Below are 57,474 nucleotides of genomic sequence, written 5' to 3' on the forward strand. Positions count from 1 at the left end.
GTTTTCGAGCCCCGCGCGGCTGGCGCGGCGCGCGCCCACCACGGCGATCTGCGGCAGGTGCAGCGCCTCCGCGCGGCCGCGCAGGTAGAGGACCGGGGGCGGGCGCGAGATCTGTGCCAGCAGTTCCGGATAGTCGTCGGTGCCGGCGTGCAGCAACCGCACGCCGGCATCGGCACAGCGGGCGCGCTCCGCTTCGGCCCACTGCCACAGTTCGCTGCGATGGCCGCGGCGCTCGAAGTCGAGCCACCGGGACTGCGCCCGTTCGGGCAGTTTGCGCAGTAGGGGTTCGGGAAAAGACTGCAGGCCGGCGGCGGCGTCGCCGAAGTGTTCCAGCAACTGCCAGTAGCGGGCGGGGCCCAGGCCTTCCAGTCTCAGCAGGGCCAGTGTGGCGGTGAGCGCATCCATGCGGTTACCGGTTAAGTTGTGATTGGAGTGCGGGGGCGAGGGGGGCGCCCTCTCCCCCGGCCCCTCTCCCGTGGGAGAGGGAAGCTATCTGTCAGGGGTTGCGAACCAGGTCCATGACTTCCAGCGGGCGGTCCGCTTCCAGTATCAGCGCCAGGCTCATTTTCTCGAAGGTGCGGAACACCATCATCACGCCGGCGCGCTCGTCCGGCAGTTTCACGGTATCGCGCTCGATGCGATCGCGCACGGTGGCACCGCGCTTGTAGATGGCCAGTACATGGCCCGGCTGCAGGCCCTCGCGGGCGCCACGGTTGACGGCCACCACATCGAACTTGGCGATCTGGGTGACGCCCTCTTCCACGCCCATGATGACCCCCTCCACTGGCCCCGGCGGCGCCCCGGGCTGGAAGAGCGCGGCGATGGAGCGCTCCTCCACCGGCAACAGGCGGTCTTCGAGGCGGATCTCGCGGGAGGTGCGGGTCACCTGCATGGTGGCGACGGAAAAGTCCTCGCGGTTGTCCGGATCCAGCTGGTAGAGATCCGCGTTGCCCACATCCAGCGCTTGCATACCCAGCACCTCGCCGGTGTAGGGATCGGTGTACACCTCGCCCGGGCGGTAGATACCATAGGAGGCCAGCGGCTCGCTGAAATCGCCGCGGGCGTAGATCTTCTCGCCGGCGCCCATGAGGATGCGCTGGTCGTCGCCGGAAATCACGTAGGGCGTACCGCGGAAGGCGTCCGGCCCGACGATGCGGGTGCGGGACAGGAAGGCGTTGATCGCGTCCAGCGGCACCGCCGGAATCGCGTCGCCCACCGCCTCGCGGCGCACGCGCGGGCGCAGGCTGCCGTTCGCCGCCGGGCTCAGCTTGTAGGCGTCGGGGCCCCGCTCAAGCTGGATCTGCGGCTCGCCGTCCACGTACACCAGGCGCAGGCGGTCGCCGGGATAGATCAGGTGGGGGTTCTCGACCTGCGGGTTTACCTGCCAGATTTCCGGCCAGTACCAGGGCTGGGCGAGAAACTGCCCGGAGATATCCCAGAGGGTATCGCCCTTCTGGACCACATAGACATCCGGGTGGTCGGGATTGAGGCGCACCTGATCCTGTGCCTGGATGCCGAAGGTCGCCGCCAGTAATACGGCCGCGGCCAGGATTATTTTTTTCATGGAAGCATTCCTATGCTTTATAGTCGCTATCGCTTGGGCTCTTTATCGCTATAATTCACAGCGCCGGGCCGCTGTGCCGCCGCGCAATGGCGGGTGTGGCTGGAGTCTGACGCAGGCGTCAGTAGAAAATAAGACTCCAAAATCGGCAAATATCGAGCGCGATCATTATGTTATCAGCGCAAGTTCCACGATTACTAGAAGTTTGTCACAGGTGTTATGGCCAAACTCGAGATACTTGAATTCCCCGATCCGCGTCTGCGCGAAGTCGCCAAACCGGTCGACAAAGTGACCGACGAACTGCGCCAGCTGGTGGACGACATGTTCGAAACCATGTACGAGGCCCCCGGCGTGGGCCTGGCGGCCACCCAGGTGAACGTGCACAAGCGCATCGTCGTGATCGACGTCTCCGAAGACCAGAGCGAACCGCTGGCGTTCATCAACCCCGAAATCGAGGTGCTGGACGAGGAGATCCACCAGTACGACGAGGGCTGCCTGTCGGTCCCCGGCTTCTACGAGACGGTGGAACGCCCGCGCAAGGTGCGTGTCAAGGCGCTGGACCGCGAAGGTGAAACCTTCGCCATGGAGGCCGAGGGCCTGCTGGCGGTGTGCATCCAGCACGAGGTGGACCATCTGAACGGCAAGCTGTTCGTGGACTATGTGTCGCCGCTGAAGCGCAACCGCATCCGCTCCAAATTGGAGAAAGCCCAGCGCAAGCGCGCCTGACGCGCGCCCCGCACCGGAAAATACCCCGCCGCCGGCCTCCCCCGGCGGCTTTTTTATTTCGAGCCTATGACCCAGCCACTGAATATCGTCTTTGCCGGCACGCCGGACTTTGCCGCCGTGCACCTGCAGGCGCTGCTCGACAGCCCGCACCGGGTAATCGCCGTCTACAGCCAGCCGGACAGGCCCGCCGGGCGCGGCAAGAAACTGCTGGCCAGTCCGGTCAAGCAGCTGGCGCTGGCGCACGAACTCCCCGTTTACCAGCCCGAAAGCCTGCGCGACGAATCCGCGCAGGCAGAACTGCAGGCGCTGGGCGCGGACCTGATGGTGGTGGTGGCCTACGGCCTGATACTGCCGCAGGCGGTGCTGGATACACCGCGGCTGGGCTGCGTGAATGTACACGCCTCGCTGCTGCCGCGCTGGCGCGGCGCCGCGCCCATCCAGCGCGCCATCGAGGTCGGCGACGCCGACAGCGGCGTCGCCATCATGCAGATGGCGGCGGGCCTGGATACCGGCCCGGTGCTGGTGGAGTGCCGCTGTCCGATCGATGCCGACGACACCGGTGGCAGCCTGCACGACAAACTCGCCGCGCTGGGCGGGCCGGCACTGCTCGACGCCGTGGCGCAACTGGCCGACGGCACCGCCGAACCGCACCCCCAGGACGACACCCGGGCCACCTACGCCGGCAAGATCAGCAAGGGGGAGGCCCAACTCGACTGGAGCCGCCCGGCGGAGGAACTGGAACGCCGGATCCGCGCCTTCAATCCATTCCCGGTCTGTTGGACCAGCTACGAAGACAAAAAGGGTAAGCAGCGCCTGCGCGTCTACAGCGCACAACTGGAAAGCGGCGACGGCGCGCCGGGCACCGTCCTCGCCGCCGGCGACGAGGGCATCCTGGTGGCCTGCGGCCGCGGCGCCCTGCGCCTGCAACTTCTGCAACTGCCGGGCAAAAAGGCCCTGCCGGCGGCGGAAATCCTCAAAGGTTACCGGGCGCAGTTCGCCCCCGGCGTGCAACTGGGCGGTGAATAGATGAGTGAAGATGTGCGCGCGGAAGCGGCGCAGGTACTGGGCGATCTGCTGGAACAGCGGGGCTCCCTGGCGCGGCTGCTGCCGCGCGCCGAGGACAGTGTCACCGAGCGCGACCGCGGCCTGCTGCGGGAACTCTGCTACGGCGGTGCGCGCACCGCGCCGCGACTGCAACTGCTGGCGGAAAAACTGCTGCGCAAGCCACCCGCGGACCGGCGCGTGCGGGCGCTGATCCTGCTGGGCCTCTACCAACTGGAATACACCCGCATTCCCGATCACGCCGCCATTTCCGCCACCGTCAACGCCGCGCGCGCGCTGGAACTGGACCGCGCCACCGGCCTGATCAACGGCGTGCTGCGCAATGCCCAGCGCAGCCGCGAACAGCTGCAGCGCAAGCTGTCCGGCAACCCGCAGTTCAGCTCCATGCACCCGGCCTGGCTGCAGCGGCGGATCAAGGCCGCCTGGCCCGCGCGCGCCGCCGATATCTTCCGCGCCAACAACACCAATCCGCCCATGACCCTGCGGATCAACGCCGCCAGAACCGGCCGCGATACCTACCTGCAACTGCTGGCCGATGCCGGTATCGACGCCGGCGCCTGCCGTATCTCGCCGGTGGGCATCCAGCTGGCCGAGGCCCGCGCGGTGGGCGAGTTGCCGGGCTTCGCCGAGGGACTGGTGAGCGTACAGGACGAGTCCGCGCAACTGGCCGCACTGCTGCTGGCGCCGCAGGCCGGCGAGCGGGTGCTGGACGCCTGCGCCGCACCCGGCGGCAAGAGCGGCCACCTGCTGGAGCAGCAGCCGGATATCGCCCTGAGCGCACTGGATATCGACGAGCAGCGGCTCGATCGGGTGGCCGGGAATCTCTCTAGGATCGGCGCGGAGGCGGAACTGGTCTGCGCCGACGCCGCGGAGGTCGACGCCTGGTGGGACGGCGAGCCCTTCGACCGGATCCTGCTGGACGCACCCTGCTCCGCCACCGGCGTGATCCGCCGCAATCCGGATATCAAGCTGCTGCGACGCGAGGAAGATATCGCCCAACTGGCGGAGTTGCAGGCGCGAATACTGCGCGCCCAGTGGCGGCTGTTGAAGCCCGGCGGCAGCCTGCTGTACGCCACCTGCTCCATCCTGCCGGCGGAAAACACCGAGGTAGTGGCACGCTTCGTTGCGGAGACCGGGGATGCGCGCGACAATACGCCGCAATTGCTGGGCGGGGAGCCTTGGGGAGAGCCACAGGCGGCGGGTATGCAGCTGTTCCCACAGACCGATGGTGGGGACGGTTTCTACTACGCTCTGCTGCAAAAGTCGTAGGGTGCGCCGTGCGCACCGCCCAACTTCTTCGGCCAGAATAAAAAACCGGCTGTAAACGCTTATGAAAATTGTCATTCTCGGCGCCGGCCAGGTAGGCGGTTCACTGGCGGAAAGCCTGGCCTCGGAGCGCAATGATATTGTGCTGGTGGACACCGCCGAGAAAACGCTGCGCGAACTGCGCGACCGCATCGATATCGGCGTGGTTATCGGCCAGGCATCCCACCCGGATGTACTGCTGGACGCCGGCATCGAGGACGCGGATATCCTGGTGGCGGTCACCAACAACGACGAAACCAATATGGCGGCCTGCCAGATCGCCCACTCGCTGTTTCGCGTGCCCACCAAGATCGCGCGTATCCGTTCCGCCTCCTATCTCAAATACCCGCAGCTGTTCGACACCCAGGCCATCCCCATCGACGTACTGATCAGCCCGGAGCAGCTGGTATCGGAATATATCGCGCGGCTGATGGAGTACCCGGGCGCATTGCAGGTACTGGATTTCGCCCACGGCCGCGTACAGCTGGTGGCGGTGCGCGCCATCCAGGGCGGTCCACTGGTGGGGCACCAATTGAGCTACCTGCGCCAGCATATGCCCAAGGTGGACACCCGCGTGGCGGCCATCTATCGCCGCAACAGCCCGATTATTCCCCAGGGGGACACGGTGATCGAGGCCGGCGACGAAGTCTTCTTCATCGCCGCGCGCGCGGATATCCGCGCGGTGATGAGCGAACTCCGCCGGCTCGAACAGGGCTACAAACGCGTCACCATCGCCGGCGGCGGCAACATCGGCCTGCGCCTGGCACGCAAGCTGGAGCAGCGCTACTCAATCAAAATCATCGAGCAGAGCCACGAGCGCTGCGTCTTCCTATCGGAAGAGCTGTCCAACAGCATCGTGCTGCACGGCAGCGCCTCGGAGCAGGACCTGCTGCTGGAAGAGAATATCGAGGACACCGATGTGTTCCTGGCGCTGACCAACGACGACGAGGCCAACATCATGTCGTCGCTGCTGGCCAAGCGCCTGGGCGCGCGCAAGGTCATGACACTGATCAACAACCGCGCCTATGTCGACCTGGTACAGGGCGGCGAAATCGATATCGCCATCTCGCCACAGCAGAACACCATCGGCAGCCTGCTGACCCACGTGCGCCGCGGCGACATGGTCAATGTGCACTCACTGCGCCGCGGCGCCGCGGAAGCCATCGAGGTGATCGCCCACGGCGACAGCCGCACCTCCAAGGTGGTGGGCAAAAAGATCGAGGATATCGACCTGCCGGAGGGCGCGGCCATCGGCGCCATCGTGCGCGAAACCGACGGTGGCAGCCAGGTGCTGATCGCCCACGACGATGTGGTGGTGGAAACCAATGATCACGTGATCGTGTTCCTGGTGGATCGCCGCCATACGCGGCACGTGGAGCAGTTGTTCCAAGTGGGGTTCAGTTTTTTCTAAAGACCGGGCGCTCGGGACTTTCAGTGGGGTGCGCTGTGCGCACCGCCCGGCAAACGGCATGGATCCATGGTGCGCACAGCGTACCCTACGGCTGGAAAAGAATATCGGGGCCAGATGTGAAGGCCCTGCTGCCGGTGGCTGTTTGAAAAACGATTGACTCGGGACATCCATGTCCCTCGCCCTTCGGGCGCCTGCGGCATCCAAATCGGCGGTCCTGCCGATTTGTGCCGATGAGGCTGTTGAGCAAACAGCCACCGGCAGCAGGGCCGCTCTGAATCATCTTACGGGCGCAGGATCGTCCCGGATCAGCTTACGGAGCACAGCGGGGCAACCCCCGCGCNAGCAGGGCCGCTCTGAATCATCTTACGGGCGCAGGATCGTCCCGGATCAGCTTACGGAGCACAGCGGGGCAACCCCCGCGCTACAACAATCTCTTTAACAACAGCGGGCTAGACGGCACCGATGCGAATAGCGGTAATTGCGCGAATTTTCGGAATCTTACTGACGGTGTTCAGCCTCACGCAACTGCCGCCGATCGCCGTGTCCCTGTGGTATGAGGACGGCACCCACACCGCCTTTACCGCCGCTTTCGTGATCACGCTGGTTACCGGCCTGTTCATGTGGTTGCCGGTACACGACCTGCGCCAGGAGCTGCGCACCCGCGACGGCTTTGTGGTGACCTCCCTGTTCTGGCTGGTACTGGGCAGCTTCGGTGCCCTGCCGCTGATCATCAGCCCATACCCGGCGCTGGGTATCACCGATTCCATCTTCGAGTCCATCTCCGGGCTGACCACCACCGGCGCCACGGTAATTACCGGGCTCGACGATCTGCCGCCAGCCATTCTCTACTACCGCCAGCAGTTGCAGTGGTTCGGCGGTATCGGCGTGATCGTGATCGCGCTGGCAATTCTACCCATGCTGGGGATCGGCGGCATGCAGCTCTACAAGGCGGAAATTCCCGGACCGGTAAAAGATACCAAACTGACACCGCGCATCGCCGAAACCGCGCGCGCACTGTTCGTGATCTATATCACTCTCACCCTGCTCTGTGGCCTGGGTTACTGGTGGGCCGGCATGACCGCGTTCGACGCCGTGGGCCACGCCTTTTCCACCGTCGCCAACGGCGGCTTCTCCACCCACGATGCCAGCATGGGTTTCTACGCCAACAACCACGCGATCATGGCCATCTGTATCGTGTTCATGTTTACCGCGGCAATCAACTTCGGTTTGCACTTCATCGCCTTTCGCAGTCGCGGCCTGTCCCACTACTGGCGCGACTCCGAGTTCCGCTTCTATGTAATCCTGACCCTGTCCGCGGCATTGCTGATCAGCTGCTACCTCTGGTACCTGGGCACCTTTACCCCCACCGGCAGCTTCCTGCACGGCTTTTTCCAGGTGGTGTCTATCGGAACCACCGCCGGCTTTGCCTCGGAGAGCTTCTATGCCTGGCCGGCTTTTCTGCCCTATGTACTGCTGATGCTGGGTATTCTCGGCGCCTGTGCCGGCTCTACTTCCGGCGGCATCAAGGCAGTGCGCGGCATGCTGATCCTGAAATCCGGCCTGCGCGAGTTGAATCGCCTGGTACACTCCAACGCCGTGGTGCCGATCAAGGTCAACCGCAAGATAGTGCCGGAGCGGGTCACCGACGCCGTGTGGGGGTTTTTCGCCGTCTATATCCTGTCGTTTTTCGTGCTGACGGTGATCGTGATGGCTACCGGGGAGAATTTCGTGACGTCATTTTCCACCGTTGCCTCCTGCCTGAGCAATATCGGTCCCGCCCTGGGCGAGGCCGCCGCTCACTACGGCTCGGTCAACGAAGTGGCCAAGTGGTTCCTGGTCCTGGCGATGCTGATGGGTCGCCTGGAAATCTTCACCCTGCTGGTATTGCTGACCCCGGCCTTCTGGCGACACTGAAACGGGAGGCCAACCCCGCAACCGGCACCTTTGTGGAATAGTCAGAGCCGATTTTTTCTGCCAGAGTCAGTCCTTACAGGGAGTGGCAATAGTGGAGACCGTACCGGATGGCCGAACAACCGACTCTCTACGCCGCCAAAGGTGGCGGCTCCGCAATCATCGAGGCGCTGTTTGCTCTCGCGGGAGTGGATTGCAAGGTCCGTTATTTTTCCTGGGAGGAACTGCCCGATGATGAATTGCTGGCGGTAAACCCGCTGGGGGAAATTCCCGCTCTGCGCCTGCCGGGCGGCGAGGTGCTCACCGAGACCGCCGCCATCACCCTGTGGCTGGGCGACGGGTTTCCCGATTCCGGCCTGGTACCATCGGCCGGCGACCCGCGCCGCAACCAGTTCCTGCGCCACCTGATCTGGCTGGTGGCCGCGGTCTACCCCACTTTTACCTACAGCGACCACCCCGAGCGCTTTGTGGCAGATCGCGAGGGCGCGCAGTCGCTGTACGATTCCACCGAGCGGCGCCGGCAACAGCTGTGGCGCCAGCTGGAAGCGGAACTGGAAGGTCCCTGGCTCTGCGGTGGGGCAATGACGGCGCTGGATGTCTTCATTGCCGTAATGAGCTCCTGGCGGCCGCAGCGCGATTGGTTTGCCCGGGAGTGCCCGACACTTTTCACCATCGCGCGGCAGGTGGATCGATTGCAGCCCCTGCAGCCGGTCTGGCGCGACAACGGGTTGCCACAGTCCTGATCAACTCTTCCGGTAAATACGGCTCCTGCCTTCCGGCTGCTTCCTGAAACGCTTGTACTCCCACTGGTACTGCTCCGACGCCTCGGCGATGCAGGCTTCCACACCGCGGTTCATGGCCGCCAGGGACACTTTGGTCTCACCGCTGTAGATCGCCTTTTCCGCCGGCAGGAACACCAGCTCGAAACCGTCTTCCACCCGCTTGCCAAAGCCGAACACACAGCGGCAGCCGGTGCGCTGCAGCAGGTTGTGGGCCAGGGTCATGGTCAGCGCCGGCTTGCCGAAGAAGGGCGCGAAGTCGCCGCCCATATCCGGTTCCTGGTCTGGCAGTACCATGGCGATACCGCCGGATTTCAGCGCCTTCAGCAGCGCGCGCACACCGTGCATATTGGTGGGCACCATGCGCGCGCCGGTGGCCTCGCGGCCGGCGCGGATAATCGGGTCCAGCGCGGCGATTTTCGGCGGCGCATAGAGGGCCGTCGACGGCCCCAGGGTCGCCAGGTACATGCCGAAGATCTCCCAATTGCCGGTGTGGGGCATCAGCACCAGTACGCCGCGATCGTCGCCGATCTCCTCACATAGCAACTGCTGGTTGCGCACCCGCACAATGCGATCCTCGCTGCGGCTCCAGGGCTGGCGCCACAGGGTGGCGACCTCGCAGCCGGTCATGGCAGTACTGACCACACTGCGCCGCGCCAGGCGCTCGCGCTCCGCCGGATCCATGCCCGGATAGCACAGCGCCAGGTTGATACGGCTGAGGCGCAGGCTGTCGCCGCGGGTCCAGACCGCGACCTTGCCGACGATCCAGCCCAGCCGGCGCGACCAGCGCAACGGGAGTTTACCGACCAGCTTCAGCGACGAGGCGGCCAGCCAACCTTTTATATCCAATGCAACTACTTCCCAATGACTGAATCCAATGCGGGATTTGCGGGACAGCCGGTCCCGCCTTCAAAGTATGGGGCCCAGACGGCCGCGGCGCCTTTAGTGCGCCACCCGCTGCCGCTATAATTGCGACCCTTTGCCCGCAGCCACCCGACGGGGCGGTGCGGTTCGAACACAAGCTATCCGGAGAACGCGGTGTCCAAGCAATACGACCTCAGCACCTTCCAGGGATTGATCTTTGCCCTGCAGGACTACTGGGCGCGCCAGGGGTGTGTCATTCTACAGCCTCTGGATATGGAAGTGGGCGCCGGCACCTTCCACCCGGCCACCTTCCTGCGCGCCATCGGCCCCGAGACCTGGAACGCGGCCTACGTGCAGCCCTGTCGCCGCCCCACCGACGGCCGCTACGGCGACAACCCCAACCGCCTGCAGCACTACTATCAGTACCAGGTGGTGATGAAGCCGTCGCCGGACAACATCCAGGACCTCTACCTGGACAGCCTGCGCGCCATGGGTGTGGACCCGGCGGTGCACGATATCCGCTTTGTCGAGGACAACTGGGAGTCCCCCACCCTGGGCGCCTGGGGCCTGGGCTGGGAGGTGTGGCTGAACGGCATGGAGGTGACGCAGTTCACCTACTTCCAGCAGGCGGGCGGCCTGGAGTGCTTCCCGGTCACCGGCGAGATCACCTACGGCCTGGAGCGCATCGCCATGTACCTGCAGGGCGTCGAGTCCATCTATGACCTGATCTGGACCCGCAACCCGGACGGCAGCCCGGTCACCTACGGCGACGTCTTCCACCAGAACGAGGTGGAGATGTCCCAATACAACTTCGAGCACGCGGACGTGGAATTCCTGTTCGCCACCTTCGACCACTGCGAGCGCGAGAGCGCCCGCCTGATCGAGCTGGGCCTGCCGCTGCCCGCCTACGAACAGGTGATGAAAGCCTCCCACGCCTTCAATATGCTGGACGCGCGCCACGCCATCTCCGTGACCGAGCGCCAGCGCTATATCCTGCGCGTGCGCACCCTGGCCCGCGCCGTGGCCCAGGCCTACTACGACGCGCGCCGCAGCCTCGGCTTCCCGCTGGCTGCAGAACACATTCGCAATGAAATGAATCTGGTCGAATCCTTAGAGGGGGGAGAGAAGTAATGGCTCAGGATTTTCTGGTAGAGCTGGGCACCGAAGAGCTGCCCCCCAAAGCATTGCACACCCTGACGACCGCCTTCGCCGAGGGTATCGAACAGGGACTCAAAGGCGCGGAGCTGGCATACGGCGCAGTGAAAGCCTACGCCGCACCGCGACGCCTGGCGGTGGCCGTGTCCGGCCTGGCCGACAAGCAGGACGACAAACAGATCGAAAAACTGGGCCCGGCCGTCAAGGCCGCCTTCGATAGTGACGGCAACCCCAGCAAGGCCGCCGAAGGCTTCGCGCGCAGCAACGGTGTCACCATCGACCAGCTCGAGCACAGGGACACCGACAAGGGCGAGCGGCTGGCATTCGTCAGCGAGCAGAAAGGCGCTGAAACCACGCGCCTGCTTGGCGATATTGTCAGCCACGCGTTGGCCAAACTGCCGATTCCGAAGCGTATGCGCTGGGGCGATTCCCGCGAGGAATTCGTGCGCCCGGTACACTGGCTGCTGATGCTGTTCGGCAACAGCGTGGTCGACGCCGAGGTACTGGGCCTGAAGGCCGGCAATACCAGCCGCGGCCACCGCTTCCACTGCAACCGCGAGCTGGAAATCCACTCGGCGCAGGACTATGTGCAGAAGTTGCGCGAGCCGGGTTACGTGGTGGTCGATTTCGCCGAGCGCCGCGAAATCATCCGCGAGCAGGTCACCTTTGAAGCCAACAACGTCAACGGCGAGGCGGTGATCGACGACGACCTGCTGGACGAGGTCACCGCGCTGGTGGAGTGGCCGGTGGCACTGACCGGTCGCTTCGAGGAGCGCTTCCTGGACGTGCCCGCCGAGGCGCTGATCTCGTCGATGAAGGAGCACCAGAAGTATTTCCACGTGGTGGACGGCGATGGCCAGTTGATGCCCTTCTTTGTCACCGTCTCCAATATCGAGAGCACCGACCCGGTGCAGGTGATCCGGGGCAACGAGCGGGTGATCCGCCCGCGGCTCGCCGACGCCGCCTTCTTTTTCGATACCGACAAGAAAACCGGCCTGGAAGCGCGCCGGGAAAAGCTCAAGCAGGTGATATTCCAGAAACACCTGGGCACCGTCTACGACAAGACCGAGCGCCTGGCGACACTGGCACCGAAGATCGCCGAACGCACCGGCGCCAACCCGGACTGGGCCGAACGCGCCGCCAGACTGTGCAAATCGGACCTGGTCACCGAGATGGTGTTCGAATTCGCCGACATGCAGGGCATCGCCGGCTACTACTACGCGGAGAACGACAAGGAACCGCTGGAAGTGGCCAAGTCCATGTACGAGCAGTACATGCCCAAATTCGCCGGCGACCAGCTTCCGACCAGCGATACCGGTACCGTCATCGCGCTGGCGGATCGTCTCGATACGCTGGTGGGTATCTTCGGCATCGGCCAGCCGCCCAGCGGCTCCCGCGATCCCTTCGCCCTGCGCCGCGCCAGCCTGGGGATCATTCGCATCCTGGTGGAGAAAAAGCTCGACCTGGACCTGCGCCACTTGCTGGAGCAGGCCCGCGACAACTACCCGCGTACCGCACTGGGCGAGTACAACAGCGTGGTCGACGAGGCGCTCAACTATATCCTCGAGCGCTTCCGCGCCCGCTACGAAGATCAAGGCATTTCCGCCGAGGTGTTTATGGCAGTGGCCGCGCGCAAACTGTCGCACCCGCTGGATATCGACAACCGCGTACACGCGGTGCACACCTTCAGCCAGCTGCCGGAAGCGGCGGCCCTGGCCGCGGCCAACAAGCGCGTGTCGAATATCCTCGCCAAACTGGACGGCCCGGCGCCCACCGAAGTGGACGAGAGCCTGCTGCAGGAAGACGCGGAAAAGGCACTGCATGCGGCGGTGAAGGACGCCCGGCAACAGGTGGACCCCCTGTACGCAGACGCCCTCTATACTGAGGGCCTGGCCGGGCTCGCCGGACTGCGGGAAACCGTCGACAACTTCTTCGACCGGGTAATGGTCATGGCCGATGACGAAAAACTCCGCAACAACCGCCTGGCGCTACTGGCACAGTTGCGGGATCTGTTCCTCGAGGTGGCGGATATCTCGCTGCTGGCGCCGGCGAGATAGAGAAAGTAAACTGCTGTGGCGGGGACTTTCAAGTAAGCTCCCGCTACAGCCTGCTCTGTTACGCACATCAACTTAGCGACGATACATAAGGAAATGTAATGCCAAAACTCTACCAGTATCTCGAAATAACACTTTTCTTCTACAGCAATGAGCATGAACCTATTCACGTTCATGCCAAACACGAAGGCCGGGAGAGTAAAGCCGAAATACATTTTTTTCATGGAAAAATTAAAGAAATCATTATTAAGGATAAGGGGCGGGGGTTAGACACCAAGAAACGAAAGGAATTTGAAGAGTTCGTGAACGTTTATGCGGAAGAGATAGTAGAAAAGTGGGTTGCTTACTTTGTAAGGAAGCAGCCAATAGCTCCCAAAGTAATCACGCAGCGAGTTAAAAATGTCAGAAATTTCGGTTGAATCCGCAAAACACCTCAAGTCTCATATACTGGAGATCGAGTTCTCTGACGGTTATAAGCAGATTGTCGATTTTGCACCATTTATTTTTTCTGTCGGGCACCCCGACTACGAAAAATACAAGTCTGAATCCGCTTTTCTGGATTTTGAAATAATTGACGGCAACTTAAACTGGGACGACTATACAATGATTTTCCCGGTTGAAGATCTGTACACAAACAACATACTTAAGAATAAATAGCCGCTTATTGCTATAGGACAGTCTTTTCCCTCTCACAATCGCAATACCCCGAAATTTTTGAGGAGCACGAGAGAGTCTGGTGAAAAGGTAAGATTGCTGTTGAAATCCCTGAAAGAAAAAGCTATTAGCCAGTACGGCGTAGGTATCGTCAACTCCCGAGAATCCTTGTAAGCAAACGGAAGCACAAGCGCAAACAGGTGGTGTAAAAACTTAATGGCAATCATCGTTCTCGACCGCGACGGCGTCATCAACCAGCAGACGAGTGACCATATCACCAGCCTGGACGAATGGGTGCCCGTACCCGGCAGCATCGAAGCCATGGCGGACTTGAGCCGCGCCGGCTACCAGCTGGCGATCGCCACCAACCAGGACGGCCTGGCCCTGGGCCTGCTCGATCTCGACGACCTGGAAGCCATCCACGCCAGACTGCGCACACTGGTGGAAGACGCCGGCGGCGAAGTGGCCGGCATCTTCTACTGCCCCCACGGCGACGCCGACAACTGCCGCTGCCGCAAGCCCAGGACCGGGCTGCTGGACGTGATCGAGGCGGAATTCGATACCAGCCTCCACGGCTGCTATATGGTCGGCGACCGGCTCAAGGACCTGCAGGTGGCGCTGGCCAAGGGTTGCAAACCGGCACTGGTAAAAACCGGCTGCGGCAGCGATACCCTGCAGCAACTGATCGACGAGCCGGATGAGCGGCTGGCAGATACGGCCGTCTTCGATGATCTGGCGGCATTTGCAGATTACCTGTTGCAGGGGTGATAGCCAGAGGCTCGAATACCGGGAAATATCCATTGCCGCCCCGCACACCAGCCAGCCGAGACAATAGTCTTATCGCCCGCCAGTGCCGATATGTCCTGCGGCCCCAGGGCTGAGACCCCTCACCCCCGCTCCTTCAACCGATGCCCCACCCGCACTATCGCCTCGATCGCCGGCTTCAGTTCCGCCCCCAGTTCGGTCAGGCGGTATTCGACACTGGGCGGCGATGTGGGCATGACCTCGCGTATGACCACGCCGCGGGATTCCAGTTGTTTGAGGCGCGTGGTCAGCATCTTGGCAGAAATGCCGTGGATATCTTCCTTCAATTCACTGAAACGCCGCGGGCGCCGGCTCAGGAACCAGATGATATTCGGTGTCCAGGCGCCGCCTATCACTTTCATGCACTCGCCGATGGGACAGGCCGGCGGCGGCGCCTCAACGGGATTTTTTCTGCGCGGCAGCATGGCATTACCTATTCGCTGGCTGGAGACAGGGATTGTACCGGCGTTCTCTTCAGGTTACCTGCCAATCACATGGTTACCTTGCAGTAACCCCTAATTTTAGTTACCAACTATCCTCTAGTATACTTTGGTAACCTTCATGGCTAGACTCCTTCCCGAATCACACAAGCAGGGGTCAGCAACACCATGTGGGAAAACAATCCCGTTACCCGAGCGCTGGGAATTCAGCAGCCGATTTTTCAGGGACCTTTCGGCAGCGGCCACTCCAGCGCCGAGCTGGCGGCGGCGGTTTCCAACGCCGGCGGCCTCGGCGCCTACGGCGCGCACCACCTGTCCGGAGAGCAGATACTCGCACTGGCAGCGGATATCCGCCGCCGCAGCGAGCGGCCTTTCAACCTGAACCTGTGGGTGCCGCGATCGGCCGAGTGGGGCCGGCCGATGGATGAATCCCGCGAGACCGCCTACCTGCAACAATTGAAGCCCCTATTCGAGCAGCTCGACCTGTCGCCGCCGGCAAGCGCCGGCAACCCGCTGCACGATTTCAACGAACAGGTGGAAGCGCTGTTGGAGGCGCGGCCCGCGGTCTTCAGTTTCGTGTTCGGCATTCCCGAACGATCTATCCTGGACCGCTGCGCCGAGCGCGGTATCGTCACCCTGGGCGCAGCCACCTGTGTTGCCGAGGCGCGGGCGCTGGAAGACGCCGGCGTCAATATGGTGGTGGCCTCCGGACTGGAGGCCGGCGGCCACCGCCCCGCCTTCCTCGAGGAGCCGCAGCCGAGCTCGCTGCTGAGCACCTTTGCCCTGCTGCCGCGGGTTCGCGATGCAGTTTCGATCCCGGTGATTGCCGCCGGAGGTATCGGCGACGGCCGCGGTGTGGCCGCCGCCTTTGCGCTAGGGGCGGACGCCGCGCAGGTTGGTACCGCCTTCCTGGGCTGCGATGAATCCGGCGCAAGTACTCTGCACCGCTCCCTGCTGCGGGATCCCGAGGGATGTGACACGGTACTTACCCGCGCCGTTTCCGGCCGCCTGGCGCGCTATATCCGCAACCGCCTGACCGAATCCGCAGATCAGTGGCCGGACCCGGCCCTGTCCTACCCGTTACAACTGTCGTTGACGCGGCCGCTGGCAAAGGCCTCCGTCGACCGCGGTAGCGCCGACTTCGCCACCATGGCCGCGGGCCAGATCGCCGGCCTGTCACGCCACCGCCGCGCGGCTGAGCTGATGGCGTCACTGATTGCCGACAGTACGCTGCATACCAATTCACCCGACCCGGAAACCACCGAGGAGTAAATCCCATGTACAAGCTCTACTATATGCCCGGCGCCTGTTCCCGCGCCGTCCACGCGCTGCTCAACGAACTGGAGCAACCGGTGGAACTGATCCCGCGGGATTCCGCCGCCGACTTCCGCCAGCTCAACCCGACCAACCAGGTGCCGGTACTGGTGGACGGCGACCTGGTGCTACGCGAAGGTAGCGCCATAGTGCTGCACCTGTTGGAAAAACACCGCAGCCCCACGCTGCCGGACGATTCCCGCCAGCGGTCCGAGTTTTACCAGTGGCTGCTGTTTGCCAACGCGACCCTCCACCCGGCCTACAGCCTGCTGTTTTTCGCCAAGCTGGGACTCGAGGGCGATGCCGCCAGGAAAGAGGTGTTCGACAAGGGTGCCGCACGCCTGTCGGCACTGTGGGATAGCGTCGAGGAGAGGCTGCGGGACAAACCCTTTATTTTCGGCGACACGCCCACCGCAGTGGATATGATGCTGGCGGTCTACGCCGACTGGAATCAGCACTTTCCGGTGGAAATAGCACTGGGCGACAGCACCCGGCAGATGATCGCCCGCGTGCAGGCGCATCCTCCGTTCTCCCTCGCCGTTGAGCGGGAGCGGGACGCCGCCGTCGCCTGACCGCCGCTTTCACAGGGGGAGCCGACGGCTCCCCTTCTTTTTTCAGGCTCTCTGTTTACCCTTTTCTCCCCCGGCCTCCCGGAAAATCAACAAGAAAATCATTGTCGCGCCAACGGATTGATTTGCACGCCCCCCTGCAGTAAAAGCGAAGAACAGGAAGGTTAGTCCGAATTTTTCTGTTTTTTAGTAGATAAAATTCGGACAAGGAAGGTTTGAAGGACCAGACCTGCTACACGCTGCCAACGGGCTTCACCGAATCCCATTACTGGCGGCTCCCCTCCTTTGATCGCTTCCGTTCCTGAAAACCCAATAACTACAACGGGACATATCTTTATGAAGTTTACAGCCATTTCCTCGCTGATCGCGGGGCTACTACTGTCTTTCGCCAGTGCGGCGGATCCCGCACCGGTACCCGATCTCCACAAGGAGCGGAAAATCTATATCGTGCAGCTGGCCGAGAAACCTCTCGCCGCTTATCGCGCGCAACTGCCAAGCCTGGCCGCCGCCCAGCCGCGCGCCAGCGGCCGTATAGATCCGCAGAGTGCCGAGTTTCGCGGCTATTCGGCATTTCTCCGCTCGCGCCGCAACGAGGTGCTCTCTTCCATTTCCGGGGCGCGCAAAATCCACGACTACGAGGTGGTTTTTAACGGTTTCGCTGCACAGATTACCGGCAAGCAGGCGGAGCAGTTGCGCGCGCGCAAGGACGTGCTCGGCGTGTGGGAAGATGAGCTGCTCAAGCCGCAGACCGATTCCACACCGGATTTTCTTGGCCTGACCGGTGTTTTCGGGCCCTGGCTGTGGGGTTTCACTGGCGAGGACGTGGTGGTCGGCGTCATCGACAGCGGCATCCACCCGGAACACCCGAGCGTCGTCGATATGCCGACGCGCAAGCGCGGCAATCGCGGCCGCAAGATGCCCTACGGTCCGGCACCAGAGGACTTTACCGGCGCGGGTTGCGATTTCGGCAATACCGCGTTCAATCCGGACGACGCACCCTTCGACTGTAACAATAAGCTGCTCAAGGCCGAATCCTTCTCGGAATCCTTTCTCAGCCTGAACACCCTGGCGGACTACGAGTTCCTGTCCGCCCGCGACGCCGACGGTCACGGGACCCACACCGCCACCACCGCCGCCGGCAACTACGGCGTCGAGTCCTCTCTCGGCGGCACCGTCAGCGGCATGGCGCCGCGGGCACGACTGGCCGTTTACAAGGTCTGCTGGGATGCGCCCGATCCGGATGACAGCGGCTGCTTCTCGTCGGACTCCATGGCCGCCATCGACCAGGCGGTGGCCGACGGTGTCGACGTAATAAACTTTTCCGTCGGCGGCAGCAGCACCGCCTTTACCGGTCCCGACGACCTGGCATTCCTGTACGCCGCCGACGCCGGGGTCTTCGTCTCCGTTTCCGGCGGCAACAGCGGCCCGGGATCCGAGACCATCGGCACACCATCCGGCGCTCCCTGGGTTACCTCCGTGGCTGCCGCCGAGGACAATCAGAACTTCGGCACCGGCCTGCAGCTGGATGTGCCCGCCGAAGTAGCAACCATTTACGAGGGCCAGGAAGGCAGCGGTCCGGTCACGCTGGCCGATAGCGGCGCCATTTCCAGCGACGTGGTGGCAGCAGAACCACTGGAGGCCTGCAGCACGCTGACCAATGCATCGGCCATTGAGGGGCAGATCGCACTGGTCATCCGTGGCGCCTGCTCTTTCACCGAGAAGTATGACTATGCCGCCGCGGCCGGCGCCCGTGCCATCGTCGTCTATAACGACGGCACCGCAGCGGACCGCATAGACCCGATTGTAATGTCGGCGCCGGAGACCACTATTCCGGGCATCATGATCCGCCATCCGGACGGTGAATTGATCGCCTCCACCACCGATACCGCCGGCACACTGAGTCCCGAGATTCAGGTTCCGCGCGAGGATCGCGTAACCGGCTTCTCATCCCGCGGCGCCAATGCCGGCGCACCGGATATCATCAAACCGGATGTGGCGGCGCCCGGTGTCGGAATCATCGCCGGAACATCGCCGGTCTCCAGCGGCGGCAACCTGTTCGCGGCCCTGAGCGGCACCTCCATGGCCAGCCCGCACGTCGCCGGCGTGATGGCTCTGCTGAAACAGGCGCACCCGGACTGGACTCCGGCAATGGCCAAGTCGGCACTGATGACTACCGCGCGCGCCGACCTGCAGAAATCCTTCGGTCCGGAAGCGGCGGATCCGTTCGATATGGGGGCCGGAGCCATCGAGCCGGGAGGCGCAATGGTTCCCGGGCTGGTTTATAACGCAGGCTTTTACGATTACCTGGCCTTCTTCTGTGGCGCCGAACGCCAGTCCCCGCCCTTCGATCCCTCTCTCTGTGCGTCTCTGGAAGAAGCCGGATATTCCCTTGATCCCAGCGATCTCAATCTGTCTTCAATCGGCATCGGTTCACTGATCGGAACCCAGACCGTGACACGCACTGTTACCAGCGTATTGCCGGGAACCCATCATTTCTGGGCATCGGTTGACGCACCGGCAGGCATTGATGTTTCCGTATCTCCGGCGGTCATCCGGCTCGCGGAAGGCGAATCGGCGACGTATCGGATTACCTTCTCGACAACGGCCGATACCACCTTCGGCGAGTGGAGCTTCGGCGCCCTTACCTGGAAGTCTTTTGGTAACTTTATCCAGGTGCGCAGTCCCATCGCGGTCAATCCGACACCCATGGCGGCGCCGGGTCAATTGCAGTCCAGCGGAACGGATGGCTCCCTGAGCTTCAACGTGGATTTTGGATATGAAGGCCCCTATGAGGTTTCCATAGCCGGGCTGGTCGAAGCCCAAACCACAGTAAGTGCAGTGGAAGACGGCTCGAAAGATGAAATCTTCTTTGAACTTGCACCGGGTAAAAATCTGCTGAGGCTGGCTCTTTACGATGAAAACGTAGGTGCAGGCGACGGGTCAGACGATATAGATATGGAGCTTCTTTATCAGCTCGACTCTGATTTTGTCTTGATTGGTGCGAGCGGCTCACCGACTTCAGAGGAGTCGATCGACATAGCCAATCCGCCACCCGGGCAGTACAAAGTCGTTGTCAAGGACTTTGCCACTGCAGCTGGAGCGACGCCCTATACACTGTTCAATTATGCCATTGGCAATGAAGACACGGGCAATACAGCAATCGATGCCCCAGAAAACTCCAATCCGGGCGGCAGCGGTACTGTTACAGTGAACTGGTTTGATTTGAGTCCAGACACCCGCGCGCTGGGCATACTGGAGCACAGCGACGGCGGTGCGCCCTTCGCGCAGACGGAAGTCATGATCGACACCCAGTAACCCGCCCTATGAAGATCCCCTCCAGGCGGGGGGATCTTTTTTCCCATCGATATCCCGCTGGTTCTATTTCGAGCTTTCCCAACGCAGATGGGCGTTTTGGCGCAGCGAGCTGTTACAGAATTTTGCGCTCGGCCCACTTATGGGCCTTTGCGCACGACCCCCGTGCAGACAACACCTTCATTCTCGCCAAGATGAACCCGGTACTGTTGCTTGTCGTACTGGACCACCGCCCTGTAGCCGGACTCGATCGAGGGCAGGTAGCGGCGCCCGGGTTTCGGGCAGCCAAGGCTGGAATCCTGCCACTGTGCAGGCTGTAGGTCGAGCAACTGTAACTCTGCGGCGCTCACATCGAGATGGTCGGCGGCGACCTGGAGCGCCCGCTGTTTGACGGTGCGGTATTCGTCGTCCGGGATTTGCGCCGTCGCGTGCAGTGCGAAAAGTGCAGCGACAAGCAGCGGCCCGAAGATGTGGCGAGCCATGGCAGTTTTCTCCGCGCGCGTATTTCCAGTAATCGATAGATTTCCGTTATTTATAGTCTCGCCACCGCCCGCTTGGCCACTCTTTCCGGTCGGCGTTGCGGCGACGGTCCGGTGTCCGATAGCGCCGCCGTACCGGTGCAGCTTCCACCGCCCGCGCGGATAAATTCGGCCGCAATCCGCTCTGAGATGCGGCCAAAATCCCAGAAGACCCCGGTTTTGCGGTTGATATTCACCGCGATCGCCATCTTGTAATCCGGCATCAGCATCAGCCAGCTCTGGCCACCGCGGGAAACACCGCCGTGATTGGCATTGGGCACTGCACCGACACCCGGCACTTCCAGTTGGGCAATGCGCCAGCCGAGCGCGTATTTCTGTGGATTTATGTCGCCGCTGGCGGTTTTCTGCGGCGTCCAGAACTGTGCGCGAACCTCCGGCGCCAGGTAGTCGTCATCGAAATAGAGACTGCCGAATTGCACCAGCTCGGTCGGCGTCGACACAAAACCGCCGCCGGGCAGCCGGTGGCTCAGATCCACATCCCGCCAGGGGCGCAGCCGGTGCGCGTCGCCGGGCTGGCGGTTGCTTCTGTAGGGCGTGGCGATACGGTTTCTGCTGTCACCGCCCACCGGCGCGACGATGGTGGCGCTCATGCCCGCTGGCTCGAATACCTGTTTGCGCAGCACCTGCAGGTAACTCTGCTGTTCCACTGCACCGATAGTTGCACCGAGCAGCACCGTATCGAAAGTGCTGTAGTGAAATTCCGTGCCCGGCTTGTTAACCAGCGGAGTTTCGTCGAAAACCTCCAGCGCATCCACCATATTGTCGTAGTGCTTGCGCAGCGCCAGTGTGTGATAGAGACCATCCCAGTCGCGATTCTCCTTGTACTCCGGCATGCCCGCCATATGCGAGGCCAGCTGGCGCGGTGTGAGCTTTTCCCAGGCCGGGTTGGGCAGCGGCTGCAGGTATTCGGAGATGGGGGTATCCAGTTGCATGCGACCGGATTGCACCAGGCGCGCCAGCGCCGTGGCGGTCAGGGCTTTCGAGGTGCTGCCGATACGAAAGCGCGTCGCCGGGGTGGCCGGCGTTTTCGATTCGACATTCTCCCAACCGGCAGCGCCAGCCCAGACGACTTTTCCGCACTGTGCCACCGCGGCACCGATGGCCGGAGATGCTATTTTCTGCCGGTGTTTTTCAATCGCCCGCAGCGAAAGACTGGCGGCCTCCGCGTACACTGGATCGCGCAGTTCCTGTACGGACGGCGCCTCCGGCGGCATTTCCAGCCAGCCGAGCGGCGGCAGCGGCACGGCGCCCTTGCTGTAGGCGAAGAACTGGTAGACGGGCCACAGCAGCCAGGCCAGTAACAGCATCAGCGACGCCACCGGAAGCAGCAGCCATTTTCTTTTTATCACGAGAGTTTCCTTTTTTGTGGTTTTCCAGGCCCAGCCGGGTGACATTCACTCATTCAGCGGTGCCATATTCGGCAGGCTGACTGTGATGCTGGTCTTTTTTATCGGTCGGCTTTCCATAAATCGATCGATAACCTGCTGGACTTCAGTGGATGCCATAAACAGGTTGTGGCCGGCGTTTTCCACCGTGACGCCTGTCAGCTCGGTGAGCCCGGATACCGCCTTTCTCTGGCTCTCGAGAGTGGTCCTTCCATCCAGGGTGCCGCTCAACAGCAGTACCGGGACATCGCTTGCCGGTGCTGTGCGGAAGCTTTGGCCCAGATCCAGCTCCGGCGCTATGCCATCGTAGTGGTAGGAAAAATTGAGGTAGTCTTTCAACAGCGACGATCCGGCCTGCCTGGCAATTTTGGCCTTGCGGTTTGCGTCTATGCCGGAGGCGATATCCATGGCCGTTGGCATGGCGTCCATGGAGATCGGCTCGCCCGGTTTTAGAAACGCATCCGGGAAGTAGCGCGCGGGCACCGTAGCGAAATCGGGTTTGCCACCTCGACCCAGGGTGCGGTAGAAATCCAGCAACCTGGCGGCGCTTTTCGGGTCGGCAATAAAGCTCGACGCGATCAGCTGCATATCCCGCCGCTGCAACAGGTAATCGACTCTGCTGCCATCCCTCCGGGTCATTTGCATCGGCAGCGGCTCTCTATCCAGCTTGCGGTGTACACGACGCATCAGGTCCTCGATATCGGGATAGGCTTCCCTTGCAGCGGGCTGGCTGTTGATCGCAGTCTGCAAGCGCTCCAGATAGGCGTCGGTGCGGGCGGGGAGCCTGACCGCCTGATGCAGCCCCTCGGCGCTGGAGATAATCACTTTTTCGATCCTGTCTTCCATCTCCTTTAACGCCGCCAGGGCCAGGTGGCTGCCGTAGGAAGTGCCCCAGAGTACGATTTTCCCGGCACCGAGATGTCGGCGCAGCGCATCCAGGTCGCGGGCATTTTCGACGGTATTGTAACCGGCGAGATCGACGCCACTTTCGCGCCAGAAGGCCAGGCACTCCCGCAGTGCTTCGCGGTGGTATTCGATATAACGGCGATCGGACACCGGGATTGTGGATGGGATGGCCTGTCCGGAGCGGCATGTCGGCAGAACGTCAGATGCGCCTGTGCCTCGCTGGTCCAAGGCGATGACGTCGCCATACTCGCGCAGGGCCATAAACATGCCGAAGCGGTAGTTTACCGCCGCAATCCCGGAACCACCGGGGCCGCCGGCGAGATAGACGATGGACGCACCGGCTTGTTCACCCGTTGCCGGGAAGCGCACATATTTGATGGGAATGGCACGGCTCTGTTTCTTGTTCCCGTTTTCCGGCACGGAAAAGGAACCGCGGTAGCGGTCCGCTTTCTGTTTGCTCCAGGTTTCAAAGGTAAACTTCTCCTCCCCTTTGAGCGGTGTAGAAAGTGCTGGCGGGCATCCGCAGAGGGAGACGGCGAACGCGAGCAGAAAGGATAACAGTTGGACTTCTATTGTCTGCATTTTTGCCGGCATCCCTGACGGAGTTGTTACGGATTCCTTCCTGAAAAACTACTTTCCCACAGGAGGCTTTTATTCGGCGGCGCCCATGGCAACCAGGTACTCGCGTATTTGCGAACTGCCCGCCCGGTTCAGCGGCGTCCTGTACTCATCGCCGTCGGCCCTCACGCCCAGGTTCACATCCGCTCCGTTTTGCACCAGGAAGCGAACCATCTCGAAGTGGCCGTGGTGAGCGGCGTTGATCAGCGGCGTTTCATCGGTCGACACAACGCCATTGATATCCGCACCCCGCTGGTAGAGTTGTCGGGCGATTTCCAGATTGCCGGTCATGGCCGCGGCGATCAGCGGGCTGCCATCCCATTTGGCTGATTGATTGACGTCGGCACCCCAGTCGATCAGTTGCTCCACCATGACCTGGTGACCGGAACGGATGGCGACAATCAGCGGTGTACCGTCCCTCGGTACTGCGGCATCCAGATCCGCACCGCGCTGGTGGAGCAACTTCGCCAGCTCCAGTCGGTTGTGCCGGGCCGCGGCGATCATCGGGTTGCCGTCACCGAGGGCGGGCAGGTTGACATCCGCACCGGAGCGGATCAGGAATTCCGAAATTTCACGGTTGTTCTCGCGCACCGCCTCTATCAGGGCGGTGCCCTCTCCCAGCACCGGGGTATTGATATCGAGGCCGTTGCTCTGCATTTCCCTCAGCGTCTGCATGTCACCCCTGCGGACCACCGCCATCATTCGCTCGCCTTCGGCGCGAGACAGGCCGGAGGCATATGCGGGTCGATCGGTGATGGACGCCAGATTCAGGCGCGGTGCGTATTCCCCGGCAACGCCCAGGCTGGCGATGGCAAGCGCGGAACAGGCGGCTGCGATCGCCAACCACTTCGGCTTTTTTTCATTCCTGAATTTCAGCGCGGCATTAATTCTCTCTGCCAGGTCCTTCTTTTTTCGGAACAGGCCCATGGCCAGCACACTCTGTCGCCGGGTAATCATCAACTCGGCGCAATCGAGCAGGGACTGCGCGAAGCGCTTGCCACTTCCCAGCATTCTGGCCGCGCGCAGATCGCAGGCCAGTTCCCGCGAAACATGAATCCTGCGATTGATCAGCCGCACCAGCGGGCTCCACCAGAACACAATCGCAACCAGCTCCTGCAGCGCGCCGACCCAGAGATCCCGGCGCCGGATATGGGCCCACTCGTGCAGAAGGATCGGTGCCAGTTGTCCACTGTCGAATTTTTCCGTAAACACTTCTGGCAGCAGGATCACCGGCTTTATAAACCCGGCGGCCATGGGCGCGTCGATGGCGTCGGAAACCAGCAGCGGGCAGCGAATCGCCGCCGGACGGCTACCGCTGTGGCGGATAGCGGTTTTTATCAGCCAGCGGGTACGCTGCGCCGAGCGCAGCAGGGCGCCCGCGCGCCAGACTGCGCCCAGCAGCCAGATCGACAGCAGCGCATAGACACCGGTTGCGGCTCTTTTCACCCAGCGGCCCGGCAGCGCCCGGGCATGGGCCTCACCGGCGGACGGGACTGCCGCCGCGTTGTCTGCTGTCCGGACCTTGTCGGCAATTGGCGCCGGGGTGCCGGTCTGCAGTGGCGAGGTCTGTGCGGCCTGGGTAGCGGCGACGCCCGGCTGTGTCGCCGGCGCCAGCGATAAAAAGGGCACCAGTACGCAGATGGCCAAGGCGGTGGTCCAGAGCCAGCTTTGCAGTTCGGCGTTCAGGTTCCACAGCCGATTGACTGCCAGCAGCGCCAGGATCAAGCAGGTCCCGATCAGCAGGTGGCTCAACGTAAAGGTGGTAAAGAGGTTCAGTTCGAAAAGCATGGGGTGGCCCGCCGCTCAGTCCGTTTCGTCGATTTTCTTCTGCAGGGCCTCGAGGTCCTTCAGCTCGATATCCGTTTCCCGCATCAGGTGCTGCGCCAGCAGTTCCGGCGAACTGCCGAAGAAGCGATTCAACAGGTTCTTGAGCGCGCTCTGGCGGGCCTCGGTGCGGCTCATACGAGCGCGGTAGATAAATGCACGCCCCTCCTTGCGGAAGTCGGCATGGCCTTTCTCCGCGAGGATTTTGCACATGGTCTGCACGGTGGTGTAAGCGACGGGCTTTTCTGCCGCAAGGGCGCCGGCGATATCCTTCACCGAGGATTCGCCCCGCTCCCAGAGTATTTCCATGATGCCCTGCTCGCCGTCGGTGAGCTGTTCGGATCTTTTCCTGGCCATCGGTCAACCTACTAACTAATTAGTTTTATTGACTCTAGCCAGGCGAGTCTTGCCAGTCAACTAATTAATTAGTTTTAGTGGGCGATCAGAACGGTTCTCTTAAGAAGGGAAAGCCCGATGCCCGGCATGCCCTGGAAATGCTGTTTCACGACGTGATCCATATCCGGGGCACCAGCGGACATGGAAAACCCTCACCCTATTCCGGGCGGGAGCGACGGTCGCCGGCAAACCCCGCCTCCGCCAGCCGCAGGCAGTGGTCGCGGATATCGGCGGGCCAACCGGCGATCTCGTTCGCGTACAGATCCCGCTCGCCGGCGAACAGGGCGCGGCTGGCCTCCTCGAAACGGGGGCGATTGCCGGCCATGGCCACCATAAATCGGTAACAGGACTCCCGTGCCGCGCGGCGCCGGTCCCTGCCGGAATTGGCCCGCCGCGCCTCCTCCACCAGCCTGCGCAGTGCCACCGAGGCGCCGCCTGGCTGGCTGGCCAGCCACTCCCAGTGGCGCGGCAGCAAAGTCACTTCCCGCGCCACCACGCCGAGCTTCGGCCGCCCGCGACCGCGCTTCTTCGGCGGCCCGTCCGCGCCGGTATCCGCGGCTCCGGTTTCTCTGCGGGAGTCCAGGCGGCGCACCACATCCGCGGCGCTGCCGCGAAAGTCCACTTCCACGAGGCGGCTGTCCCGTTCATCGAATATCAGCACGGACGGCAGCTGGTCGTCGGTCAACTCAAGTTTGCAAGCACTCACTACAGATTTGATGGCGCCCCTGGCGACGAGCTTTTCGCCCATAAATGCGCTGCAGGATCGGCTCGATGGATTGTCATTCACGAATCTCTCTCCAGTATTTTACCCGGATAAAATTATAGCCCTATTTTTACCCGGATTAAATTCTTTTGGATCTGCTGAATCCTGAGCAAGGGATCCGTCGGTAGGAGATCAGTCGGCGTCTGATTAGCATTGTTTGCAAGTGTTCACTTACGGGGAGCCGATGATACGCAAGGCATCGAGCGCAGATCTGGAAAGGATGGAGCAGCTCTGGCTCTATTCGGTTGTCACCGCCCATCCGAGCCTGCCCAGAAGTTACTGGCAGGCCCGCTTGACCGCGTTTCGCCGCAACTGTCTGGGGGCCTCGAGCTGTCTCGTCTACTGTGAGGGCCGCCACCGGGCTGCGGACGGATTTGCGGTGGTGGGGCCGGACCGGGCACTGGTGTTCCTGTGCGTGACACCCGCGGTCAGCCGCCGCGGCGGCGGCGGGGAGCTGATGCGGGCGGCGAAAGTGGGGCGCACGGAAATGCACGCCACGGTGTTGCAGGAAAACCTGGCCGGACGCTACTTCCTGCAGCGGCACGGTTTTGTGGAAACGGAACGTCTTCCCTGCGCCGATGCGGGCCAGACGGAGATTGTCATGCGCTATAGCGCCCGGCGCGCGGACGCAGCCTGAGGCGCGCCCCTCCATATATAACCAAAACTTTAGTTATCACTCATTTTTATTGTTTCTCAATCCTTCCCGGCGCGAGTAGCATTTCCCCTGTCCATTTACCAACACAGCTTTGATGACCATGGGACTGAACGCCAGCACTCGCAATATCGTCGCACCGCAGCGCACCTTTCACCACGGCGCCGACCTGGATGCCTTCAATCAGCGCTTCCGGGATGCAAAGCCGAGCGAGATCATGCGCTTTACCATCGAGGAGGCGGAGAATCCGGTGGTGTTCACCAACTTCCGGCCGCTGGCGGTGGCCTTCCTGCACCTGGTGACCCGCGCCAAACCGGATGTTCCGGTGATCTGGGTGGATCACGGCTATAACACACCGGAGACCTACCGGCATATCGAGCGGCTGATCAAGCAGCTGGACCTGAACCTGTACACCTATTCGCCGAAAATGTCGGCGGCGCACTACAACGCTGTCTACGGCGGTATTCCCAAGCTGGATACGCCGGAGCACGACTTCTTCTCGCGCACCGTCAAGCTGGAACCGTTCAACCGCGCCATGCAGGAGCTCCAGCCGGACGTATGGCTGAACGGTATCCGCCACGACCAGAACGCCCACCGCAAGAACCTGGATGTGTTCACCAGGGGCAACCACGGCACCGTGCGCGTGGCGCCGATGTTCCACCTGAAGGAGATCGACGTCGAGGAGTATGTGTACGAGAACGACCTGCCGGACAACGACGTCTACTTCGATCCGACCAAGGGGGAGGAGCATCGGGAGTGTGGGTTGTTGCTGCAGAAGTGACTTTTCCTTCCCCCCAACAAAAACGGCCGCTAGAAAGCGGCCGTTTTTGTTGGGGGATGGCTGTCTGTTTGGGGCCTCTTTAGGCTGCCCTCTCTCCCGGCCCCTCTCCCGGGGGGAGAGGGGAGCTTGCTGTTAGTGCCGAGCTGGGGCTCGGCGCTCCCGGCTACACGTCCAGATTCTCCACCGCCAGCGCATTGCTCTCGATAAAGTCGCGGCGGGGCTCCACATGGTCGCCCATCAGGGTAGTGAAGATCTGGTCGGCGGCGATGGCGTCCTCGACGGTCACCTGCAGCATGCGGCGGGTGTCCGGGTTCATGGTGGTTTCCCACAACTGGTCCGGGTTCATCTCGCCCAGCCCCTTGTAGCGCTGGATGGCGTAGCCGCGGCGGCTCTCGTTCATGAGCCATTCCAGGGCCTCCGGGAAGCTGCCGACCGGCTGCTTCTTTTCACCGCGCTGGATATAGGCGCCCTCTTCCAGTAGATCCACCATCTTCTCGCCCAGATCCTCGATAGCGCGGTACTCGGCGGACTCGAAGAACTCGTGGCCGATGTCGTAGTCGCTGCCGACACCGTGGGCGACGATATGGATATGCGGCAGGAACAGGCCGCGCTCGGTGTTCTCCCGCACTGTGACCGTATGGCGGCGGCCGCCGCCATTGCCCTCGGCAGCCAGTTCCTGCTGCAGCTTTTCACACCAGGCCCGCATTGTTTCCTGCGACTGCAGATCCTCCGGCTTCAGGCCGGGCAGGTAGATCATGCTGCGCAGCACTTCCTCCGGGTAAACCCTCGAGAGGCGATCGATGGTCGAGAGTACGGCGCGGTACTCGGCCACCAGCGCCTCCAGGGATTCTCCGGACAGGCCCGGCGCGTCCGGGTTGACGAACAGGGTGGCGCTGTCGAGGGCGGCGCTGGTCAGGAACTGGGTCAGCGCGCCCTCGTCTTTGAGGTACATTTCCTGCTTGCCCTTGGAGATCTTGTACAGCGGCGGCTGGGCGATGAACACATGGCCGCGCTCGATCAGCTCCGGCATCTGCCGGAAGAAGAAGGTCAGCAGTAGGGTGCGGATATGCGCGCCGTCCACGTCGGCGTCGGTCATGATGATGATGCTGTGGTAGCGCAGCTTGTCCGGGTCGAATTCGCTCTTGCCGATACCGCAGCCCAGGGCCGTGATCATGGTCCCCACCTCGGCGCTGGACAGCATCTTGTCAAAGCGCGCCTTTTCCACGTTCAGGATCTTGCCCTTCAGCGGCAGGATCGCTTGGGTGCGGCGATCCCGACCCTGCTTGGCGGAGCCACCGGCGGAGTCGCCCTCCACCAGGTAGATTTCGGACAGGGCCGGATTCTTCTGCTGGCAGTCCGCCAGCTTGCCGGGCAGGCCGGCGACATCCAGCGCGCCCTTGCGTCGGGTCATCTCCCGCGCCTTGCGCGCGGCCTCGCGGGCCTTGGCGGCGTCGATCATCTTGGTCACCACCGCCTTGGCCTCCTGCGGGTGTTCCAGCAGGTAGTCGTTGAAGTGATGCGCCAGCTCCTGCTCTACCGCCGGCTTGACCTCGGAGGAGACCAGCTTGTCCTTGGTCTGGGAGGAGAATTTCGGGTCCGGCACCTTCACGGAAATGATCGCGGTCAGGCCCTCGCGGGCATCGTCGCCGGTGGTGCTGACCTTGTCCTTCCTGCCCAGACCCTCGCGCTCGATGTAGTTGTTCAGGCCGCGGGTCAGCGCCGCGCGGAAGCCGGCCAGGTGGGTGCCGCCGTCGCGCTGGGGGATGTTGTTGGTGTAGCTGTAGATATTTTCCTGGAAACTGTCGTTCCACTGCAGGGCCACTTCTACTGCAATACCGTCCTCGCGCTGGCTCTGGAAGTGCAGCAGCTTGTTGATGGGGGTCTTGTTCTGGTTCAGGAACTCGACGAAGGCACTCAGGCCGCCCTCGTACTCGTAGACCTCTTCCTTGCCACTGCGCTCGTCCTTCAGCACGATACGCACGCCGGAGTTCAGGAACGACAGCTCGCGCAGCCGCTTGGCCAGTACGTCGAAGTGGAACTCGATATTGGTGAAGGTCTCCGCGGACGGCTTGAAATGGATGGCGGTTCCACTGGTATCGGAGTCACCGACGATCTCCAGCGGCGCCCTGGGCACGCCGTGCTGGAAGATCTGCTCGTGAATCTTGCCGGCGCGGCGGATGGTCAGTTTCAGCTCCTCGGACAGGGCATTCACCACCGAGACCCCCACACCGTGCAGGCCACCGGAGACCTTGTAGGTGTTGTCATCGAACTTACCGCCGGCGTGTAACACCGTCATGATCACTTCCGCCGCGGAAACCCCCTCCTCTTCGTGCATTTCCGTGGGAATGCCGCGGCCGTTATCGGTAACGGAAATGGACTCGTCCGGGTGGATGACCACGCGGATCTCGTCACAGTGCCCCGCCAGCGCCTCGTCGATGGAGTTGTCTACCACCTCGAACACCATATGGTGCAGGCCGGTGCCGTCGTCGGTATCGCCGATATACATGCCGGGGCGCTTGCGCACCGCATCCAGGCCTTTCAATACCTTGATACTGCTGGAGTCATAGCTGTTCTGCTCTGACATTGATTCACTCCATCATCATTACGGGGCCGACTCGGGTTCGGCACAGATACGCCCATGTTCCACGTGGAACACTGTCGGGCAATTCCAGGGTGAAGGCAGGGTCAGCCAAGGCCGACTGGTGGCTTCACGGTCAATTCCGGTTACCAGCACCTGGCTGGCGCAACGGCTCACCCATTGGGCGAACCGGGTCTGGTTATCCTTGTCCAGTTCCGCCGGCAGGTCGTCTACCAGGAACACCGGCTTCTGGTTGTGTTGGCGCACCAGTTCCGCCATGGCGGTGCGCAGGGCGCAGACCAGCATCTTCTGCTGGCCGCGGGAGAGGATATGTTGTGCTGCCTCTCCGGCGACGGTAAAGCGCAGGTCGGCCCTGTGCGGGCCGCTGCGGGTGTGCCCCTGGGCCAGGTCGCCCTCGCGGGATTCCGCCAATGCCCGATGCAGATCCAATTCCCGGCGCCAACCGCGCCGATAGGACAGCTCCACACGGGTCAGCGGAGAGTCCGGCAGCTCGCGGATAAAGGCACTGGTAATTGCCTGCAGCTCGCCGAACACAGCGCGGCGCAGCTCGTCCATACGATTGCCACTCTGAGCCAGTCGCTGCTCCCAGATATCCATTTGCTCGGCGCTGATTTTACCACGTCGGAGCAGCGCATTTCGCTGGCGCAGCGCTATCTGGTAGTTTTTCCACTCCTGCGCGTAACCATGTTCCACGTGGAACACTGTCCAGTCCAGCAGGCGCCGGCGCACGCCGGGACCACCATCCAGTGCCGAGAAGCTGTCGCTGTTGATCACCTGAAGCGGCAGGCAGCTGGCAAGCCGGGAGCTGGATTCCGCCGGCGCCCGGTTGATACGGATACGGCCGCCGCCGCTGCGCAGGCGCTCCACGCCGAGACTATCGCCCCCGTCCAGTCGGCCGAAAACGGTCAGCGCCTCGGCGCCCTCCTGAATCACCGCCCGGTGCTGGCGGGAGCGGAAGGAGCGGCCGGTGGCGAGCATGTGCACCGCTTCCAGCAGTGATGTCTTGCCGCTGCCGTTGGCGCCGTAGAAGAGGTTGATGCCCTCCCCCAGGGAGAGATCGGCGTTGTCGATATTGCGCAAGTGGGTCAGTGACAGTCTGCTCAACGCCACTCGAACACCTCCGGCGCGCACACGGTCACAGCGGGGAACAGTGCAGTGTGCCCCCCATATAAAAAGACCGCCATCCCCGGAGAGATGGCGGTTTCTTCAATCGAAAACCGGGTGCGTTCGACTGCCATCAGAGCCGCATCGGCATGATCACGTAGACCGCATCGCCCTCTTCCGGCTGCTGCAAGAGCGCACTGCTGTTGGCATCGGCAAGGCCGATACGGATCTGGTCGCTGTGGATGGCACCGGTCACGTCCAGGAGGTAGCCCACGTTGAAGCCGATCTCCAGCGGTTCGCCCACGTAGTCCACCACCAGCTGCTCTTCAGCCTCTTCCTGCTCCGGGTTGTTGGCAACGATCTGCAGCAGGCCCTCGGAAACCTGCAGGCGCACGCCGCGGTACTTCTCGTTGGACAGGATGGCCGCGCGGGAGAACGCCTGGCGCAGCGTCTGGCGGTCGGCAAAAATCTCGTTGCCGGTAGCGCGGGGCAACACCCGCTCGTAGTCCGGGAACTTGCCGTCCACCAACTTGGAGGTGAAGGTGAACTGGCCGCTGTTGACGCGGATATGGTTGTTGCCCAGCACCACGTCCGCCTGGGCATCGGTGTCCTCCAGCAGGCGGCCGAGCTCCAGTACCCCTTTGCGCGGCACGATCGCCTGGATCGGCGATTCCACATTCAGGCCCGGCGCATCGCGATCGCACAGCGCCAGGCGGTGGCCGTCGGTGGCCACGGCACGCAACTGTTGCGGGCGGCACTCCATCAGCAGGCCGTTCAGGTAGTAGCGCACATCCTGCTGCGCCATGGCGAAGCCGGTGGCCTCGATCAGGCGGCGAATCTCGCGCTGGGAGATTTCGAAGCGGGTCTGGGCCGTGGTCTCTTCCTGGTTGGGGAAGTCCTCCGCCGGCAGGGTCGAAAGCTGGAAGCGGCTGCGGCCGCTGCGCAGAATCAGGCGCTCGCCGTCGCGCTCGAACTTGAGTTCGGCACCCTCCGGCAGGGAGCGGCAAATATCCAGCAGCTTGCGCGCCGGAACCGTCACCTCGCCTTCCATCTCCACGCCGTCCACTGGCAGGCGGCCGACGATTTCCACCTCCAGGTCGGTACCGGTCAGGGACAGCTCCTGTCCCTGCAGTTGCACCAGTACATTGGCCAGCACCGGCAGTGTCTGCCGCTTTTCCACCACACCGGCGACCAGCTGTAGGGGCTTGAGAAGGGCGTCCCGGCTCACATTGAATTTCATCGGTAGTTTCGCCTTGCTTGTTTGTCGGTTTATTCGTTTCCCGATCGCTCGGATCAGGTCGTCAGCGAGCGCGTCAGGAGTTTTACATCCTCGCTGATATCCGCATCGGACTCCTGCAGTTCGCGGATTTTACGGCAGGCGTGCAGCACCGTGGTGTGATCTCGCCCGCCAAAGGCGTCGCCGATTTCCGGCAGACTGTGATTGGTCAACTCCTTGGCCAGCGACATGGCCACCTGGCGCGGCCGCGCCACCGAGCGGCTGCGACGCTTGGAGAGCAGATCCGCCACTTTGATCTTGTAGTACTCGGCCACCACGCGCTGGATATTGTCCACGCTCACCAGGCGATCCTGCAGCGCCAGCAGATCCTTGAGCGCCTCGCGCACCAGAATATCGTCGATCGGGCGGCCGGTGAACTGGGCATTGGCGATCACCCGCCGCAGCGCCCCCTCGAGTTCGCGCACATTGGAACGAATGCGCTGCGCGATAAAGAAAGCGGAATCGTGGGGCAGGTCCACGCCCACCTGCTCCGCCTTCTTCATCAATATGGCCACCCGCGTCTCCAGCTCCGGCGGCTCCACCGCCACCGTTAGGCCCCAGCCGAACCGGGACTTGAGGCGCTCCTCGAGACCGTCGATCTCCTTCGGATAACGGTCGCAGGTGAGGATGATCTGCTGTCCACCCTCGAGCAGCGCATTGAAGGTGTGGAAGAACTCCTCCTGGGAGCGCTCCTTGCCGGCGAAAAACTGGATATCGTCGATCAGCAGTGCGTCCACGGAACGGTAGTAGCGCTTGAAGTCGCTGATCGCGTTCAACTGCAGTGCCTTGACCATATCGGCGACAAAGCGCTCCGAGTGCAGATAGACCACTTTCGCATTGGGGTTGCGCTCCAGCAGCGCATTGCCCACCGCGTGCATCAGGTGGGTCTTGCCCAGGCCCACGCCACCGTAGATGAAGAGGGGATTGTAGGAGCCGCCGGGGTTATCGGAAATCTGCTGCGCCGCCGCCAGGCCCAACTGGTTGGACTTGCCCTCGACGAAAGAGGTGAAGGTGAAGTTCCGGTTCAGGGAGCTGCCGTGCTTGATGGCGCCCTCCACCTCCACATTGCGCACCGGCTCCGCGGCCGGGCGCTGGGTCGGAGGGCTGGGCGGCGCGCGCAGATCGGTCAGCGCCAGCTCGCCGCTGGTAACCTGGTCCGCGGTGGCCTCTTCCGCGGCGGCGCGGGAGGCCGCGGTGGTGTCGTAGCCACCGAAGCGGGTCTGGGAACTGCCGTTGAACGGGGAGGAGAATGCGCCCTGCGATACCGGCGAACCGGCCACACCCGGCTGCGGGGTGCCGCCGCCGAAGGCGGAATTGCCGCCGTCGGCCCGCCCGCGATCCGCGGCCGGGCGGTTGCGCTGGAAACGCGTGGGGCGGCGATCCGCCGGGCGGCGCTCGATGATACCCAGCACCACCCGGGGCGGCTGCTCGCCACCGAAATGCTGCACCAGCTCGAGGATGCGGTTCAGGAACTTGTCTCCCACCCAGTCGCGCACGAAGCGGTTGGGCGCCAGCAGGCGCATTTCCCCCGCCGCCGGACTCACCCGCAGCGGTCTGATCCAGGTGTTGAACTGCTGTGATGGCAGCTCATCCTGCAAACAGCTGGCGCACTGCTTCCATACGGATTCAGACAAGAAACCCCCCAAAAACCCCAAGAAAAAAGACCCGGAGAACAGGAACGTCCGGGGCCATCGACAAGACGGAGGAGTATACCTTCAGAGCTCAGGGTTATCCACAGAAAGGCGTCAAATTGTTGAAAAAAAGTACGTGAAAAGTGCCTTACAATCAACAACTTGCCCATTATTTAGGCAGCCACTTGCGGACACCACTGAAATCAATCCACAGGCAATCTGTGGATATCTTGGGGTCAATCGGTGGGCTCTCGGGAATACCTGCGCCAACTCAATCACTTGCCATCGGCGCCGAAAACACCACACTTAGAGCGGCACGCACCTTTCCCCGGGGCGGCCGTATTTGTCCCGCCGCGCGTTGATTTAGCTGGTTCCTTTCTATACAATCCGCCGCCTTCGCAGCGCAATGCTCCGCCTGCGCCGGTGGATACCGGAACCGGAGCTCGGGCGGCGGCCGGGGTCTGCCCCACCACGAAATTCCGAATACAAAAGTCTCAGGTAGCAAGACAATGAAACGTACATTTCAACCCAGCAACTTGAAGCGCAAGCGCAACCACGGTTTCCGCGCCCGTATGGCCACCAAGAACGGCCGCAAGATCCTGGCCCGTCGCCGCGCCAAGGGTCGCAAGGTCCTGTCTGCATAAACGTATGCTTCCCGCCACAGCGGGAGCTCTTCCTTTTATGCAACAGACGCGCAGCGACTTCGGATTCCCCAAGCCGCTGCGTCTGCTAAACGCGGCCCAGTATCGCTCGGTCTTCTCCGGCACACAGATACGCGCCGCGCACCCCAATCTCCTGCTCCTCGCCAGCCGCAATGATCTCGGGCACCCGCGCTTGGGCCTTGTCATGGCGAAAAAACACGTTCGCAACGCCACCGATCGCAATCGCATCAAGCGCATCGCCCGCGAGACCTTCCGCCTTCGCCAGCACCAACTGCCCGCAGTGGACACCGTGGTCCTGGCGCGCCCCGGCGCCGGGAAACTGGACAACGCCGCGCTGACAAAACTGTTCGACAAGCTGTGGCGCAAACTGGCCAGACGCGCCCAGGAACCGCCCTCCGACAGGCCGAAGCACCCCGGTAACAGGCGCAGGCCGTCGTGACCCGCCTGCTCATCAAGCTGATCCACGTCTACCGCTACCTGGCCAGTCCCTGGATCGGCAACCAGTGCCGCTTCTACCCGACCTGCTCGCATTATGCGGAAGAGGCATTAAAAACCCACGGATTCCTAAAAGGGGGTTATTTAAGCGTCCGGCGCCTTATAAAATGCCACCCTTGGCATCCCGGCGGACTGGACCCGGTTCCCCCCGCCCGACAGGAAACCGACCCGAAACCTCGCTCAACTAGGTAACAAGATGGATTGGCAACGCTATACACTGCTGGGCGGAATCGCCGCAGTCGTCCTGGCACTGATATTCCAGTGGAACGAATTCAAAGAGGAGCGCGCGCCCGCGGTCGACCGGGAAACCGTCGTGCGCGGGGATGCCCCCACCCTGCCCCAGGGACAGGAAAAAGACGCACAGGCCGAGACCAACAGCGATGTCCCCCAGCTGCAGAGCGAAGCCGAGCAGCCGCAGGTCGACAATGGCGAGCAGCGCCAGCTGATCAGTGTCACCACCGACGTGTTCGAGCTGCTGATCGATCCCCGCGGCGGCGATATCGTCAAGGTCGCCCTGCGCGACTTCGACCAGGAGTTGAACACGCCGGATCGCCCGATGATCCTGCTGAATCGCACCCGGGGCCACACCTATATCGCCCAGAGCGGCCTGATCGGCCCCAACGGCACCGACAGCAGCGCCGGGCGCCCGCTGTTCGAGAGCGAGGCCACCGAGTACGCGCTGAGCGAGGGCAAGGACACCCTGACCGTCGACCTGACGCTGCGGCAGGAAGACGCCAATATCACCAAGCGCTACACCTTCAATCGCGGCGATTATCTGGTCGACATTTCCTACCTGGTGGACAACACCAGTGGCGAAGAGTGGTCCGCCGCCATGTTCGGCCAGATCAAGCGCGACAGCCAGGAACCGCCGGTAGATACCGGCATCGGCATGTCGCCCTTTCTGGGTGCGGCCATCCGTACCGCGGACGAAAACTACTTCAAGCAGGATTTCGAGGAAATCGCCGAAGAGCCCACCCGCGAGACTATCGAGGGCGGCTGGGTCGCAATGGTGCAGCACTATTTCCTGAGCGCCTGGGTACCGCCCCAGGACGAGCAGAACACCTTCGAGTTGCGCGAACTCTCCGGCGATCTATTCCGCATGGGCTTCACCGCCACCCCGGTGACCGTGGCCGCCGGCACCCAGGGTGAGCTGAGCGCCTCCTTCTACGCCGGCCCCAAAGACGTGATCCGCCTGGAACAGATCTCCCCCTACCTGGACCTGACCGTCGACTACGGCTGGCTCTGGTGGATCGCCAAGCCACTGTTCCGCGTGCTGAATTTCATCCAGGAGCATATCGTCAGCAACTGGGGCTGGGCCATCGTGCTGCTGACGCTGTTCATCAAGGCGCTGCTCTATCCCCTGTCCTCCGCCGGCCTCAAATCCATGGCCCGCATGCGCAAGTTCGCGCCGCAGATGAAAAAGCTGCAGGAACAGAATAAGGGCAACCGCCAGAAGCTGGCGGAAGAGACGATGAAGCTCTACCGGCGCGAGAAAATCAACCCGATGGGCGGCTGCTTCCCGATCCTGCTGCAGATGCCCGTATTCATCGCCCTCTACTGGATGCTCAACGAGACGGTGGAACTGCGCCACGCGCCCTGGATCCTGTGGATCCACGACCTGTCGACAAAGGACCCCTTCTTCATCCTGCCGGTACTGATGGGCGCCACCATGTGGTTCATGCAGAGACTGAACCCGCAGCCCACGGACCCGACCCAGGCCCGTATCATGCAACTGATGCCGGTGATGATGACCTTCTTCTTCCTGTGGTTCCCGGCCGGGCTGGTGCTCTACTGGCTGGCGAACAACGTCATCTCCATCGCACAGACCTGGTTTATCAACAAGCAGGTGGAGGCCGGGAAGGTCTGAATAAGACTAGGTGGCGGCCTCGGTACCGGGAGTGTCTTGCGGGACACGGACTAGGCGTCCCCCCGGTGAATACATCCCTGTAGGCTTGTCTGCGAGGTCCCTCTCGCAGACAGTCCCGCAAGACACTCCCGGTACCGAGGCCTTCGCATCTGACCGCGGAGCGCCCCCACCCAATACCAAACCATAAAGGGGCCGCACCAGCGGCCCCTTTGCGTTGGAGTAAACTGCTTCCATGTCTGAACAGAATCTCAACCGCGATACCATCGCCGCCCTCGCCACCGCCCCCGGTCGCGGCGGTATCGGCGTGATCCGATTGTCCGGCTCCGCGGCACTGGAGATCGCCCGCGGTATCTGCGGCGAGGCGGAACTGGAACCGCGCCGGGCCCACTACCGCAGTTTCCGCCGCGGCGGGCAACTGGTGGATCGGGGCATCGCCCTCTTCTTCCCCGGGCCCAACTCCTTTACCGGCGAAGACGTGGTGGAACTGCAGGGCCACGGCGGCCCGGTGATTCTCGACCAGTTGCTGCAGTCCGCCATCGAGCTGGGCGCCCGACAGGCCCGGCCCGGCGAGTTTTCCGAGCGCGCCTTCCTCAACGACAAGATCGATCTGGCCCAGGCAGAGGCGATTGCGGACCTGATCGAGGCCGGCAGCGAGCAGGCCGCGCGCAATGCGATGCGCTCACTGCAGGGGGTATTCTCCGAAAAAATCGAAAACCTGGTGGAAGATCTCACGCATTTGCGTATCTACGTCGAAGCATCAATCGATTTTCCCGAGGAAGAAATCGATTTTCTCGCCGACGGCAAGGTGGCGGCGGATCTCGACGCCCTGTTGGAGCAACTGGCGTCCGTAGAGGCCGAGGCGCGCCAGGGCAGCCTGATGCGCGAGGGTATGCAGGTGGCCATTGCCGGCCGCCCCAACGCTGGCAAGTCCAGCCTGCTCAATGCACTGGCCGGTCACGACGCCGCCATTGTCACCGATGTCGCCGGCACCACCCGGGATATCCTGCGCGAGCACATCCACATCGACGGCATGCCACTGCAGTTCGCCGATACCGCCGGCCTGCGCGACTCGCCGGACCGGGTGGAACAGATCGGCATCCAGCGCGCCTGGGACGAGATCCGCAGCGCCGATCGTGTGTTGCTGCTGGTGGACGCGGAACAGGCCCACTCCCTGGACCCGGAAACCGTCTGGCCCGAATTCACCGCGCAACTGCCGGACGCGGAAAAGCTGACGCTGGTACTCAACAAGATCGACCTGACCGATTACAGCGCCGGCCTGCAGGCGCACACCGACGGCGTGCCGGTCATCGCCATCAGCGCCAAGACCGGCGCCGGGCTGGAGGCGCTGAAGGAGCACCTGAAACAGTGCATGGGCTACAGCGGTGGCGGCGAGGGCAACTTCAGCGCCCGCCGCCGCCACCTGGACGCCCTGGCCCGGGCACGCGCCTTTATCGAACAGGGCGCCGGCCAGCTGCACGAGAGCGGCGCCGGCGAACTGCTGGCGGACGATCTGCGTCGGGCGCAGCAGGCCCTGGGTGAAATCACCGGCGAAATGACCGCCGACGAACTGCTGGGCAAGATCTTCGGCAGCTTCTGCATCGGCAAATAGACACTTTTTCCCTCCCTCTTACTCCACTTTTCCGGGGCGTCGCCGGGCGCCCCGAATGACTCTCCCGCCCGACGCCAAAGGAAATCCATCCGCCCCGCCGGCGGGAAATCCGTCCACAGCGGCACACTTTTCCACAGCGACTACCCGCTACCCCACCAGAAGGTCACAAAAGTTGCGCACATCAACCCACAGAGTTATCCCAAACTGGGTAGTTATGCACAGCTCCCCCTCACCCTGTTGGCGCAGACATGCACAGTGGGTGGGCCGGCGCGTCGGCCTGTGGGTAGAACCGGGGGTAAGCGGGCGCACAGCGAGCGAGTGAATTGGGTATAACCCGGAGCCTAAGCGAAAGTCGCCAAAGTTATCCCGTCCCTCCACAGCGGCATACCGCGTTTACCCCGCGCTGAATGCAGAGGTTTGTGCCCCGCTTATAAACCGGGTAACTCTTTGATTTAAAAGGAAATTTTTTATTTATACAGGAAATCGCCGCCCCCAATAATTACAACAACAACAAAACACTACTCTCTACATACATGTATAACTTCTCTATTGATTAATCCGTTTCCCGACCCGTTCGCCAGATCGGTAGAACCCCGTCCGATCCTATGCTTCCCCGAGGCGGCTTCTGCCCCCGGACAGACGCAATCAGTGTTTGCTGTCGAGCGCCGGCTGGCTATAAAATATGCGCCCTTTTTCGACCCCCTGCGGCGACAGCTATGGATTACCCCAAAACCTACGACGTCATCGTCATCGGCGGCGGCCACGCTGGCACCGAGGCCGCGCTCGCCGCTGCGCGTATGGGATCCACCACGCTGCTGCTGACCCACAACATCGAGACTCTGGGGCAGATGTCCTGCAATCCCGCCATCGGCGGTATCGGCAAGAGCCACCTGGTCAAGGAAGTCGACGCCCTCGGCGGCGCCATGGCCGAGGCCACGGACCTGGGCGGTATCCAGTTCCGCGTGCTGAACGCCCGCAAGGGCCCGGCGGTGCGCGCCACCCGCGCCCAGGCCGACCGCGCGCTCTACCGCAGCGCCATCCGCGCGACACTCGAACACCAGCAAAACCTGGAGATTTTCCAGCAGGCCGCCGACGACCTGATCGTCGAGGGGGAGCGGGTCACCGGCGTGGTGACCAACGCCGGCGTGCGCTTTCGCGGCAAGACCGTAGTGATCACCGCCGGCACCTTCCTCGGCGGCAGGATCCATATCGGCCTCGATAGCCATTCCGGCGGCCGCGCCGGGGATGCCCCGGCCATCGCCCTGGCCGAGCGGCTGCGGGAGCTCCCGTTTCGCGTCGAGCGCCTGAAAACCGGCACGCCGCCCCGTATCGATGCGCGCTCCGTGGATTTTTCCGCCCTCGAGGAGCAGTGGGGCGATACCCCCACCCCGGTGATGTCCTACCTCGGCGCGCGCTCTCAGCACCCGCGCCAGGCCTGCTGCTGGATTACCCACACCAACAGCGCCACCCACGAGGTGATCCGCGAAGGCCTGGACCGCTCGCCGATGTTCTCCGGCGATATCGAGGGCGTCGGCCCGCGCTACTGCCCGTCCATCGAGGACAAGGTGCACCGCTTCGCCGACAAGAGCAGCCACCAGATTTTCGTCGAGCCGGAGGGGCTGACCACCAACGAGCTCTACCCCAACGGCATCTCCACCAGCCTGCCGTTCGACGTGCAGATCCAACTGGTGCAGTCGATCCGGGGCTTTGAGAACGCCCATATCACGCGGCCCGGCTACGCGATCGAGTACGATTTCTTCGACCCCCGCGACCTGCTGCCGTCGCTGGAGACCAAATTCATTCAGGGGCTCTATTTCGCCGGCCAGATCAACGGCACCACCGGCTACGAGGAGGCCGCCGCCCAGGGCCTGCTGGCCGGTGCCAACGCCGCACTGCGCGCGCAGGAGCGCGAGGCCTGGTGCCCGCGCCGCGACCAGGCCTACTTGGGCGTGCTGGTGGACGACCTGATCACCAGCGGTACCAGGGAGCCCTACCGCATGTTCACCAGCCGCGCCGAGTACCGGCTGCTGCTGCGCGAGGACAACGCCGACCTGCGCCTGACCGAGGTGGGCCGCGAGCTGGGGCTGGTATCCGACGAACGCTGGGCCGCCTTCAGCGAAAAGCGCGAGGCCATCGCCCGCGAGGAGCGGCGCCTGCGGGAAACCTGGGTTCACCCGAAGACGACCCAGGCCGCCGCCGTGGAGACAAAACTGCCCAAGCCGCTGGCGCGCGAATACAGCGCCATGGACCTGCTGCGCCGCCCGGAACTGAAATATGCCGATGTGGCGTCGCTGAAGGGCGAGGCCGTCGTCGACGAGCGCGTCGCCGAGCAGGTGGAAATCGCGGCCAAGTACGCCGGCTATATCGACCGCCAGCGGGACGAGATAGAGCGACTGCAGGCCTACGAGGACACGCCGATTCCGGCGGACTTCGACTACAGCAATGTGTCCGGGCTCTCCAGCGAAGTGAAACAGAAGCTCGGCGACACCCGCCCGGATACCCTGGCGCGGGCCTCGCGGGTTCCCGGGGTCACGCCCGCCGCGGTGTCGCTGCTGCTGATCCAGTTGAAAAAGCGCGGCCTGCTGACGCGTAAGAAGGCCGTTTAAGCGGTGCGCACGGGTCGTGTGATGTAGGGTGCGCCGTGCGCACCGATAACCGGGGGATCCCGCAATTTCTCTGCAGATGGAACCATTCCGCCCACGCCTGCTCGAGGCCGCGGCACAGTTATCAGTTGAATTGAACGCCGAACAGCAGGACCTGCTGCTGGAATATCTGGCGATGTTTGCGCGCTGGAATGCCGCCTACAACCTGTCTGCGGTGCGCGATCCGGCGCAGATGCTGGAGCGCCATATCGTCGACAGCCTCAGCGTGGTAAATCTCTGCGGCGGGAACGCGGACCCGCTGGTGGATGTGGGCAGCGGCGGCGGCCTGCCGGGTATTCCACTGGCGATCGTTCACCCGCAGCGGCCCGTAACCTTGCTCGACAGCAACGGCAAGAAAACGCGCTTCCTGTTCCAGGTGGCCACCACCCTGCCGCTGCCCAATGTCACCGTGGTCAACGAGCGGGTCGAGGCCTTCCGGCCCCGCTCGGGGTTCGCGGCGGTGGTCTCCCGGGCCTTCGCATCCATCGCCGACATGGTGTCCGGAAGTGAGCACTTGCTAGCGCCCGGTGGCAACTTCTATGCGATGAAGGGTAAACTACCGCGAGATGAGTTGAGCGCACTCCCAAAAGGGATTAAGGTCGAGCGGGTGCACCCCCTGTCGGTACCGGGTTGCGACGCGGATCGCCACCTTGTCGTTCTCGGTCGCGGTGAAGACAGCGACAATCTGGCGACAGTCCCGCTATAACTTGGCACTCAGGTTTCGGGGTTCGAAATGCCTTTCGATGCCACAAGCCGAAACTGAACCTCGAAACTTGGGTTAGAATCATTTTCGCGCCTGCGCGCCCGTCGATGCAGGCGACAATCTTTCCGAGACCTGCGCACTCCTGAACAGGAAGCCCGATTCGGGGGGAGGAGTGCCCGTTGATGCCGGCGTTTTTGCGGCGAGACCCGAAGAGCTTCCGGGAGAGCGCTGTTCGGGAAAACAAAGGACAATAACCTTGAGCAATATATTCGCTGTGGCCAACCAGAAAGGCGGGGTGGGCAAGACCACCACCTGCGTCAACCTGGCCGCGTCCCTGGTCGCCAGCAAGCGCCGGGTACTGCTGATCGATCTCGATCCCCAGGGCAACGCCACCATGGGCAGCGGCATCGACAAGAGCGAGCTGCAACTGTCCAGCTACGATGTGCTCGCCAGCGAGCTGCCGCCCAACAAGGCGATCGTCCCCACCTCCAGCGGCTACGACCTGATGCCCGCCAACGGAGACCTGTCCGCGGCGGAAGTGGAGCTGCTGGAGATGGACGGCCGCGAGGCGCGCTTGCGCCGCGCCCTGCGCTACCTGGACGGCGGCCACGACTATATCGTCGTCGACTGCCCGCCGTCTCTGAACATGCTGACCGTCAACGCCCTCTGCGCGGCCCACGGCGTGCTGATTCCGATGCAGTGCGAGTACTACGCCCTCGAGGGGCTGTCGGCACTGGTCGACACCATCACCCAGATCCAGCGCGCCGCCAACCCGGAGCTCAGGATCGAGGGCATATTGCGCACCATGTACGACCCGCGCAACAGCCTTACCAACGATGTGTCCGAGCAGCTGTCCGAGTACTTCGGCGAACGCCTCTACCGCACCTGCATTCCGCGCAATGTGCGCCTGGCCGAAGCGCCCAGCTTCGGTGTGCCGGCGCTGGAGTACGACCGACACTCCAAGGGCGCCATTGCCTACCTGGCGCTGGCCGGCGAAATGACCCGCCGCCACGCCGCCAATCCCAGCACTACCAACAGCGGTCCCGGCCAGGGCCGCCCGGTGGCGGAAGCGGTTTAAGAGGTAACGAGTTATGGCCGCAAAACGCAAGGCCCTGGGTAAAAACCTGTCCCACCTGATCGGCGACAACGCCAGCGAAGCCATCGCCGTGGCCTCCGGCGACGGCGGCGGCGAATCTGTCGACGGCGAGCTGCGCGAGCTGCCGATCGAGTTCCTGCAGCGCGGCCGCTACCAGCCGCGCCGCGATTTCCCGCAGGAATCCCTGCAGGAACTGGCCGACTCCATCCGCGCCCAGGGCATCATGCAGCCGATCGTGGTGCGCCCCGTCGGCGAACACAGGTACGAGATCGTCGCCGGCGAGCGTCGCTGGCGCGCCGCGCAACTGGCCGAACTGGACCGGGTGCCGTCGCTGGTGCGCGAGGTCTCGGACGAAGCTGCCATCGCCATGGCGCTGATCGAGAATATCCAGCGCGAGGACCTGAACCCGGTGGAGGAGGCCTCGGCGTTGAAGCGGCTGCAGGACGAATTCGAGCTGACCCAGGCGGAAGTGGCCGAGGCGGTGGGCAAATCCCGCACCGCGGTGACCAACCTGTTGCGCCTGCTCAGCCTCACGGGCGAGGTTCGCACCCTCCTCGAGCGCGGCGACCTGGAAACCGGCCACGCCAAGGCCCTGTTGGGCCTCGCCGGCGACACCCAGCGTGCCGCCGCCCGCCAGGTGGTGGAGCGCGGCCTGACTGTACGCCAGACCGAGACGCTGGTGCGCCGCCTGCACCAGCAGGCGGAAAACCCGGCCCCGGCCAGGCCCAAAGAGGATCCGAATATCCGTCGCCTGAGCGAGCGCCTGTCGGAGAAAGTCGGTGTGCCGGTGGCCATCGATCACAACGACAAGGGCGTGGGGAGGCTGGTACTGCGCTACAGCAGTCTCGATGAGCTGGACGGGATTCTCGCCCACCTGGGTTACAGCGAGGACTGATAGGGCCCTGCGTTGCCGCGGGGTCGATCCGGCGCGTTTCCGCTGCCCGCCCCATCGCTGCCGCACCATTGTGGCGCGCAACCTCTCGGTTAGTGAATACTTACAATGTGGTCAAACCACCGGGAAAAAACCTCGAAAATTAGATAACTTGGCGATATTTGCCGGTTGAACCGGCGATGCCCTTGCTCCTATAATTCGCTCGCCCAAAATTTGGGCGGACAGCGCGCTGCGGGCCCGAATAAATCGGACCCGAGCAACCAGGGTCGGCTTAATCCCGCCTATGCGAAAACCCCCGGTATTAGTCATTGCCGCGGTACAGCTGTTGCTGGTATCGCTCGCCGGTGCGGGTCTGCACTTTGCCGGCGAGCCGGTGACGGCGCTGTCCGTTGCGATGGGCGGCGCCCTGTGCGCGCTGCCCAATGCGTATTTCGGCCTGCGTGCCTTTCGCCACAGTGGTGCGCGCGCGGCCAACCGGGTGGTGGAGAATTTCTACCGTGGGGAAACGGGCAAGTTTGTGCTCACCCTGGCGGGCTTCGCGGCGGTATTCGCCCTGGTCCGACCGCTGAACCCGGCGGCACTGTTTATCAGCTACGGCCTCTGCGCAATGCTGCAGTGGAGCCTGGTGGCGCGCTCGGTGCGTTGAGCCTGGAGCTCCGCAGAGCGGCGCGGAAAAGAATTCATACTTTTACGATTGCTGAGGAACTATGGCAGGCGAAGCTCAAACCGCTACGGATTATATCCAACACCACCTGCAGAACATGGCATACGGCAAGCTGCCGGCCGGCTATACCCGCGCCGATGGCACCGTGCTGTCCGAGTCCACCTGGACTATGGCCCACTCGTATCAGGAAGCTGCGGATATGGGCTTCTGGGCCGTGCATGTGGATACCCTCGGCTGGTCCATCGCCCTGGGCCTGCTGTTCTGCTTTGTATTCCGGATCGCCTCCAGCCGGGCCACCAGTGGGGTCCCCCGCGGCCTGCAGAGCTTTGTGGAGATGGTGGTGAGCTTTATCGACAAGCTCGTGAAAGAGGTCTTCCCCTATCGCAACAGTATGGTTGCGCCTATGGCGCTGACCATCTTCGTGTGGGTTTTCCTGATGAATCTCATGGACCTGGTGCCGGTGGACTGGCTGCCGATGGCAGCGGCCGGAATTTCCGGCAACGACCACCTGTTCTTCAAGGTCGTTCCCACCACCGACCCCAACGGCACCATGGGGATCGCCATAGCGGTTTTCGCCATGCTGATCTTTTTCAGTATTCGCGAAAAAGGCCTGCTGGGCTATATCAAGGAATTGACCCTGCACCCCTTCCACACCGGTAGGTGGTACTTCGACATGCTGTTGGTGCCCTTCAACTTCACGCTGGAGGTGATTTCGCTGTTGGCCAAACCCGTGTCCCTCGGCCTGCGTCTGTTTGGCAACCTCTACGCCGGTGAGATGATCTTCATCCTGATTGCAATCGTGTTCGGCGTGGGTGCGCTCGGCTTTATCGGTGCCGGTGTAATGCAGTTTGGCTGGGCCGTTTTCCACGTGCTGGTCATCACCCTGCAAGCGTTCGTATTCATGGTTCTTACAACTGTCTATATGGGAATGGCGCACGAGCGCGAAGATGAAACAGCGCACGATTAACAGAATTTCCGACTAACCCTTTACTCAACTTTTACAACAACTCTCAACCTTTAAATGGAGAACACAATGGAAGCACTTGGTCTGGTTTACATCTCTGCAGCAATCATGATCGGTCTGGCTGCTCTGGGTACTGCCCTTGGCTTTGGCGCCCTCGGCGGCAAGCTGCTGGAAGGTTCTGCGCGCCAGCCGGAACAGGCTCCTGCGCTGCAGGGCAAAATGTTCCTGATGGCCGGCCTGCTGGACGCCGTGCCGATGATCGGTGTCGGTATCGCCATGTACCTGATCTTCGCTGTCGCTCCCGGTCTGGCAGGTTGATCGCATCGCCTAATTGCCCTTAACCCCCCCAACGTTCTTTTTATAAAGAGCTAAAGAGCAAGAGGTGTCGGTGTGAATATCAACCTGACTCTAATCGGCCAGTCGATTACGTTTCTGGTCTTCGTATGGTTCTGCTGGAAGTATGTCTGGCCGCCGCTGCTGGGCATCATGCAGGAACGTGAACAGAAGATCGCTACCGGCCTCGAAGAGGCCGATCGCGCGGGCAAGGACCTGGAGCTGGCGCAGCGCAAAGCCGCCGACCAGCTGAAGGAAGCCAAAGAACAGGCCGCGGAAATCATCGATGGCGCCAACAGGCGCGCCAACCAGATCGTCGAGGAGGCCAAGCAGGCCGCGCACGCCGAGGGCGACCGCCTGAAGGCGGCGGCCCAGGCGGAGATCGAACAGGAAGTGAACCGCGCCCGGGAGCAGTTGCGCTCGCGCGTGGCGGAGCTGTCTGTGGCCGGCGCGGAGAAGATCCTGTCGGTCAATATCGATGCCAAGGCCCACGACGACCTGATCGAACAACTGGCAGCCGAGCTGTAAGCGAGGAACCCCATGGCGGAACTCAGCACCCTGGCCCGGCCCTACGCCAAAGCGGCATTCAGCTATGCGCAGCAGGCCTCCGACCTCAAGGGTTGGGGGGCGCTGCTCGCCACGGCGGCGGCGGTCAGCCAGAGCGAAAAAGTGCGTGAGCTGCTGGATGATCCACAGCTCACCAGTGACCAGCGCACAGATAAATTCCTGTCGATCTGTGCAGACGACCTCAGCGATTCCGGTGCGAATTTCATCCGGCTGCTGGCGGAAAATCACCGCCTGGCCCTGCTGCCGGAGATTTCCGAACTGTTCGATGCGCTGAAAGCCCAGGCGGAAGCCACCCTGGAAGTGGAAGTCGTATCCGCGCGCGCCCTTAGCGACGCCCAGTCGCAGAAACTGACAGAGGCGCTGGCGAAAAAGTTCGAGCGCGAAGTACACCTGCACAACTCGGTGGACGAGAGTCTGCTGGGCGGTGCCGTAATCCGTGCAGGAGATACGGTCATCGATGGCACGGTGCGCGGCCGGCTGGCCAAACTCGCCGAGGCAACAAACTCCTAATTTAATTTTCCGGCCGTTGCCGGAAAATGCGAGGAACTGAGCATGCAGCAACTGAATCCCTCTGAGATCAGTGAAATCATCAAGAGCCGCATCGACAATCTCGATGTGAGCACTGAAGCCCGGAACGAGGGCACCATCGTTTCCGTATCGGACGGCATCATCCGCATCCACGGCCTGGCCGATGTGATGTTCGGCGAGATGATCGAGTTCGATGACGGCATCTACGGCATGGCCCTGAACCTGGAGCGCGACTCCGTCGGCGCCGTGGTACTGGGCGATTACAAGACCCTGGCGGAAGGCCAGAAGTGCCGCTGCACCGGCCGCATTCTGGAGACCCCGGTGGGGCCGGAACTGCTGGGCCGCGTGGTGGACGCCCTGGGCAACCCCATCGACGGCAAGGGTCCGCTGAACACCGAGAAGACCGACGCGGTGGAAAAAGTCGCCCCCGGCGTCATCGCCCGCGAAGGTGTGGACCAGCCGGTGCAGACCGGCCTGAAGGCGATCGACACCATGATCCCCATCGGTCGCGGCCAGCGCGAGCTGATCATCGGCGACCGCCAGATCGGCAAGACCGCGGTGGCCATCGACACCATCATCAACCAGAAAGACTCCGGCATTAAGTGTGTCTACGTCGCGATTGGCCAGAAGCAGTCGTCCATCGCCAACGTGGTGCGCAAGCTGGAAGAGCACGGCGCCATGGACCACACCATCGTGGTCGCCGCCGGCGCCGCCGACCCGGCCGCCATGCAGTACCTGTCGGCCTACGTGGGCTGCACCATGGGCGAGTACTTCCGCGACCGCGGCGAAGATGCCCTGATCATCTACGACGATCTCACCAAGCAGGCCTGGGCCTACCGCCAGATCTCCCTGCTGCTCAAGCGCCCGCCGGGCCGCGAAGCCTACCCGGGTGACGTCTTCTACCTGCACTCCCGCCTGCTGGAGCGCGCCGCGCGCGTCAACGCCGACTACGTGGAGAAGTTCACCGACGGCGAAGTGAAAGGCAAGACCGGTTCCCTGACTGCACTGCCGATCATCGAGACCCAGGCCGGCGACGTTTCCGCGTTCGTGCCGACCAACGTGATCTCCATTACCGACGGCCAGATCTTCCTGGAGAGCGACCTGTTCAACGCCGGTGTGCGCCCCGCCATCAACCCGGGTATCTCCGTATCCCGCGTGGGCGGCTCCGCGCAGACCAAGGTGGTCAAGAAGCTGTCCGGCGGCATCCGTACCGCGCTGGCCCAGTACCGCGAACTGGCGGCCTTCTCCCAGTTCGCCTCCGACCTGGATGAAGCCACCAAGGCCCAGCTGGACCACGGCGAGCGCGTCACCGAGCTGATGAAACAGAAGCAGTACTCGCCGATGTCCATCGCCGAGATGTCTGTTGCCGTCTACGCCGCCGACAAGGGGTACCTGAACGACGTGCCCGTCGACAAGGTGCTGGACTTCGAATCCGCCCTGCTCGCCTACATGAACAGCGAGCACGCAGAGCTGATGGAGAAAGTGAATAGCACCGGCAAATACGACGAGGAAATCGACGGCGCTTTCAAGGCCGCGATCGAGAAGTTCGTCGCCACCGGTAGCTGGTAATCACTCTCCCTGCCCCTCCGCATGTGAAGGGGCACTCTTCCTCCCCTCTTCCGCAAGCGGGAGCGGGGCCGGGCGAGAGGGCAAGAAAAGGTAAATCACTATGGCAGGCGGAAAAGAAGTACGCACAAAAATTGCCAGCATCAAGAGCACGCAGAAAATCACCTCGGCCATGGAAATGGTCGCGGCGAGCAAGATGCGCAAGGCTCAGGATCGCATGGCACTGGGGCGTCCCTACGCCCAGCGCATACGCGCGGTGATCGGCCATGTCGCCAACGCCTCGGCCGAGTACCAGCATGTCTACCTGCAGGAGCGCGAAGCCAAGCGGGTCGGCTTTATTGTGGTATCCACCGACCGGGGGCTCTGCGGCGGCCTGAACGTGAATATGTTCAAGTCGGCCATCCGCGATATGCAGGCCTGGTCGGAGAAGGGTGCCGACGTCGAAATCTGTACCGTCGGCAACAAGGCGGCCAGCTTCTTCAAAACCATCGGTGGCAAGGTCGTGGCAGCTCTGCGCGACGTCGGTGACCAGCCCGAGGCCAACAAGCTGGTCGGCTCGGTCAAGGTCATGATGGATCGCTACGCCGAAGGCGATATAGACCGTCTCTTTCTGGTCTCCAATGAATTCATCAATACCATGTCGCAGAAGCCCCGCGTGGACCAGCTGCTGCCGCTGCCGAGAGCCGAGCAGGAAGAGGGACAGCACAGCTGGGACTACCTCTACGAGCCCGAGCCGGTAGAGTTGCTGAACGGGCTCCTGGCCCGCTACATCGAATCCCAGGTGTACCAGGCGGTGGTCGAGAACAAGGCCTGCGAACAGGCCGCGCGCATGATCGCGATGAAGAGCGCCACCGACAACGCCGGTGAAATGATCGACGACCTGCAGCTCCTCTACAACAAGGCGCGCCAGGCAGCCATTACCCAGGAGCTGTCTGAGATTGTGGGCGGCGCCGCCGCGGTGTAGTTCCCTTTTTAAGGGCAAATACGCGGCCGAAGAAAGATTTTTAAAATCGAGGATCCGGAAATGAGTAACGGACAAATTGTGCAAGTGATCGGGGCGGTCATCGACGTGGAATTTCCGCGCGATTCCGTACCGAATGTATACGACGCACTCGTGGTCGAGGAAAAGAACCTCACCCTGGAAGTGCAGCAGCAACTGGGTGACGGCGTGGTGCGCGCCATCGCCATGGGCTCCTCCGAGGGGATCTCCCGCGGCCTGGCGGTGAGCAACACCGGCGCGCGGATTTCCGTACCTGTGGGTACCGAAACCCTGGGCCGCATCATGAATGTGTTGGGCGACCCCATCGACGAGCTCGGCCCCATCGGGGGCGAGGGCGCCGACGTGGAGCGCGCCTCCATCCACCGCGCGCCGCCCAGCTACGAAGAGCAGTCCAGCTCCGCCGAACTGCTGGAGACCGGTATCAAGGTGATCGATCTGGTCTGCCCGTTTGCCAAGGGCGGCAAGGTCGGCCTGTTCGGCGGCGCCGGCGTAGGCAAGACCGTCAACATGATGGAGCTGATCAACAACATCGCCACTGAGCACAGCGGCCTGTCCGTATTCGCCGGTGTGGGCGAGCGCACCCGGGAAGGGAACGACTTCTACTACGAGATGCAGGAAGCCGACGTTGTCAACGTCGAGGACTTCAGCAAATCCAAGGTGGCGATGGTCTACGGCCAGATGAACGAGCCGCCCGGCAACCGCTTGCGCGTGGCCCTGACCGGCCTCACCATGGCGGAGAAATTCCGCGACGAAGGCCGCGACGTACTGCTGTTCATCGACAACATCTACCGCTACACCCTGGCCGGTACCGAAGTATCCGCCCTGCTCGGCCGCATGCCGTCTGCGGTGGGCTACCAGCCCACCCTGGCGGAAGAAATGGGCGTTCTGCAGGAGCGTATTACCTCCACCAAGACCGGCTCCATTACCTCCATCCAGGCGGTCTACGTACCGGCGGACGACCTCACCGACCCGTCCCCGGCCACCACCTTCGCCCACCTGGACTCCACCGTGACCCTGAGCCGCGATATCGCCTCCAAGGGCATCTACCCGGCCGTGGATCCGCTGGATTCCACCTCGCGCCAGCTGGACCCGCTGGTAATCGGCCAGGAGCACTACGAAGTGGCCCGTGGCGTACAGTCGGTACTGCAGCGCTACAAGGAGCTGAAGGACATCATCGCCATCCTGGGTATGGACGAACTGTCCGAGGAAGACAAACTGACCGTGGCCCGTGCCCGGAAGATCGAGCGCTTCCTGTCCCAACCCTTCCACGTGGCGGAAGTCTTTACCGGCGCGCCGGGCAAATACGTGTCCCTGAAGGAAACCATCCGCGGCTTCCAGGGTATCCTCAACGGCGACTACGACGACCTGCCGGAACAGGCGTTCTACATGGTCGGCACCATCGACGGCGCGGTCGAGAAAGCCAACAAGGCCAAGTAAAACCGGAAAAGAGAAGCGCTGAATTCCCCGCCGCGCCCCGAAAGGCACCGCGGCGGGAATTCTTCCGGCAAACTGTAGAGAATGAGGTAGCCTTATGGCTATGACTGTACATTGCGACATCGTAAGCGCCGAGGAATCCCTCTTCTCCGGACTGGTGGAGATGGTGATTGTCACCGGTGTCGAGGGGGAGCTGGGTATCACCTATGGTCACGCGCAGCTGCTTACCGCACTGAGGCCGGGCCCGGCGCGCATCATCAAGCAGGGTGGTGAAGAGGAGGTGTTGTTCCTGAGCGGCGGCTACGTTGAAGTGCAGCCGAACGGCATCACCATCCTCGCCGACATCGCCGAGCGCGAGATCGACGAGGAGTCCGCGAAGAAGGCCCGCGAGGAAGCGACCCACGCGCTGCACAAGGCGCCGTCGGAAATCGACTACGCCCGCGTATCCGCGCAACTGGCCGAAGCCGAAGCGCGCCTGCGCACCCTGCAGGCCATCCGCAAGGCGGCCGGCAAGTAATCCCGGGAGCGCGGAGTTCCAGCTCCGCAAGCAGGGCACAAGAAAGCAGCTTCGGCTGCTTTTTTTGTGCCCCCCTGGCGCTGTCGGAGCTAATTCCCCTCCAAGTACTTCCGGGCCCGCTGTAACGCCTCTCTCTCTCCGCCTTTATCACCGCCCATCCGCACCAGTTCGCGATAGTACTCCCGCGCCTTGTCTCCCTGTCCGGCCTGCTCCGCGGCGCGGGCCGCGCCGTAGAGGCTGTTCAGGCGTTTAGGCGAGACCGCGAGGCTCTCCTCGTAGGCGTGCAGTGCCTGGGCCGGCTGATCGTTCGCAAGCAGCATATCGCCGAAAAGCTCGCGCGCCGGCAACGGCGCTCCCGGTGTCACCGGATGTTTGTCCACGGAATCCTCCACCTTGGCGGCCCTGCGCATCTGCTTCAGCGCAAGGCCTTTCTGTCCAGTCGCGTAGACACTCCAGGCGCGCACGGCCAGCCGTTGGGCGTCTACCCGAGTGGCCCAGTATTCCTCGCCCGCCTCCAGCGTACGCTGGTGTAGTTCGTCCATCTTCCTGGCCGCGGCTTCGGCGCCCTCGGGGTCGCCTGCGCGCGCGGCGCCGATACCGCGGGTGAACTGGATCAGCGATTCGACCCACGGGTACTTATGCCACGGAAATTCCGGGTGGCTGCGCTCCCGCAGGTCGGCCGCGCCCTGCCAGTCGCGCGTCTCCAGCGGGAAGCGCGCCCGCGACGCGGCGATGCCGTAGGCCGATGCGAATTTGTCCTGGGGATTTTCCGCCGCCGTGACTTTCTCCAGCACTTGCTGCGCCTTTTCATCCCTGCCCTGCTGCAGGTAGGCGTACATCAGGTAGTCGAGCGCGTGGTAGTAGTGCAGTGAGGTGGCATCCCCGGCCGGTTGGCGCTTTGCCGCCGCCGCCGAGCGGATATTCCAGTCGATGGTGTCCGGCCATATGCCCAGCCGCACGAAGATATGGCTGGGCATATGCAGCGCATGTGGCACCTCGGGAGCAATCTTGTCGTAGTCCCGCGCCACCTGCAGGGCGTCTTCTGCCAGCGCCGGGTTGTCGTAGCTGTGGATCAGGTAGTGGTACACGGCCGGGTGCTGCGGTGCGCGCTTGCGCAATTTCTGCAGTAGGCTGCCGGCCCGTCGCTGGTGGTGGTACTCTTTGTCATCCGCGGGGGCCGTGGCGACCAGCGACAGGGCGTAGAGCGCTCCGGCGTCGTTGTCTTGCGGGTTGTCGTCAAACACCCGCTTCTGGGCCTCGCTCCAGGCGCGCAGTTTTTCTCCATGTCTGTCCTGGCTCCAGTCGCGAAAAAATGCCGCCGCGGCATCTATATAGGCGCGTTCCCGTTCGGTCGGCGGATTCAGGGATTCCGCCTTTGCGATCGCCTCTGTTCCCGTTGCGACCGCCTCCGGAGGCGGCGGTGCCCACAGCGGGTGAAACGAGGCCATGGCCAGGCCCCAGTACGCCATGGCGCAGTCCGGGTCCTCGCGGGTGATTTCGGTAAAGGTGTCGGTGGCTTGCCCATACATCATATGGTGCAGCAGCGCGAGGGCATGGTTGAAATCTGCGCGGACATCGTCGGAACAGGATATGGGGAAATCGACCTCGCCGATGGCGCTATCCGCCGGATCCGGGTCTCCGGCCCCCGAAGTGGTTTCGGCACAGATACCGGGGACCGACAGCACCGCAGTGACCAGCAGCCCCCAGGTTTTCCGGTGAATCTTCATTTCCGCCCTCGTCTTCTGTCCTGTTGTGATTGAGTGTAGTTTCCACGACGGGCGATCGTGCTCGGAGCGGGGACAATCCTGTCCCGAAATCGCGCTCAACATTGTATCCTGAGCGGAGTTGGACAAAGTCGGGTCGCCGTATGCGCAACACTCTTTCCTTTCTCGCACTGCTGCTCGCTGCGGTCGCCGGCTCCCCGCAGGCCGCCGCCGGGGACTGGTACGAGTACAAATCCGACCACTTCACCGTCTATTCGGACGTTCCGGAAGAGCGGGTCGAGGCGATGATGCGGAACCTGGAGCGTTTCCGCCGGGCGGCACTGGCGTTCACGGGCCTGGAGGACCGGCCGGAAAATCGCAAGCTCCGGGTTTACCATTTCGACAGTGCGCGGGAATTCCGCCGCTTCGCCGACAGGGACAATATCGCCGGCTTCTACCGCGAGACCTGGGACGGCCCCATCATCTTCTCCCACCGGGGCACCGCCGGTATCTCCGATTCCGGGCTGATGTTTCACGAGTATGTGCACCACCTGATGCGCGAGCGCAGCGGCATCGCCTACCCCAAGTGGTACTCCGAGGGATTTGCCGAACTGCTGGCCAGCGCGGAACTGCGCGAGGACACGGTGGTGATCGGCGGTGTGCCCTCGTGGCGGCTGGGCGCCTGGGTGGGAGCGGAAAGCCGCCCGCTGGGCCTGCGCGAACTGCTGAAGCCGGATTACGGGCGCAACAGTAAGCGTTACTGGAACAACTACTACGCCACTGCCTGGCTGTTTACCCACTATGTGCAGTTGGGCATGCACGCCGGCAACCCCGACTACAAGGCCGCCAGCAACCGCTACCTGAATGCGGTTGCCGATGGTGCCGATCCGGAGGCGGTGTTCGAAGAGCACTTCGGCAGGTCCATGGCGGAAATGCGCCGGGAAATGCGGCGCTATATGCGCGATGACATTTACGGTTTCCATTTCGATGTGCCCCCCTACGAATACGCCCTATCGCGCCGACCGCTGGGCGACAACGAGCGCCTCTACCTGCTGGCGCAAAAGGCGCGGGATCTCGGCCGGGAGGGGCTGGCCCTGGAATACCTGCAGGAATCGGAGCGCCACGCGCCGGGCTGGCAGGAAAACCGCGCTGCCATCGCGGTATTGAAGAGCCAGCGGAAGGATTTCGAGTACGGCGACAAGCTGCTGGAGGATATCGAGGGCTGGGGCCGCATCAGCCATCTCACCGCGACCAAGCTGTCCCGCCTGTACCTGGATCGTCTGCGGGCGCAACTGGCGTCCGGCGAGTGGGATAAGCGGGCCTACCGGGGGGCGGTGAAATACGCAAAGCTGGCGGTGGAACAGGACCCGCACCACCTTCCCGGCTATCGCTACCTGTGGATGGCCTATCAACACCGGGGGAAGGAGCAGGAAGCGGTGCGGACCATGATGAGCGCCTATCGGGTGGAACCCAACCATGTTGCCCTGAACGGCGCCATCGGTTTCTACCTGGCGAAAATCGGCCGGCGGGAACGCGCCCGGGATTTCCTCCAGCGGCTGCTGGCCTGGTCCCACTCGGCCGAAGTGCGCGCGCGGGTGGAAGCGCTTCTTCAGCGAGGGAAGAATGGCCGCGCCGGGAAGCCCGATGCCGATTGAACAGCGCGGAATTCCCGCTCCTCTCCCCTAATCCCAGGTATTTGCCATGGTGTCACACAGAAACGCCAACACCGCGCCCGCCCGCTCCCCGTGTATCGGCCTCGCCCTGGGCAGTGGTGCCGCCAAGGGGTTTGCGCATATCGGTGTGCTGAGGGTCCTGGAGCAGATGGGAGTGCGCCCGCAGGTGATTGCGGGTACCTCCATGGGCGCTTTTGTGGGCGCCGCTTATTCCGCGGGCGACCTGGACCGGCTGGAGGACTGGGTGCGGCTGCTGGACAACTGGAAGGTGTTTTCCCTGCTGGATATCAACTGGACGCTGAGCGGCGGTGTACTGGGTGGCAAGAAACCCTTCCGCGCCTTCTTTGAAAGCTTCGAATACCGCAATATCGAGGACCTACCGCTGCCTCTGACCGCTGTGGCCACGGACCTGCATACCGGCCAGGAAATCTGGCTGCAGGAGGGCAACCTGCAGGACGCGGTCAGTGCCTCCTGTTCCATTCCCGGTCTGCTGTCTGCCAAATCCCTATCCGGGCGCTGGCTTGTGGACGGCGCCGTGGTCAATCCGGTGCCGGTGGATGTGTGCCGCGCCATGGGCGCCACCCGGGTCATCGCTGTGGATGTCACCGAGGACGGCGCACCCCTGTCCGACCAGCAGCAGGGCCAGGTCAAGACAGTCGTCAGTGAAAGTAGCGGTGAGAATGAGGAGTCGGCGGGCGATACCGACCCGGTGCCAGAGGCTGTGGGCGACGACGGCGCGGCGATCGGTTTCGGTCGCTGGCTGGAACAGGGAAAGGAGCAGTTGTCCCAGTTCCGCCATTTTCGCAATCGAAGCCGGCTCGCCGCCCCGGGCATGTTCGACACCATGTCGCAGGCGATGGATATTCTCGAGCGGCGCCACAAGCGCACACGCATGATGGGCTCGCCGCCCGATGTGCTGATCATGCCCAAGGTGGGCGACATCGGCGGGCTGGAGTTCTCCCGTGCGGCGGAGGCGGTCGACGCCGGTGAAGTGGAGGCCCGGCGGGTGCGGACCTGGATCGAGGATATGATCCGCGGCGGCTGATCCGGGAGGCGCCCGGCTATCCCTACCTCAAATTTCGGGGTTTAGTTTCGGCGGCCGGGGCGGGGAGCACCTTTCTGGGACACGCCGTGTATACGTCCCTGTAGGCTTGTCCGCGAGGTCCCTCTCGCAGACAGTCCCAGAAAGGCGCTCCCGCCCCGGCTTGTGGCATCGAAAAGCCTTCCTAACTCCGAAACTTGAGTTCCTACTAATCTTTCCCTAGTGGGCCGTGCGTAAAGTTGTGTGACAAAGGAGCCCAGCCAAAACGTTCAGATCAAGGCGAGAAAGCGCTGGAGGTTCTATTTCGAGCTTTCTCAACGCAGTGTTGGGCGTTTTGGCGCAGCGAACTGTTACAGAACTTTGCGCACGGCCTACTCGACCGGCGCCCATCCCGCCGCCGGCGGCACGGAGAGATCGATGTCCAGCGAGTCCGACCGACCCAAGCGCGACCGGGAAATCCTGCAGGAGCAGATGGATGCCAGCCTGCACGAGTACGAGCGCGACAACCGCTCGCTGCTGCTGTCGTCCATCGCCGCCGGGCTGGAGATCGGCTTCAGCTTTTTCCTGATGGCGTCGCTCTATACCCACTTCCACAATCTGGTGGGAGACGACCTGCTGCACTTCATCATCTCGCTCAGCTACCCGATCGGTTTCGTGATGGTGATTATCGGCCGCGCCGACCTGTTTACTGAGCACACCACCCTGGCGATTCTGCCGGTACTGGACCGGAAGCAGAGGTGGGGGGACCTGGGCCGTATCTGGTCGGTGATCTACTGCGGCAATATTCTGGGCGCGCTGGTGTTCAGCCTGATCTTCGTCCGTTTCGTCGCCCTGAGCCAACATATCGATGGGGCGGCCTTCGATTACTACAGCGACAAGATGACCGCCGACAGCAATGCGGGCCTGTTGCTTGGCGCAATTTTTGCCGGCTGGCTGATGGGACTGCTGGGCTGGGTGGTGACTTCTTCCACCGACACCATCGGCCGTATCGTTGTGATTACCGTGATCACCTTCGTCATCGGCCTCGGTGGCCTGGCGCACTGTATTGCCGGTGCGGTGGCGATTTTCAGTGCCTGGTTCGGCACTGACAACGGCGTCGGGCCGATGGATGTGCTGCGTTTT

Annotated in this window: 52 protein-coding genes (1 of these 52 only partly in view); 37 read left to right on the plus strand and 15 right to left on the minus strand. The window is 62.8% G+C overall.

What is annotated here, in order from left to right:
• Both OQE62_RS02075 and OQE62_RS02080 read right to left on the minus strand, forming a co-directional pair.
• Positions 1-405 (minus strand): DNA-processing protein DprA (locus OQE62_RS02075; protein ID WP_265720330.1); only part of this gene is annotated, 405 nt, incomplete at its 3' end.
• A gap of 91 nt (positions 406-496) precedes the next feature.
• Entirely contained in the window at positions 497-1,564 is a 1,068-nt protein-coding gene (locus tag OQE62_RS02080; RefSeq protein WP_265720331.1) for a LysM peptidoglycan-binding domain-containing protein, read from the minus strand.
• 216 nt (positions 1,565-1,780) lie between these two features.
• Between OQE62_RS02080 and def the strand changes: the two genes are divergently transcribed.
• From def to OQE62_RS02110, 6 genes are all read left to right on the plus strand, one after another.
• Positions 1,781-2,287, plus strand: coding sequence for a peptide deformylase (def, locus tag OQE62_RS02085; RefSeq protein WP_265720332.1), 507 nt, complete (start codon positions 1,781-1,783; stop codon positions 2,285-2,287).
• Positions 2,288-2,353: 66 nt separating this feature from the next.
• On the plus strand, positions 2,354-3,313 hold the full coding sequence (gene fmt / locus OQE62_RS02090) for a methionyl-tRNA formyltransferase (RefSeq protein ID WP_265720333.1): 960 nt from the start codon (positions 2,354-2,356) through the stop codon (positions 3,311-3,313).
• Positions 3,314-4,618 (plus strand): 16S rRNA (cytosine(967)-C(5))-methyltransferase RsmB, encoded by a 1,305-nt coding sequence (gene rsmB, locus OQE62_RS02095; protein WP_265720334.1) that lies wholly within the window; start codon positions 3,314-3,316, stop codon positions 4,616-4,618. It begins immediately after the preceding gene.
• Positions 4,619-4,679: 61 nt separating this feature from the next.
• The gene (gene trkA / locus OQE62_RS02100) at positions 4,680-6,065 is read left to right on the plus strand and encodes a Trk system potassium transporter TrkA (protein ID WP_265720335.1); all 1,386 of its coding nucleotides are present in this window, start codon (positions 4,680-4,682) and stop codon (positions 6,063-6,065) included.
• A 462-nt stretch (positions 6,066-6,527) separates the two neighbouring features.
• Positions 6,528-7,979 carry a TrkH family potassium uptake protein gene (locus OQE62_RS02105; RefSeq protein ID WP_265720336.1) on the plus strand — a complete coding sequence of 484 codons (1,452 nt, stop codon included), beginning with the start codon at positions 6,528-6,530 and terminating at the stop codon, positions 7,977-7,979.
• 107 nt (positions 7,980-8,086) lie between these two features.
• Positions 8,087-8,719 carry a glutathione S-transferase family protein gene (locus OQE62_RS02110; RefSeq protein WP_265720337.1) on the plus strand — a complete coding sequence of 211 codons (633 nt, stop codon included), beginning with the start codon at positions 8,087-8,089 and terminating at the stop codon, positions 8,717-8,719.
• On the opposite strand, the gene OQE62_RS02115 is transcribed toward OQE62_RS02110, so the two are convergent.
• Positions 8,720-9,604: a lysophospholipid acyltransferase family protein gene (locus OQE62_RS02115; protein WP_265720338.1), complete on the minus strand. Its 885-nt coding sequence runs from the start codon at positions 9,602-9,604 to the stop codon at positions 8,720-8,722.
• 189 nt (positions 9,605-9,793) lie between these two features.
• Here OQE62_RS02115 and glyQ point away from each other — a divergent pair, with 189 nt between their 5' ends.
• The 5 genes from glyQ (at position 9,794) to gmhB (ending at position 14,250) form a co-directional block, all read left to right on the plus strand.
• The gene (gene glyQ / locus OQE62_RS02120; RefSeq protein WP_265720339.1) at positions 9,794-10,750 is read left to right on the plus strand and encodes a glycine--tRNA ligase subunit alpha; all 957 of its coding nucleotides are present in this window, start codon (positions 9,794-9,796) and stop codon (positions 10,748-10,750) included.
• Positions 10,750-12,831: a glycine--tRNA ligase subunit beta gene (gene glyS, locus OQE62_RS02125; RefSeq protein WP_265720340.1), complete on the plus strand. Its 2,082-nt coding sequence runs from the start codon at positions 10,750-10,752 to the stop codon at positions 12,829-12,831. The genes glyQ and glyS overlap by 1 nt, the downstream gene beginning before the upstream one ends.
• A gap of 98 nt (positions 12,832-12,929) precedes the next feature.
• Positions 12,930-13,247 (plus strand): DUF4160 domain-containing protein, encoded by a 318-nt coding sequence (locus OQE62_RS02130; protein WP_265720341.1) that lies wholly within the window; start codon positions 12,930-12,932, stop codon positions 13,245-13,247.
• On the plus strand, positions 13,228-13,485 hold the full coding sequence (locus tag OQE62_RS02135) for a DUF2442 domain-containing protein (protein WP_265720342.1): 258 nt from the start codon (positions 13,228-13,230) through the stop codon (positions 13,483-13,485). Before OQE62_RS02130 ends, OQE62_RS02135 begins: the two co-directional genes overlap by 20 nt.
• A 213-nt stretch (positions 13,486-13,698) precedes the next feature.
• Positions 13,699-14,250: a D-glycero-beta-D-manno-heptose 1,7-bisphosphate 7-phosphatase gene (gene gmhB, locus OQE62_RS02140; protein WP_265720343.1), complete on the plus strand. Its 552-nt coding sequence runs from the start codon at positions 13,699-13,701 to the stop codon at positions 14,248-14,250.
• A 119-nt stretch (positions 14,251-14,369) separates the two neighbouring features.
• On the opposite strand, the gene OQE62_RS02145 is transcribed toward gmhB, so the two are convergent.
• Entirely contained in the window at positions 14,370-14,711 is a 342-nt protein-coding gene (locus tag OQE62_RS02145; protein ID WP_265720344.1) for a winged helix-turn-helix transcriptional regulator, read from the minus strand.
• A gap of 183 nt (positions 14,712-14,894) precedes the next feature.
• Here OQE62_RS02145 and OQE62_RS02150 point away from each other — a divergent pair, with 183 nt between their 5' ends.
• The 3 genes from OQE62_RS02150 to OQE62_RS02160 all read left to right on the plus strand — a co-directional run bounded on the left by OQE62_RS02150 (position 14,895) and on the right by OQE62_RS02160 (position 19,924).
• Entirely contained in the window at positions 14,895-15,998 is a 1,104-nt protein-coding gene (locus OQE62_RS02150) for an NAD(P)H-dependent flavin oxidoreductase (RefSeq protein WP_265720345.1), read from the plus strand.
• Between the two features lie 5 nt (positions 15,999-16,003).
• Positions 16,004-16,612, plus strand: a complete 609-nt coding sequence (locus tag OQE62_RS02155; protein ID WP_265720346.1) for a glutathione S-transferase family protein — start codon at positions 16,004-16,006, stop codon at positions 16,610-16,612.
• Positions 16,613-16,945: 333 nt separating this feature from the next.
• The gene (locus OQE62_RS02160) at positions 16,946-19,924 is read left to right on the plus strand and encodes a S8 family serine peptidase (RefSeq protein WP_265720347.1); all 2,979 of its coding nucleotides are present in this window, start codon (positions 16,946-16,948) and stop codon (positions 19,922-19,924) included.
• A gap of 137 nt (positions 19,925-20,061) precedes the next feature.
• Here OQE62_RS02160 and OQE62_RS02165 read toward each other — a convergent pair whose 3' ends face one another.
• The 6 genes from OQE62_RS02165 to OQE62_RS02190 form a co-directional block, all read right to left on the minus strand.
• Complete coding sequence (locus OQE62_RS02165) at positions 20,062-20,403, minus strand: hypothetical protein (RefSeq protein WP_265720348.1); 342 nt, start codon at positions 20,401-20,403, stop codon at positions 20,062-20,064.
• A 50-nt stretch (positions 20,404-20,453) separates the two neighbouring features.
• On the minus strand, positions 20,454-21,809 hold the full coding sequence (locus tag OQE62_RS02170; RefSeq protein WP_265720349.1) for a serine hydrolase domain-containing protein: 1,356 nt from the start codon (positions 21,807-21,809) through the stop codon (positions 20,454-20,456).
• A 45-nt stretch (positions 21,810-21,854) separates the two neighbouring features.
• Positions 21,855-23,333, minus strand: coding sequence for an alpha/beta hydrolase (locus OQE62_RS02175; protein ID WP_265720350.1), 1,479 nt, complete (start codon positions 23,331-23,333; stop codon positions 21,855-21,857).
• A 69-nt stretch (positions 23,334-23,402) separates the two neighbouring features.
• A complete protein-coding gene (locus OQE62_RS02180) occupies positions 23,403-25,157 on the minus strand; it encodes an ankyrin repeat domain-containing protein (RefSeq protein WP_265720351.1) in 1,755 nt (584 codons plus the stop codon).
• Between the two features lie 15 nt (positions 25,158-25,172).
• The gene (locus tag OQE62_RS02185; protein ID WP_265720352.1) at positions 25,173-25,550 is read right to left on the minus strand and encodes a BlaI/MecI/CopY family transcriptional regulator; all 378 of its coding nucleotides are present in this window, start codon (positions 25,548-25,550) and stop codon (positions 25,173-25,175) included.
• Positions 25,551-25,746: 196 nt separating this feature from the next.
• Positions 25,747-26,337, minus strand: a complete 591-nt coding sequence (locus tag OQE62_RS02190) for a DUF2239 family protein (protein WP_377558746.1) — start codon at positions 26,335-26,337, stop codon at positions 25,747-25,749.
• Positions 26,338-26,536: 199 nt separating this feature from the next.
• Between OQE62_RS02190 and OQE62_RS02195 the strand changes: the two genes are divergently transcribed.
• Together OQE62_RS02195 and OQE62_RS02200 are read left to right on the plus strand one after the other, a co-directional pair.
• Positions 26,537-26,989 (plus strand): GNAT family protein, encoded by a 453-nt coding sequence (locus OQE62_RS02195; RefSeq protein ID WP_265720354.1) that lies wholly within the window; start codon positions 26,537-26,539, stop codon positions 26,987-26,989.
• A gap of 112 nt (positions 26,990-27,101) precedes the next feature.
• Positions 27,102-27,785, plus strand: a complete 684-nt coding sequence (locus tag OQE62_RS02200) for a phosphoadenosine phosphosulfate reductase domain-containing protein (protein WP_265720355.1) — start codon at positions 27,102-27,104, stop codon at positions 27,783-27,785.
• Between the two features lie 163 nt (positions 27,786-27,948).
• On the opposite strand, the gene gyrB is transcribed toward OQE62_RS02200, so the two are convergent.
• The 4 genes from gyrB to dnaA form a co-directional block, all read right to left on the minus strand.
• On the minus strand, positions 27,949-30,369 hold the full coding sequence (gene gyrB / locus OQE62_RS02205; protein ID WP_265720356.1) for a DNA topoisomerase (ATP-hydrolyzing) subunit B: 2,421 nt from the start codon (positions 30,367-30,369) through the stop codon (positions 27,949-27,951).
• An 18-nt stretch (positions 30,370-30,387) separates the two neighbouring features.
• A complete protein-coding gene (gene recF, locus OQE62_RS02210) occupies positions 30,388-31,494 on the minus strand; it encodes a DNA replication/repair protein RecF (protein ID WP_265720357.1) in 1,107 nt (368 codons plus the stop codon).
• Positions 31,495-31,621: 127 nt separating this feature from the next.
• Positions 31,622-32,728, minus strand: a complete 1,107-nt coding sequence (gene dnaN, locus OQE62_RS02215; protein ID WP_265720358.1) for a DNA polymerase III subunit beta — start codon at positions 32,726-32,728, stop codon at positions 31,622-31,624.
• A 53-nt stretch (positions 32,729-32,781) separates the two neighbouring features.
• Entirely contained in the window at positions 32,782-34,398 is a 1,617-nt protein-coding gene (gene dnaA / locus OQE62_RS02220; RefSeq protein ID WP_265720359.1) for a chromosomal replication initiator protein DnaA, read from the minus strand.
• A gap of 506 nt (positions 34,399-34,904) precedes the next feature.
• Here dnaA and rpmH point away from each other — a divergent pair.
• The 18 genes from rpmH (at position 34,905) to OQE62_RS02310 (ending at position 51,934) form a co-directional block, all read left to right on the plus strand.
• On the plus strand, positions 34,905-35,039 hold the full coding sequence (gene rpmH, locus OQE62_RS02225) for a 50S ribosomal protein L34 (protein ID WP_067084833.1): 135 nt from the start codon (positions 34,905-34,907) through the stop codon (positions 35,037-35,039).
• Positions 35,040-35,076: 37 nt separating this feature from the next.
• A complete protein-coding gene (rnpA, locus tag OQE62_RS02230) occupies positions 35,077-35,496 on the plus strand; it encodes a ribonuclease P protein component (protein WP_265720360.1) in 420 nt (139 codons plus the stop codon).
• Positions 35,493-35,744: a membrane protein insertion efficiency factor YidD gene (gene yidD / locus OQE62_RS02235; RefSeq protein ID WP_265720361.1), complete on the plus strand. Its 252-nt coding sequence runs from the start codon at positions 35,493-35,495 to the stop codon at positions 35,742-35,744. The genes rnpA and yidD overlap by 4 nt, the downstream gene beginning before the upstream one ends.
• A 4-nt stretch (positions 35,745-35,748) precedes the next feature.
• Positions 35,749-37,419 carry a membrane protein insertase YidC gene (yidC, locus tag OQE62_RS02240; protein ID WP_265720362.1) on the plus strand — a complete coding sequence of 557 codons (1,671 nt, stop codon included), beginning with the start codon at positions 35,749-35,751 and terminating at the stop codon, positions 37,417-37,419.
• Between the two features lie 232 nt (positions 37,420-37,651).
• Complete coding sequence (mnmE, locus tag OQE62_RS02245; RefSeq protein WP_265720363.1) at positions 37,652-39,028, plus strand: tRNA uridine-5-carboxymethylaminomethyl(34) synthesis GTPase MnmE; 1,377 nt, start codon at positions 37,652-37,654, stop codon at positions 39,026-39,028.
• A 716-nt stretch (positions 39,029-39,744) separates the two neighbouring features.
• Positions 39,745-41,634 (plus strand): tRNA uridine-5-carboxymethylaminomethyl(34) synthesis enzyme MnmG, encoded by a 1,890-nt coding sequence (gene mnmG, locus OQE62_RS02250; RefSeq protein ID WP_265720364.1) that lies wholly within the window; start codon positions 39,745-39,747, stop codon positions 41,632-41,634.
• 76 nt (positions 41,635-41,710) lie between these two features.
• Positions 41,711-42,376: a 16S rRNA (guanine(527)-N(7))-methyltransferase RsmG gene (gene rsmG, locus OQE62_RS02255; RefSeq protein ID WP_265720365.1), complete on the plus strand. Its 666-nt coding sequence runs from the start codon at positions 41,711-41,713 to the stop codon at positions 42,374-42,376.
• Between the two features lie 253 nt (positions 42,377-42,629).
• Complete coding sequence (locus tag OQE62_RS02260) at positions 42,630-43,451, plus strand: ParA family protein (RefSeq protein WP_265720366.1); 822 nt, start codon at positions 42,630-42,632, stop codon at positions 43,449-43,451.
• Between the two features lie 13 nt (positions 43,452-43,464).
• Positions 43,465-44,364, plus strand: coding sequence for a ParB/RepB/Spo0J family partition protein (locus tag OQE62_RS02265; RefSeq protein ID WP_265720367.1), 900 nt, complete (start codon positions 43,465-43,467; stop codon positions 44,362-44,364).
• Between the two features lie 280 nt (positions 44,365-44,644).
• Positions 44,645-45,007 carry an ATP synthase subunit I gene (locus OQE62_RS02270; protein WP_265720368.1) on the plus strand — a complete coding sequence of 121 codons (363 nt, stop codon included), beginning with the start codon at positions 44,645-44,647 and terminating at the stop codon, positions 45,005-45,007.
• A gap of 61 nt (positions 45,008-45,068) precedes the next feature.
• Positions 45,069-45,992: a F0F1 ATP synthase subunit A gene (atpB, locus tag OQE62_RS02275; protein WP_265720369.1), complete on the plus strand. Its 924-nt coding sequence runs from the start codon at positions 45,069-45,071 to the stop codon at positions 45,990-45,992.
• A 66-nt stretch (positions 45,993-46,058) separates the two neighbouring features.
• Positions 46,059-46,307, plus strand: coding sequence for a F0F1 ATP synthase subunit C (gene atpE, locus OQE62_RS02280; protein ID WP_265720370.1), 249 nt, complete (start codon positions 46,059-46,061; stop codon positions 46,305-46,307).
• 72 nt (positions 46,308-46,379) lie between these two features.
• The gene (locus OQE62_RS02285) at positions 46,380-46,850 is read left to right on the plus strand and encodes a F0F1 ATP synthase subunit B (protein WP_265720371.1); all 471 of its coding nucleotides are present in this window, start codon (positions 46,380-46,382) and stop codon (positions 46,848-46,850) included.
• Positions 46,851-46,862: 12 nt separating this feature from the next.
• Entirely contained in the window at positions 46,863-47,399 is a 537-nt protein-coding gene (locus OQE62_RS02290; RefSeq protein WP_265720372.1) for a F0F1 ATP synthase subunit delta, read from the plus strand.
• 42 nt (positions 47,400-47,441) lie between these two features.
• Entirely contained in the window at positions 47,442-48,986 is a 1,545-nt protein-coding gene (gene atpA / locus OQE62_RS02295) for a F0F1 ATP synthase subunit alpha (protein WP_265720373.1), read from the plus strand.
• 100 nt (positions 48,987-49,086) lie between these two features.
• Positions 49,087-49,947, plus strand: a complete 861-nt coding sequence (atpG, locus tag OQE62_RS02300; RefSeq protein ID WP_265720374.1) for a F0F1 ATP synthase subunit gamma — start codon at positions 49,087-49,089, stop codon at positions 49,945-49,947.
• A 60-nt stretch (positions 49,948-50,007) separates the two neighbouring features.
• Positions 50,008-51,420 carry a F0F1 ATP synthase subunit beta gene (gene atpD, locus OQE62_RS02305; RefSeq protein WP_265720375.1) on the plus strand — a complete coding sequence of 471 codons (1,413 nt, stop codon included), beginning with the start codon at positions 50,008-50,010 and terminating at the stop codon, positions 51,418-51,420.
• A 94-nt stretch (positions 51,421-51,514) separates the two neighbouring features.
• On the plus strand, positions 51,515-51,934 hold the full coding sequence (locus tag OQE62_RS02310; protein WP_265720376.1) for a F0F1 ATP synthase subunit epsilon: 420 nt from the start codon (positions 51,515-51,517) through the stop codon (positions 51,932-51,934).
• 89 nt (positions 51,935-52,023) lie between these two features.
• Here the strand turns inward: OQE62_RS02310 and OQE62_RS02315 are convergent, their stop codons facing one another.
• Positions 52,024-53,661: a tetratricopeptide repeat protein gene (locus OQE62_RS02315; RefSeq protein ID WP_265720377.1), complete on the minus strand. Its 1,638-nt coding sequence runs from the start codon at positions 53,659-53,661 to the stop codon at positions 52,024-52,026.
• Between the two features lie 140 nt (positions 53,662-53,801).
• On the opposite strand from OQE62_RS02315, the gene OQE62_RS02320 reads away from it, so the two are divergent.
• The 3 genes from OQE62_RS02320 to OQE62_RS02330 form a co-directional block, all read left to right on the plus strand.
• Entirely contained in the window at positions 53,802-55,292 is a 1,491-nt protein-coding gene (locus OQE62_RS02320) for a tetratricopeptide repeat protein (RefSeq protein WP_265720378.1), read from the plus strand.
• Positions 55,293-55,338: 46 nt separating this feature from the next.
• Positions 55,339-56,355 (plus strand): patatin-like phospholipase family protein, encoded by a 1,017-nt coding sequence (locus OQE62_RS02325; protein ID WP_265720379.1) that lies wholly within the window; start codon positions 55,339-55,341, stop codon positions 56,353-56,355.
• A 414-nt stretch (positions 56,356-56,769) separates the two neighbouring features.
• Positions 56,770-57,474 carry the 5' portion of a formate/nitrite transporter family protein gene (locus OQE62_RS02330; RefSeq protein ID WP_265720380.1) on the plus strand. Its footprint extends 87 nt past the window's final position, so only the first 705 of its 792 coding nucleotides appear in the window; it begins with the start codon at positions 56,770-56,772; its stop codon lies beyond the right edge, outside the window.

The organism is Microbulbifer halophilus (assembly GCF_026183675.1).
GTDB lineage: Bacteria > Pseudomonadota > Gammaproteobacteria > Pseudomonadales > Cellvibrionaceae > Microbulbifer > Microbulbifer halophilus.

What these genes read in the sequence shown, in the direction of transcription:
- OQE62_RS02080 (WP_265720331.1), bottom strand. Translation starts at nt 1,564, where the DNA reads ATGAAAAAAATAATCCTGGCCGCGGCCGTATTACTGGCGGCGACCTTC.
- def (WP_265720332.1), top strand. Translation starts at nt 1,781, where the DNA reads ATGGCCAAACTCGAGATACTTGAATTCCCCGATCCGCGTCTGCGCGAA.
- fmt (WP_265720333.1), top strand. Translation starts at nt 2,354, where the DNA reads ATGACCCAGCCACTGAATATCGTCTTTGCCGGCACGCCGGACTTTGCC.
- rsmB (WP_265720334.1), top strand. Translation starts at nt 3,314, where the DNA reads ATGAGTGAAGATGTGCGCGCGGAAGCGGCGCAGGTACTGGGCGATCTG.
- trkA (WP_265720335.1), top strand. Translation starts at nt 4,680, where the DNA reads ATGAAAATTGTCATTCTCGGCGCCGGCCAGGTAGGCGGTTCACTGGCG.
- OQE62_RS02105 (WP_265720336.1), top strand. Translation starts at nt 6,528, where the DNA reads ATGCGAATAGCGGTAATTGCGCGAATTTTCGGAATCTTACTGACGGTG.
- OQE62_RS02110 (WP_265720337.1), top strand. Translation starts at nt 8,087, where the DNA reads ATGGCCGAACAACCGACTCTCTACGCCGCCAAAGGTGGCGGCTCCGCA.
- glyS (WP_265720340.1), top strand. Translation starts at nt 10,750, where the DNA reads ATGGCTCAGGATTTTCTGGTAGAGCTGGGCACCGAAGAGCTGCCCCCC.
- OQE62_RS02130 (WP_265720341.1), top strand. Translation starts at nt 12,930, where the DNA reads ATGCCAAAACTCTACCAGTATCTCGAAATAACACTTTTCTTCTACAGC.
- OQE62_RS02135 (WP_265720342.1), top strand. Translation starts at nt 13,228, where the DNA reads ATGTCAGAAATTTCGGTTGAATCCGCAAAACACCTCAAGTCTCATATA.
- gmhB (WP_265720343.1), top strand. Translation starts at nt 13,699, where the DNA reads ATGGCAATCATCGTTCTCGACCGCGACGGCGTCATCAACCAGCAGACG.
- OQE62_RS02145 (WP_265720344.1), bottom strand. Translation starts at nt 14,711, where the DNA reads ATGCTGCCGCGCAGAAAAAATCCCGTTGAGGCGCCGCCGCCGGCCTGT.
- OQE62_RS02150 (WP_265720345.1), top strand. Translation starts at nt 14,895, where the DNA reads ATGTGGGAAAACAATCCCGTTACCCGAGCGCTGGGAATTCAGCAGCCG.
- OQE62_RS02155 (WP_265720346.1), top strand. Translation starts at nt 16,004, where the DNA reads ATGTACAAGCTCTACTATATGCCCGGCGCCTGTTCCCGCGCCGTCCAC.
- OQE62_RS02160 (WP_265720347.1), top strand. Translation starts at nt 16,946, where the DNA reads ATGAAGTTTACAGCCATTTCCTCGCTGATCGCGGGGCTACTACTGTCT.
- OQE62_RS02165 (WP_265720348.1), bottom strand. Translation starts at nt 20,403, where the DNA reads ATGGCTCGCCACATCTTCGGGCCGCTGCTTGTCGCTGCACTTTTCGCA.
- OQE62_RS02175 (WP_265720350.1), bottom strand. Translation starts at nt 23,333, where the DNA reads ATGCAGACAATAGAAGTCCAACTGTTATCCTTTCTGCTCGCGTTCGCC.
- OQE62_RS02180 (WP_265720351.1), bottom strand. Translation starts at nt 25,157, where the DNA reads ATGCTTTTCGAACTGAACCTCTTTACCACCTTTACGTTGAGCCACCTG.
- OQE62_RS02185 (WP_265720352.1), bottom strand. Translation starts at nt 25,550, where the DNA reads ATGGCCAGGAAAAGATCCGAACAGCTCACCGACGGCGAGCAGGGCATC.
- OQE62_RS02190 (WP_377558746.1), bottom strand. Translation starts at nt 26,337, where the DNA reads ATGGGCGAAAAGCTCGTCGCCAGGGGCGCCATCAAATCTGTAGTGAGT.
- OQE62_RS02195 (WP_265720354.1), top strand. Translation starts at nt 26,537, where the DNA reads ATGATACGCAAGGCATCGAGCGCAGATCTGGAAAGGATGGAGCAGCTC.
- OQE62_RS02200 (WP_265720355.1), top strand. Translation starts at nt 27,102, where the DNA reads ATGACCATGGGACTGAACGCCAGCACTCGCAATATCGTCGCACCGCAG.
- gyrB (WP_265720356.1), bottom strand. Translation starts at nt 30,369, where the DNA reads ATGTCAGAGCAGAACAGCTATGACTCCAGCAGTATCAAGGTATTGAAA.
- dnaN (WP_265720358.1), bottom strand. Translation starts at nt 32,728, where the DNA reads ATGAAATTCAATGTGAGCCGGGACGCCCTTCTCAAGCCCCTACAGCTG.
- rpmH (WP_067084833.1), top strand. Translation starts at nt 34,905, where the DNA reads ATGAAACGTACATTTCAACCCAGCAACTTGAAGCGCAAGCGCAACCAC.
- rnpA (WP_265720360.1), top strand. Translation starts at nt 35,077, where the DNA reads ATGCAACAGACGCGCAGCGACTTCGGATTCCCCAAGCCGCTGCGTCTG.
- yidC (WP_265720362.1), top strand. Translation starts at nt 35,749, where the DNA reads ATGGATTGGCAACGCTATACACTGCTGGGCGGAATCGCCGCAGTCGTC.
- mnmE (WP_265720363.1), top strand. Translation starts at nt 37,652, where the DNA reads ATGTCTGAACAGAATCTCAACCGCGATACCATCGCCGCCCTCGCCACC.
- mnmG (WP_265720364.1), top strand. Translation starts at nt 39,745, where the DNA reads ATGGATTACCCCAAAACCTACGACGTCATCGTCATCGGCGGCGGCCAC.
- rsmG (WP_265720365.1), top strand. Translation starts at nt 41,711, where the DNA reads ATGGAACCATTCCGCCCACGCCTGCTCGAGGCCGCGGCACAGTTATCA.
- OQE62_RS02265 (WP_265720367.1), top strand. Translation starts at nt 43,465, where the DNA reads ATGGCCGCAAAACGCAAGGCCCTGGGTAAAAACCTGTCCCACCTGATC.
- OQE62_RS02270 (WP_265720368.1), top strand. Translation starts at nt 44,645, where the DNA reads ATGCGAAAACCCCCGGTATTAGTCATTGCCGCGGTACAGCTGTTGCTG.
- atpB (WP_265720369.1), top strand. Translation starts at nt 45,069, where the DNA reads ATGGCAGGCGAAGCTCAAACCGCTACGGATTATATCCAACACCACCTG.
- atpE (WP_265720370.1), top strand. Translation starts at nt 46,059, where the DNA reads ATGGAAGCACTTGGTCTGGTTTACATCTCTGCAGCAATCATGATCGGT.
- OQE62_RS02290 (WP_265720372.1), top strand. Translation starts at nt 46,863, where the DNA reads ATGGCGGAACTCAGCACCCTGGCCCGGCCCTACGCCAAAGCGGCATTC.
- atpA (WP_265720373.1), top strand. Translation starts at nt 47,442, where the DNA reads ATGCAGCAACTGAATCCCTCTGAGATCAGTGAAATCATCAAGAGCCGC.
- atpG (WP_265720374.1), top strand. Translation starts at nt 49,087, where the DNA reads ATGGCAGGCGGAAAAGAAGTACGCACAAAAATTGCCAGCATCAAGAGC.
- atpD (WP_265720375.1), top strand. Translation starts at nt 50,008, where the DNA reads ATGAGTAACGGACAAATTGTGCAAGTGATCGGGGCGGTCATCGACGTG.
- OQE62_RS02310 (WP_265720376.1), top strand. Translation starts at nt 51,515, where the DNA reads ATGGCTATGACTGTACATTGCGACATCGTAAGCGCCGAGGAATCCCTC.
- OQE62_RS02315 (WP_265720377.1), bottom strand. Translation starts at nt 53,661, where the DNA reads ATGAAGATTCACCGGAAAACCTGGGGGCTGCTGGTCACTGCGGTGCTG.
- OQE62_RS02320 (WP_265720378.1), top strand. Translation starts at nt 53,802, where the DNA reads ATGCGCAACACTCTTTCCTTTCTCGCACTGCTGCTCGCTGCGGTCGCC.
- OQE62_RS02325 (WP_265720379.1), top strand. Translation starts at nt 55,339, where the DNA reads ATGGTGTCACACAGAAACGCCAACACCGCGCCCGCCCGCTCCCCGTGT.